Source organism: Enterobacter sp. PL_is379, from assembly GCF_055817355.1.
Genome location: NZ_JBVPGT010000022.1, coordinates 1 through 57,671, shown reverse-complemented (window position 1 = coordinate 57,671; position 57,671 = coordinate 1). Strand labels below are relative to the sequence as shown.

The window sequence follows — 57,671 nt, the reverse complement described above, 5'->3', positions numbered from 1 at the left end:
GCCATCACGGGTAACCGCGTTCACGTAGTCGCCGTCCAGCTGGTCGCCAGGAGCGAAGCCGATGGAGTGAACGAAACCGTCGAATTTAGGCCATGCTTTTGCCAGTTCAGCAAACATGCCGTCGATGCTTTCGTCTTGTGCAACGTCACATTCCAGAACAATGCTGGAACCCAGCTGCGCGGCAAACTCTTCAACACGGCCTTTCAGCTTGTCGTTCTGGTAGGTGAACGCCAGCTCAGCGCCTTCGCGATGCATTGCCTGTGCGATGCCGTATGCGATGGACAGTTTGCTGGCAACGCCAGTCACCAGAATGCGCTTACCGGAAAGAAAACCCATAGCTTTAATCCTTATATTCATTGCTAATTTTGCCTTGTAATTCATAGTGTTACAGGCAGTATTTCAAAATCATTCGAAATTAGCTCGAAATTATAGCCCACTCACAGCCCCTTGTGTCACGATATTTCTCGCACTTCTCCGAAGACGCCTGCCCCGAAGAATGCACCGCGGACTCGCGGGGGCTCAAAATTTCAGCATTCGTCCAGTATATCACCCGGCAACAGCTTCGCCTCATCCAACCAGAGAGGCAGCGTGATTCCACCAGGGTATTCAGGCTTTCCTGATGTTGTCGACGAAACGCGCAATGACGATAAAGAAAACCGGTACGAAGAAGATCGCGAGAAGCGTACCGCTAATCATGCCACCAAATACGCCGGTACCGATGGCATGCTGCGTACTGTCGCTCGCCCCCCTGGCCAGCATCAACGGAACAACCCCTAAGCTGAAGGCTAACGATGTCATCAGAATCGGACGCAGGCGCTGGCTGGCGGCATGAATGGTAGCCGCCAGCAGGGGCTGCCCCTGGCGATGGAGCTGCCTGGCAAATTCAACAATCAGAATGGCGTTCTTGGCCGACAGGCCGATAAGCGTAATCAGGCCGACCTTAAAGAAAACGTCATTCGTCATGCCGGCAACAAACACCGCTATCACCGCGCCGATAAGACCCAACGGAACGACCAGCATGACCGCAAAAGGAATAGACCAGCTCTCATACAGGGCTGCGAGCACCATAAACACGACCAGTATCGACAGGACAATAAGGCCCGGAAGCTGAGATTCCGATTTTCTCTCCTGCAATGCACTCCCGGCCCACTCGCCCGCCATGCCCTGAGGTAACTCTCTGGACAAACTCTCCATAACCTTCATTGCGGTGCCGCTGGATACTCCTGACGCCGCATTTCCGGTAATGCGAAGAGCAGAATAACCCTGATAGCGCGTCAACTGCTGCGGCGCAACGTTCCAGGAGATCGTCACGAACGTTGATAACGGCACCATCTCACCCATCCGGTTTTTCACTGATAGTTTCAGTATCTGCTCAGGCTGCATTCGGTAGGGGGCATCGGCCTGAATAATCACCTGTTGAACGCGGCCGTTGTTCGTATAGTCATTAACGTAATTTGAGCCCAGGGTAACGGAGAGCGTCTGGTTGATTTCATCAAATGAGACGCCCATCGCTTCCGCCTTTTCCCGGTCAACCTGGAGCGCAAGGCTGGTTCCTTCCGGCAGACCGTCTATATAGACGTCACTCAGTTCAGGACGCTGATTGGCTTGCAGGACCAGCGCGTCGGCAGCGCGCTTTAACGCCTCGTAGCCCAGTCCTGCTCTGTCCTGCACGTACCAGGTGAACCCCGAGGAGGTGCCCATATCTGAAATGGCCGGCGGGAGCAGGCTCATCGTGACGGCATCAGAGACGTTCGCCATGCTGTCCTGTATATGTTCGGCTTCATCCTGGGCCGTCGAGCCCTGCCGGTTTTTCCAGTCCTTCAGCGTGGTGAAGGCCATAGCCGAATTCGGTCCTGAACCTGAAAATCCAAAACCCAGGATCATAATGTTGCTTTCAATATCCGGTCGGGCCGTAATTTCCTCTTCAAACTTTTTAACCACGTTAAGGGTGCGCTGCATCGTGGCATCAGAAGGCAGCTGGATTGAGGACATAAAGTAGCCCTGATCTTCGTCCGGCAGAAAGGACGACGGTAACGAAGACAATCCCAAAAACAGCGCAGCACAAAGCGCAACGTACAGGAGCAGCATACGCCCGGTTCGCTTCAGAACGGCACCCAGCCCGGCTTCGTAACAGACGGTGAGCGAACGGAAGCGCGCGTTAAACCCTGCCGCGAACCGTCCACTTCCGCTCTTTCCTGCCTTGTGCGGCTTGAGTAACGTTGCGCACAGGGCAGGGGTCAGCGTCAGGGCAAGAAACGCGGACAGCAGTATGGAGACTGCCATAGAAATACAAAATTGCCGGTAGATAATCCCGACGGACCCTTCAGCAAACCCCATGGGGATAAAGACGGCGGTGAGCACCAGCGTGATCCCGATAATCGCCGGGGTGATCTCCTGCATGGCTTGCCGGGTAGCGTCCCGTGGGGACAGACTTTTTTCCTCCATCAGTCGTTCAACGTTCTCCACAACCACAATGGCATCATCAACGATAATCCCTATCGCCAGCACCATGCCGAACATCGTCAGAATATTGATGGAGTATCCGCTCAATAACATCACCGTGAAGGTGCCAAGAAGTGCGACGGGAGCAACAATCGCCGGGATAAGCGTACAGCGTATCTTGTGCAGAAACAGCAGCATAACCAGAAAGACGAGGACCATCGCTTCCACAAATGTCTGAACAACCTTCACGATAGAAAGTTTCACAAACGGCGCGGTATCGAAAGGAACCGTAAACACCATTCCGTCGGGTAACACCCGGGAAAGCTCGTCGATGCGCGCACGCACGCCTGAAGCCGTACTCATTGCATTGGCGCCTGGCGACAGCTGGATTGCCGCCGCCGTCGAGGGCACGCCATTTTCACGGATACCAAAAGCGTAGCTTTGCAGGCCGGATTCAATCCGCGCAATGTCGGATAATTTCAGGCGGGCGCCGGATGCGTCAGATTTCAGGGTGATATTCCTGAACGCCTCGACCGAGGAGAGCTGTCCCTTTACGGTGATGGGATACGTTACCCCTTGTCCTTCAGATGCGGGCTCATCTCCCGTTTTGCCGGGCGAAACCAGGGCATTTTGCTGGCCAACAGCAGTAAGCACATCGCTCACCGAAAGGCCGTAGCTGTGGAGCTTCATTGGATCCAGCCAGATACGCAGCGCTTTTTCGCCGCCAAACAGCTGGACTTTCCCTACGCCGGGCACGCGACGAAGCTCGTCACTGACGTTTCGGGCAAAATAGTCGCTTAAGTCGGCTTCCTCGAATTGACCGTTGGTGGACTTCAGCCCCACCATCATTAAAAATCCAGAATTAGCGGCCTCGACGTTAATGCCATTTTGTCTTACCGCCTGAGGAAGACGAGGCTCGACGATCTTAATCTGATTCTGTAGATCCATCTGTGCCAGCTTGATGTCCGTGCCGGGTTTAAACGTGACGGTAATCGATGCCGAGCCGGTTGTGTCACTGGATGATTCGAAATAGAGCAAATTATCGACTCCAGAGATTTCTCGCTCGATTAACGACACCACCGACGTATTCATGATATCGGGGCTGGCCCCCGGGTAACTGACGGAAATGATGATGCCTGGCGGTGCCACCGCCGGATACTGCGCAACCGGCAAACGAGGAATAGACAGGAGACCCGTCAGGACGATAAACAGCGCCACTACCCAGGCGAAAATGGGACGTTCGATAAAAAAAAGAGGCATTGAGTTATTTTTGTGCAAAAGAGTGAGATAGAGACTCTACCGCGCACCTGTTTAGCGGAAGTGGGCGGTTTATGGAGGCCGTGTGGATCAAGGGCTCAAATCATTCTCATAATGAGGTACAGCGGTGATCCGCCAAAAAAAATGATCAAATAACACTCGTAATAAAAGACGAGATCCTCGATATCGGGCATCGCGTTTAACAGCACGGTGAACGTAATAATGAGATAAACAAAAATCACCATCAGCCAGAAGGCGACGACAAATAGCTCAGTTAGCGCACCAGCTTTATTTTGGATTATCAAAGTGACAACCGACAATGCGATACAGCCATAGATGATGGGTGATGAGAGCAACGTCGAGGCGACTTTTTCATCCACTCTGTGGACCAGCACCAGCCAGGTATAAAGTAATCCCCACGACAGCAGCAGAAACAGGGAATATATGCCCAGTTTTTTAGGAGAGAAATATTTTGAAAGTTCCATGTTCATTATTGCAGCCAACTTCATAAAATCTTTAAGAAACAGTGGTAATTTGCAGCGCGCAATGCACAACGCGTTATGCCTCAATAGCGATTTTGAACGGACATTGTCGAGTCTTTATTGACTGAATGTGTAGGCTGTGTGGAGAAATAACCGGGCATTTAAATCAACCGGGAAATTTTCGTAACTACGGCACTTTTTCCCGGAGGCTGTGTCTTATTGTGCTAAAGATATCTGATAGCGTGCTTAAAGGGATTTCACCCGCGGAGATAATATGAACAAAAATACGCTGATCCTGGTTGTTGAAGATGAAGACGAAATCGCCGATATACTGATGAGCTACTTAGAGCGTTCGGGAATGAAAACGCTGAGGGCCAGGCAGGGCGAGCAGGCGATAACGCTTAATCGCCTCCATAAACCGGATCTCATCTTGCTGGACATTCACCTGCCCGTGTGTGACGGCTGGAGCGTGCTTACTACGCTTCGCCATGAAAGTGCTGTCCCCGTCATTATGGTTTCCGCTCTCGATCAGGACGTCGATAAGCTTATGGGTCTGAGGCTCGGGGCGGATGATTACGTAATCAAACCCTTTAACCCCTCTGAGGTTGTCGCACGGGTTGAGGCGGTGCTGCGCAGGACAAAACCTGCGCTTCAGCAGGCGGGTTCCCTGCCGCTCAGAACGCCCTTTATTACGGTCTATCCGGATGATTTCTACGTGGAAGTCACCGTGGGCGAAGAGGTTATCTCCCCGGTATTAACGACGACCGAATTTAAATTACTTACCTGGCTGGTGCGTTATCCGCGAAAGGTCTGTTCCCGTGAAGAGTTACTCAACGCGTGTCTGCCGGAAGGCGATACGCTCGACAGAACGGTCGATAGCCATATGAGCAAGTTGCGTAAAAAACTGGAGCTTGCCGGTCTTTACGGTGTTCCCGAGAGCATCAGAGGCATGGGCTACCGGCTTGGGGAAAAGAAATGAATAAAGAGTCTGTCCTGAGTCGTCAGATCTTAACGTATATGCTGTTGCTGACGTTTACGATAATTGCCATCGCCATCCTGGGCTCCTGGTTTTTTTACTCCTTTATTCTGGATCACCTCCCGGGCGGCCCTGCTGCGGGCGATGATGAACAGATGACGATGTGGGACTGGGCATGGATTGGGACCGCGACTACGATCAGTATGATTATTGCCCTCTTTTTCACGGTCAAACTGTCATCGCGAATACTCACCCCGCTAAACGCGGTCGCGTCCAGCCTGAAAAAGATTTCTCAGGGCGATCTGGATGCCCGGGCATTCTGTGCCAGTTCCCGGCTGGGTGAGATCAATCACCTTGTGACGGATTTCAATGAAATGGCGGAAAAATTACAGACGCTGGATATTCAGAGGAAATCCTGGAATGCGGCTATTGCGCATGAGCTGAGAACCCCGGTCACGATCTTACGCGGAAGGCTTCAGGGGTTGGTTGATGGTGTTTTTACCCCGGACCCGGTGCTGTTTAATAATCTTCTCAAACAGACGGAAGGGTTAACCCGCCTGATTGAAGATCTCCGGGTTGTCAGTTCGGATGGCGGGGCGGGATATACGCTATACCAGTCGAGAACGGATTTAAAAGGGACAATACAGGACGCGCTCGATACCTTCATGCCCGAGTTCAGCCGTAAGGCATTTACCGTCAATACAGAACTGAGGGATCAGCAATGCGTATTCGATCCGTTACGCATCAATCAGTGTCTGACCGTTTTATTTGACAATGCCTTACACTATTCTACCTCGCGCAAACTCATCGTGAAAAATGGCGTTTCTGATAAAGGCAATTATATCCTTATTCAGGACGGGGGGCCGGGCATCCCCAGGGAGTTTCATGATTTCTTATTTCAGCCGTTTCAGCGCGATAATGGCGCCAGGCAGTTGAACCCGGAAGGCTGTGGTTTGGGCTTGTCGGTGGTAAAAGCCATCATGCTGGCGCATGGTGGCGATGTTACCTATACCTTATCGACGCAAAACCACTCGATATTTAAACTTACCTGGCCCGACTCGTGAGTTTCAGCGGCAGGTCAAATGCACCTGCCGGCGATAAATGCCATATTTTTCCTAACTTAGCATCCCATTCCTGCGGGGTAATCGTCAGTTTACCGCGTCTCGGGCTTAAGGTTATTTCACTGAAATAGATGTCTTCTTTTTTTAGCATGAGGTCAACGCGGCAGTAGTCAATGCCATCCGCCAGCTCCTGGGATGCCAGCAACGCTTGTCGGAACAAGACCGGTTCGTCTGGATTTACTGAAGTATTCGGATACTCCATCTGGAAGGGTTGTAAGTTCCAGTGCCTGTCGTAAACGTTGATAAAACCGTTGCCGTTATCATCCGTAAAATCCGCTTCAACATAGTGGGCGACGCCATGAAAGCAATGGATCCTCAGCATTTCGGGCGTCGTATTCCTGTCAGCATCATCGAAGAGATCGACGAATGGCTCGCAAAGTATACTCGGCGTAATGTTTTTGTACTGCCACTCACGCGTGGTGTAGTACAAATTTTTCTTTAACGCGAGGCTCAGTTTTTTACGCGCTTTCTTGTCGTTAAATTGCGCTTTGTTCGTACATATTATTGTGCTGCCACTATCATGGTTGCACTTAAGGACGAATTTGTCAGGGAGCACGGAAAAATCAATCTGCGACGCCCTGGTATAAACGCCAATTAATGGCACCGTTTTCACGCGCGTTGTTCTGGAGGAAACGTATGCCCGAACGGCGAGTTTATCGGCAAGCATCGTGTAGAGGTTATTATGGTCATAGACCAGACGATGACATATTTTTTCACTCAACGTCGTGGGTGATTGAATGTCAGGTTTTGTCCCGGATGTTTTCTCGAGCCTCACAGTATGAAAGTACAGGTCCGTCATTAAGAATGAACGGCATTTTCTGATGAGATACTCGGTATATTTGAGAACGTAAGTGGCGTTGTTCATTTCTTCTCCTCCGTAATGTCCGGATATTCTGGAGAAGAACTGTTGATTGATATTGCTTAAAAGATGGAGCAGGGATGGAGACGAAAATTAAAAGGATTAAATAGCGTGTAAAGGCTATTTAATCCTTATTGAACGGTGCAACGTTTGTTTACCGGTCTTTGCGCCATGCATCGGCGGTTAATGCTTCACCGAAATGACCGGCTATCAGTCGTTTTGTCAGCTCATGAAGCGGTGAGGCCATCACATCCGCCGTGCTGCCGCGCTCGACCACTTCACCCTGGTGCATGACCATCACCTGATCGCTGATATGCTTCATCATTCCCAGATGTTGGGTGACATAGATATACGAGATCCCCTGTTTTTCCTGCAATTCCAGCATCAGGTTAATCAGCTGAGAGCGCATCGACATGTCCAGCGAGGCAAGCGCTTCATCAGCAATGATCACTTTTGGCCGCAATATCAACGCACGCGCCAGACCCAGACGCTGTTTCTGGCCGGGGGCCAGCATATGCGGGTAGTAGCTTTCGTGATCCGGTAACAGCCCAACCATGCGCAGAGTTTCAAATACGCGCTTACGGCGCGCCTCTGGCTCCAGGTCGGTGTTCAGACGCAGCGGAAAATCGAGGATCTGCGAAATGCGCTGGCGTGGATTAAGCGAGGTAGACGGATCCTGGAAGATCATGCGGATGCGCTGGCTGCGGAAAGAGTAATCCCCGAACGTCAGAGGATGATCGTCAATCAACACTTCGCCTGCCGTCGGTTCAACCATGCCGGCGAGCATTTTTGCCAGGGTGGATTTCCCGGAACCGTTTTCGCCAATGATCGCCAGCGTCTGTTTTTCACGCAGCGTAAAGCTCAGCGGCTTCACCGCGTCGACAGTTTGGCGATGAAACAGCCCCGTGCGGTAGCGAAAGGTCTTACTCAGGTTGCGGACTTCCAGTAAGGTTTCGACCATTTCACTCTCTCTCCATGTTCAGCGGGAAATGACAGGCGTAAAGATGATTTTTCGCCCCGGTCAGGCGTGGCGTCTCGATACATTTACGCTGAGCATAGGGACACCGCGGCCCCAGACGACAGCCTATCGGCAGGGATTCCAGCAGCGGAATCGCCCCCGGTAGGGTATTCAGGCGGCTTTTATGCGGCATTGCGCTGCCAAAATCCGGAATCGCGCGGATAAGCGCCTGCGTATACGGATGATGCGGCGCGGTGATCAGGTCTTCACTCGGCGCGGTTTCGACCGTTTGCCCGCAGTACATCACGTCAATTTTATCCGCCCATTTGCTGAGCATTTGCAGGTCATGGCTGATCAGCAAAATGGTGGTGTTGTTATTCTGGTTGAGACGCGACAGCAGGCGGAAGATTTGCGCCTGCGTGGTGGGTTCCATCGCGTTGGTGGGCTCATCCGCAATCAGCAAACGCGGCTGATTAGCCAGCGCGATGGCAATCATTACTTTCTGACATTCGCCGTCGGTCAGCTCGTACGGGAAGCTGCGCATCGCATCTTTGTGATCTTTTATCCCGACGCGGTGTAAAAGCTCGATGGCGCGACGCTTGCGCCAGCCAACGCGCTGCCACCAGCGGCCTTTATAGGTCCAGCCGGGGATGTTTTGCATCAGCTGTTTGCCCACGCGTTCGGACGGGTCGAGACAGGACTGCGGCTCCTGGAAAATCATCGAGACGTTATGCCCGACCAGCTTACGCCGCTCGCGGGGGGAGAGGCGCAGCAGATCGATATCATCAAAACGCATACGGTCTGCGGTGACGCGCCAGTTGTCTTTCGCTACGCCGCAGATGGCTTTGGCGATCAGGCTTTTGCCTGAGCCGGATTCACCCACCAGCCCGCGAATTTCACCCTCCGCGAGGGTGATGCTGATGCGATCGACGGCTTTAACCCAGCCTTCACCGGTTTTGAATTCAATGGTGAGGTTGCGAATATCAAGAAGCGGCATTATTGCACCCCCGCATTAATTGCACGGCGAATACCGTCGCCCAGCAGGTTGATGAGCAGCACGCTCACCATAATGGCCGCACCCGGCAGCATAACCGTCCACGGTGCCACGTAAATTAACTCCAGCGCGTCACCGAGCATCGCACCCCATTCGGGCGACGGCAGCTGCGCGCCGAGGTCGAGGAAGCCGAGCGCCGCGATGTCCAGGATCGCCATCGACAGGGCGCGGGTGATCTCAGTGACCAGCCCGGCGGCGATGTTAGGCAGCACGGCAAACCACAGAATGTTGAAGGTCGTCGCGCCGTCCAGACGGGCTGCGACGACATACTCTTTTTCCAGTTCATCATGCACCATGCTGTAAACCGAGCGCACGATGCGGGGCAGGATAGCCAGCCAGACAGCGAACATGGCATGCGACAGATGCGGACCGGCAAAGGCAACCACAATGATCGCCAGCAGCAGGGACGGAATCGACAGCAGCGTATCCAGGATGTGGTTAAGCACCGCCGAGCGCAGGCCATGCGTGGATCCTGCAAAAATACCGAGCGCCAGCCCGCAGATCGTTGCCGCGAGCGTCACCACAAATGCGCCGCCAACCGTCGGGGCTGCACCGCTCAGCAGGCGGCTCAACACGTCACGTCCGAGGTCGTCCGTTCCCAGGAAGAAAGAGACTTCACCGTAGCGCGACCAGGACGGTGGCAGCAGCTGATAGCCAAGGAACTGCTGGTCAATGCCGTACGGTGCAAACCACGCGCCAAAGACGCACAGCAACACCAGACCGGCACAGCCATAAAGGCCGATCATTGCCGTGGTGTCACCATAGAATTTACGCCACACGGTACGCAGCACGCCGGGCGTGCGCTTTTCACTGTATACGCTATCGTAAGGCATACCATTCCTTATGCTTCAATGGGTTAGCCATAGCACCCAGAATATCGGACAACACGTTGACAATAATCACCAGCGAACCAATCACCATCACACCCGCAGAAATAGCGGCGTAGTCCTGCTGGCGAATGGCGTTAATCAGCCATCGCCCAAGGCCTGGCCAGCTAAAGACCATTTCGGTGATCATGGCCAGCGTCAGCATGGTGGAAAACTGTAATCCCAGACGCGGAATAACCGGCGGTAGCGCGTTGTGCAGGACGTTGCGACGCAGTATGGTCAGGCGTGACAACCCGCGCGTGGCGGCGGCTTTGACGTAGTTCTGGTCAAATACCTCAATGGTGCTCAGGCGCATCAGGCGGATCACTTCGGTTGTCGGCGCAACCGCCAGGGTCAGCACCGGCAGTACCATATGGCGCAGGGCGCTGACGATCATCTCGTGGCGCCACACCGAATCGGACAGCCACGCGTCAATAATGGCAAAACCCGTCACCGTTTTAACCGTATAGAGCAGGTCAAAACGCCCCGAAACCGGCAGCCAGCCCATCGTCAGCGAGAAGAAAAGCGTCAGCAGCAGCGCCAGCCAGAATACCGGGATGGAGAAGCCGAACAGGGCGAGGGCGCTGATAAACTTATCCTGCCATTTGTTGCGATAGATCCCGGCCAGCATGCCCACGGGAATGCCAACCATCAGGGCAAAGCCGAAGGCCAGAATGCACAGCTCCATCGTGGCCGGGAACACCTCTTTCAACTGCTGGGAAATCAGCTGCCCGTTAATGCTGGACACGCCGAAATCCCAGTGCAGGAGCCCGTTAAACCAGAAGAGCCAGGCATCCCACAGCGACGACCCCTGAAGCGGGGCATGGGGCGTGAAATAGCTCAGGCTGAAGCCGACAAAGTTCAGGAAAAAGAGCGTCACCAGCAGCAAAAGGAGCCGACGTAAGGTAAAAATAATCATGGTTTTTTCACCTCTTGTTCTTTTTCACGCGACACGCCGGCGAACGAGGCGTTGCCGAACGGACTCAGTACCAGACCTTTAATATCATAACGATAGGCCTGAAGACGCAGGGAAGAGGCCAGCGGCAGCACCGGCAGTTCCTGGGCGAGGATCTTCTGCGCTTCATCATAGGCGTCAATACGTGAGGCCAGCTGCTGGGAAGCCAGCGCTTTTTGCAGCACGGCGTCAAACTCCCGGTTACACCAGTGGGCGTAGTTGGTCTGCGAGTTTATCGCCGCACAGCTCAGTAGCGGCCGGAAGAAGCTGTCCGGATCGTTACTGTCGGTCGCCCAGCCGGTCAGGGTTAAATCATGATTCATGTCCATCAGGCGCGCCTCCTGGAAACGGCCCTCAACCGGTACGATGATCACTTTGACACCCACCTGCGCCATATCTGCCTGCAGCAGTTCGGCGGTCTTGAGCGGGCTGGGGTTCCACGCCTGGGAACTGGTGGGCACCCAAAGCTGCAGCGTCAGGTTTTCTGCCCCCAGCGCTTTCAGCTGTTCACGCGCTTTTGCCGGATTGTATTCCGTAATTTTAGCTTCACCGTCATAGGCCCACGAGGCGCGCGGTAAAATTGAGGCGGCGGTTTCCGCCGTGCCGTAGTAGATCGACTGCATCAGGCGCTGGTTGTTAATGGCCAGCGCCAGAGCGTGCCGAACGGCAGGGTTATTCAACGGCGGTTTATCTGTGTTAAAGGCCAGATACGCGATGTTCATCCCCGGGCGTAACGTCAGACGCAGGCGCGGATCGTCGCGCAAAATCGTGAGCTGGCTGGCCGCGGGCCAGGCAAGGACGTCACATTCCCCGGTGAGCAATTTCGACAGACGTCCCGTTCCGCCAGAGCCGAGATCCACCACCACCTGCGGCATCAGCGGCGTACCGCGCCAGAAGTGTTCATGGCGCTGCAGACGAATATATTGACCGGCGCGATATTCGGCCAGCTGGAACGGACCTGTGCCAACCGGCTGGCGATCGAGCAGTTCCTGACGATCTTTTTTCGTCAGGTTCGCCGCGTACTCTGCCGACATGACGGACGCATAGTGGGTTGCCAGGTGCCAGAGGAAAGAGGCATCCGGGCGCGTCAGCGTAAATTCTACCGTGCGGTTGTCCAGCTGGCGCACGCTCTTGACGGTGTCGGCAAACTGCAGGCTGTCGAAATAGGGGAAGTTGCTGCCGTTAACGTTATGCCACGGGTGGTTGCGGTTAAAGATACGCTGGAAGGTGAAGACCACGTCATCTGCGTTCAGCTTGCGCGTGGGGGTAAACCACGGTGTGCGTTGAAACGCGACGTCATCGCGCAGGTGAAAACGGTAGGTAGCGCCGTTATCCAGCACTTCCCAGCTTTCCGCAAGCTCAGGCACCAGACGGTAGGTATACGGGTCAACATCCAGCAGACGATCGTAAAGCTGCGCGGCAAGGGTATCCACAATCAGGCCGCTGCCCGCTTTTTGCGGGTTGAAAGTATCCACCTGGCCGCTTACGCAATAGACGAAGCCGCTGTCACGAATGTCAGGCTGCGGCGTTAGCCCGGGCGCGGCAAAGGCCAGGCTGCTAAACAGACCAAGTGCAAAAAAGGACGATAAAACCAGACGCATAATTTTTAAGGTATTATATATGAAGTGGCTATCCTACTAATTTTAAACGACATTATCCAGTGTCGTTTAAGCCTGAGGGCATAATGGGGGCAGTAACGTTTGCAGTCGGTCACTCAGCGTCACAACCAGATGCACGTTCATACCTGCAATCCACTTTGAATATACCTCATGGACTATCTTAGCATTTTCGTGGCGCATCTGACTCGCTATAAACGAAGGATTCGCTCCGGCGGATAGCATCAAGCTTGTGAATGTATGCCGCGAATGACAGGAAGACATGTTGTCGCTATCAGATCTGGGATCATACTTTCTGAAGAAAAATAGCTGGTAAAATGCGGCCGTTTATCACCAGCTCTGAGAGCAGATCAAGTACGGGTAAGGCAATGGCATACGCACAGTCTAAATAGCATAGAGTAAAAATGCTCACTTTGTTGTTACGTGCGTACCTGCCACCCTGGTTCATTTTTTCAGCACTTTCATAAGCATCATCAGTACAAACGCTATCATTGCAGACAGGCCAAACTTGATCAGAATTGCTGTGAAATCATAGTTATTCATGGCTTCTTCACCATCGCCTGATATCTGGATATGTTGCATGAAAACATCATTAATCCAGCTGTCCGGTAAGAGGATAAAACAGGCAATAAGTAAAACAACGAATATTATGATTTTCATCTCACACCACATTTACTGAAGTCAGGTACACCACGAACATCAATACGTCCGTAAGCCATCAATCCTTTACCGCCGGGTACAATCACTTTTTTCCGGTTGAGTAACGCATTCCGTAAAATCTGGAAGTCGGCCGCTCTGTAAAGGGTGATACAGCCCCACGACACACCAGAACCATCGGTGTTGAGAGGATGAAGTCTGAAACTCCCGCGTCTCGCCCCATTAACATAGACGTAATCGCTCATGGTTTGTGCGCTATACAAACCGAACCATTCAGAGTGATGGTTTTTGTACAGGTGTACCATATCGATAAATTCTGCTCTGACCTGGTTAACAAAACTGCCAGCGGGGCGGTCAACAATCCAGTAAGTACCCGGCGGTATAGCGGCTTTTTCGATATCTGAACAGTTTGGATTGTTTATATACCGTTCAATTCCTGACAGTACGTCAAACGATCCAATACCGTAACAATCCAGCTTGAGCGTTTTCCCATCTGGCGACAGCCGACCATAATCCATCATGCAAATCTGCAAGCTCATACTCCCGTTGCGATTGTCATTTTGCAGAAATGATAATCGATAATAAATGGCTGGTTAACCTACTAAATTTTCATTACAGGCAGGTTAGTGATTAAGCATGTTTGGTAGTAACGGGGTGAGGATGCCAGCAGAGTGCTGTAAACCTTATGAAGAATATCAATCAGACCATGCTCCGTAAAAATCTCTGCGGTTAAGTGCTGATATTGTCAGCGCATTTGATGCTTTTTAAGCAATGCCCTTAACTGATGGTAGGTCAGACCCAGCAGTTCAGCCGCCCGTTTCTGGTTATATTTCGCCATCTTCAGGCTTTGCTCCAGCAGCTGTTTCTCCTGGTCGTGCTGGAACTGGCGTAAATCAAGGGGAAGAGTAGGGTGATCGCCTGAAGACGTTGGCACGGTCAGAGACGGTACGCTGCGCTGAAAAGGATCGATAATGATGTTGTCCAGCTCCGTCTCGCTGCTGCCGTGGCGATAGACGGAACGCTCCACGACGTTTTTCAGTTCGCGGATATTTCCCGGCCAGTGGTAAGCAAGCAGCGTCTCCTGTGCATAATCGCTGAAGCCGGGGAACAGCGGCAGTCCGAGCTCGCGGCACATCTGAATCGCAAACTGGTCTGCCAGCAGCATGATGTCGCTTTTGCGCTCGCGCAGCGGAGGAAGCTGAACGACGTCAAAGGCCAGGCGGTCAAGCAGGTCGGCACGGAATTTCTCCTCCGCCACCATCTCCGGCAGGTTGGCGTTCGTGGCGCACACCAGGCGCACGTTGACCTGCAGCGGCTGGCTACCGCCGACGCGCTCCAGCTCGCCGTATTCAATCACGCGCAGCAGTTTCTCCTGCACCAGCATGGGCGCGGTGGCCAGCTCATCAAGAAACAGCGTACCGCCGTCGGCGCGCTCAAAGCGTCCGGGATGACGCTTCTGGGCACCGGTAAACGCGCCCGCTTCATGCCCGAAAAGCTCGGTATCGAGCAGGTTTTCATTCAGCGCCGCGCAGTTAAGGGAAATGAAGGGGCCGTCCCAGCGCCCGGATAAATAGTGCAGACGGTTAGCTATCAATTCCTTCCCCGTTCCGCGTTCACCGATGATCAGTACCGGTTTGTTGAGCGGCGCCAGGCGAGAAACCTGTTCCAGCACTTCCAGAAAACTGTTTGCTTCGCCGAGTAAATTGTCTTTGTATCCAGGCATGATGAAATTAACCACTCCTTAGCGATATTCACCAGGCAAGAATAGTTCTTTACTGCATGAAAATCAATCAGTCTCAGTGAAATCAATAAGATAAAAAGTTGGCATGATGTTTGTACTATCTGTACAGCAGGGCATAGCCCGATAACAGAACTATGAGGATTTGATTATGGGTATTTTTTCTCGTTTTGCCGACATCGTGAACGCCAACATCAACTCACTGCTTGAGAAGGCGGAAGATCCGCAGAAGCTGGTTCGCCTGATGATTCAGGAGATGGAAGACACGCTGGTTGAAGTGCGTTCTACCTCCGCCCGTGCGCTGGCGGAGAAAAAACAGCTTACGCGTCGTATTGAACAAGCTACCGCTCAGCTGAACGAATGGCAGGAAAAAGCGGAACTTGCGCTGCGCAAAGACAAAGAGGATCTGGCCCGCGCGGCGCTGATCGAAAAACAGAAGCTGGCAGAGTTGGTCGCGACGCTCGAGCATGAAGTGACGCTGGTGGATGACACGCTCACCCGTATGAAGAAAGAGATTGGTGAGCTTGAAAACAAACTGAGCGAGACCCGCGCGCGTCAGCAGGCGCTGACCCTGCGTCACCAGGCGGCAAGCTCTTCCCGCGACGTTCGTCGCCAGCTGGACAGCGGTAAGCTTGATGAAGCGATGGCGCGTTTTGAATCGTTTGAACGTCGTATCGACCAGATGGAAGCGGAAGCCGAAAGCCACGGCATCGGTAAGCAGAAGTCGCTGGATCAACAGTTCGCCGACCTGAAGGCCGATGATGAAATCAGCGAGCAGCTGGCGGCACTGAAAGCCAAAATGAAGCAAGACAACCAATAATAATTCCTGCGGCACCTGAGCGTGCCGCATCGTAAGACAAGGAGTACACATGAGCGCGCTTTTTCTGGCCATTCCCCTGACAATTTTCGTGCTGTTCGTTTTGCCGATTTGGCTATGGCTGCACTACAGCAACCGTTCTTCACGGGGCGAACTTTCCCAGAGTGAACAACAGCGTCTGGTTCAGCTCTCCGATGAGGCGAACAAAATGCGCGAACGCATTCAGGCGCTGGAAGCCATCCTGGATGCTGAACATCCAAACTGGAGGGACCGTTAATGTCTGGACTGAATCTGAACAAAAAGTTGTGGCGTATTCCGCAGCAGGGTATGGTGCGCGGCGTTTGTGCCGGACTGGCTCATTATCTTGATGTCCCGGTAAAACTGGTGCGCGTGGTCACGGTGCTATCGATCTTCTTCGGACTGGCGTTTATTACCCTGGTGGCATATATCGTCCTGACGTTTGTCCTTGACCCGATGCCGGAAGGAGAACTGGCTGCGGAAGGTGCCCCCACCAGCAGCGATCTTCTCAATGCGGTTGATGCGCAACTCTCCGCCGGTGAGAAGCGGCTACGGGAAATGGAACGCTATGTCACGTCGGATACCTTTACGCTGAGAAGTCGTTTTCGTCAGCTTTAAGAGAGAGATGAGATGAAACAACACTGGCAACAGGCCGGTCAGAAGGTAAAACCCGGCCTGAAAATCGCAGGTAAACTGGTCCTGCTGACCGCGTTACGGTTCGGACCGGCAGGTGTGGCGGGGTGGGCAATAAAATCCGTTGCCCGCAAGCCGGTCAGAATGGTGCTGGCCGTGGCGCTCGAACCGCTGTTGCAAAAGGTGGCAAAACGGCTTTCTCGCCGCTACTTATCCCAATAACCCCCGCTGGCGTTAGCCCTTTCCCTTCCGGGAGAGGGACTGACGACGGTTAACCGCATTTTCTCTTTTTCCCGTGCTTTCTTTGCGGCAGCTCACAATATTACGCTGAGCTGCTTTGCAATCACCTTTTTCCTCTTCCAGGTCCGTTGACAGATATTTTTCATGGGAGTAGATTGCCACTTCGTGGGACCGCTACCATGGAAAATGAAATGAAGGCAAAAATTAAAGAACTCATTAATCTTGTTTATGGGGTAACGTTTTCTGAAGCCCAGTTTAAGGTGCTGATGGAAAATATTGGAAAGGCCGCTTCTGTTATTACAGAGAAGCGTAAAACGGGATGGGATGAAAAAGATGTTGTTCTGATTACCTATGCCGATCAGTTTTCAGCGAAAGGGGAGAAGGCGCTGCCGGTTTTTACACGTTTTTATAACAAATGGCTTTCCCAATCTTTTTCTCATGTCCATCTTTTGCCTTTTTATCCATGGTCTTCGGACGACGGATTTTCTGTTATTGATTATCATGAGGTTGCGCCTGAAACGGGTACGTGGCGAGATGTAGCTGAATTAAAACAGTCCACCAGCTTAATGTTCGATTTCGTCTGCAACCACATGTCATCCAAAAGTAAATGGTTCTCTAATTATCTGAAGCAAACGCCTGGCTATGATGATTTCTTTATTTCTGTCGATCCTGAAACAGATTTATCCGCGGTGACGCGTCCGCGTGCCTTACCGCTTCTTACGCCTTTCACGCTGCATGATGGCAGCGTGCGACACCTGTGGACCACCTTCAGCGAGGACCAGGTTGATCTTAACTTTGCCTCTCCGCAGGTGCTGATCGCGATGGTGGACGTGTTGCTGCATTACCTGATTGAAGGGGCGCGATACATTCGTCTGGATGCTGTGGGCTTCATGTGGAAAATACCCGGAACAAACTGCATCCACCTTGAGCAAACCCACCAGCTTATCCAGCTTTTCCGCGCTATCACTGAAGCTGTCGCCCCGGGGACGGTGATTATCACCGAGACGAACGTTCCGCATAAAGATAACGTCGCTTACTTCGGTGACGGTGAAAATGAAGCGCAGATGGTTTATCAGTTCTCTTTGCCGCCGCTGGTATTGCATGCGGTGCATTGTCAGGACGTCCGGACGCTGAGCCAGTGGGCAGCGTCGCTGAGGCTGCCTTCGACGAAAACCACCTGGTTTAACTTCCTGGCCTCGCATGATGGGATTGGTCTGAATCCGTTGCGCGGAATTTTACCTGAGTCGGAAATCCTCTCTCTTGTGGAGAAACTTCAGGCTGAAGGGGCGTTGGTTAACTGGAAAAATAACCCGGATGGTACACGCAGTCCTTATGAAATTAATGTGACCTATCTGGATGCATTAAGTACACGTGACAGTCTTGATAGCCATCGGATTGCCCGGTTTATTCTGGCGCATGCCGTCCTCTTAAGTTTCCCCGGCGTGCCCGCGGTTTATATCCAGAGTATTCTCGGCTCGCGTAATGATTATACAGGTGTTGAACGTCTGGGATACAACCGCGCGATAAATCGTGAAAAATACATTGCAGGACAAATTGATAGCGTGCTTGAAGATAAAAATAGCCTGCGCTCTCAGGTCTATTGCGCATTAAGCCAGTTAATCGCGCTGCGTCGGGCGGAAAAAGCATTCCATCCTGACAGTGAAGCTTATTTTAGTGCGTCAGGTGAGCATGTATTAAAAATCGTTCGCGTGGCGGATTGTGGCGAAAAAATAACGGCGCTGTTTAATTTCAGCGATGGCATTCAAACGGTGGAGTCCGATATTCAATCCGGAACGGAGTTGATTGCCGGAAAAGATATTACAGATAAAACGCTGACCCTATATCCATGGCAGGTGTTGTGGATTAAAGAAAACTAAAAAGGACCTTAAAAATGAAAATGCCCAGAATTGTGCTGATATCAGCACTGGTTTCGTGCGCCCTGTTATCAGGCTGCAAGGATGACAAAAAGTCTGCTGTCACCATTGAGTTTATGCACTCATCTGTCGAGCAGGAGCGTCAGGCGGTTATCACGAAGCTGATCGAAAAATTTGAGAAAGAGAACCCCGGCATCACGGTGAAACAGGTGCCGGTAGAAGAGGATGCCTACAACACCAAGGTTATTACGCTCGCCAGAACGGGCGCACTGCCTGAGGTAATTGAAGTCAGTCATGACTACGCGAAAGTCATGGACAAGGAACAGCTGCTGGATCGCAAAGCTATTGGTGAAGCCATTAAAGCGGTAGGCGAGAACACCTTCTATGACGGCATCTTGCGTGTTGTGCGTACGGAAGATGGTTCTGCCTGGACGGGGGTGCCAGTCAGTGCCTGGCTATCCGGCGTCTGGTATCACAAAGATGTGCTTGCTGCAGCGGGTATCCAGGAGCCGCATAACTGGGAACAGCTGCTGAAAGCCAGCCAGAGCCTTAACGACCCGGCCAAAAAACATTACGGCATTGCGCTGCCCACCGCGGAAAGCGTGATGACAGAGCAGGCATTCTCCCAGTTTGCGCTTTCCGGCGGCGCGAACGTTTTTGATGCCAAAGGGAACGTCGACATCGATACCCCTGAAATGGCAAAGGCCCTGGCGTTTTATAAAGCCCTGGCCGCGACCACCATGCCGGGTTCAAACGACGTCATGGAGATCAAAGATGCCTTCATGAACGGTTCTGCGCCGATGGCGGTTTACTCCACCTACATCCTGCCGGCGGTATTCCAGGATGGAAACCCTGCCAACCTGGGCTTCGTCGTCCCAACAGAAACATCTTCTGCAGTTTACGGCATGGTCACGTCGCTGACGATTACCACCGGTCAAACCGAAGATGAAACTCAGGCGGCTGAAAAGTTTGTGACCTGGATGGAGCAGGCTCAAAACGCAACCGACTGGGTCATGATGTCGCCTGGCGCGGCACTGCCGGTGAACAAGCTGGTGGTGGGCACTGATACCTGGAAAAACAACGATGTGATTAAAGCGTTTGGGCAACTGCCTTACGAACTGATTGCGCAGTTCCCAAATGTTCAGGTGTTTGGTGCCGTGGGCGACAAAAACTTCACCCGCATGGGCGATGTAACCGGGTCCGGCATTATCAGTTCTATGGTGCATAACGTCACGGTAGGTAAACAAGATCTCAGCAACACGCTTAGTGACAGCCAGAAGCGACTGACTGATCTGATTTCACAACGATAGGAGCGCTCTGCGGAAGGAAATTATGAAGACGTTGTTTTCTGGTCGTTCAGATATGCCTTTCGCCATGCTGCTGTTGGCCCCCAGCCTGATTTTGCTGGGGGGCCTGGTGGCCTGGCCAATGATTTCCAATATTGAAATCAGTTTCTTACGTCTGCCGCTGAACCCGCGTATAGATGCGGTGTTCGTCGGGCTCGATAACTACATCCGCATTCTCGGGGATGCTGCTTTCTGGCACTCGCTGTGGATGACCTTCTGGTACACCGCGCTGGTGGTGATTGGCAGCACGGGGCTGGGGCTGGCTGTTGCGATCTTCTTTAACCGTGAATTCCGTATGCGGAAAACGGCGCGTTCACTGGTAATTCTGTCCTACGTTACGCCGTCCATTTCGCTGGTGTTTGCATGGAAATACATGTTCAACAACGGCTACGGCATTGTGAACTATCTGGGCGTTGACCTGCTGCATCTGTATGACCAGGCGCCGCTGTGGTTCGACAATCCTGGCAGCAGTTTTGTACTGGTGGTGCTGTTCGCCATCTGGCGTTACTTCCCGTACGCGTTCATTTCGTTCCTGGCGATTTTGCAGACCATTGATAAGTCGCTGTATGAAGCGGCGGAAATGGACGGCGCGAATGCCTGGCAGCGTTTTCGAATCGTTACGCTACCCGCGATTATGCCGGTGCTGGCAACGGTGGTGACGCTGCGCACTATCTGGATGTTCTACATGTTTGCGGATGTCTACCTGTTGACGACCAAGGTCGATATTTTGGGCGTCTACCTCTACAAAACGGCATTCGCTTTCAATGATTTGGGTAAAGCAGCGGCGATCTCCGTCGTGCTGTTCGTGATCATCTTCGCGGTGATTCTGCTGACCAGAAAAAGGGTAAACCTCAATGGCAACAAATAAACGCGTACTGAGCCGCATTGGTTTTTATCTGGGGCTGGCGGTGTTTCTGGTCATCACGCTGTTCCCGTTCTTCGTGATGCTAATGACGTCATTTAAGAGTGCGAAAGAGGCAATATCGCTTAACCCGACCATATTGCCGCAGGCGTGGACGTTGCAGCATTACGTCGACATCTTTAACCCGCTGATTTTCCCGTTTGTGGACTATTTCAAAAACAGCATGGTGGTGTCGTTGACCTCATCGGTGATTGCCGTGTTTCTCGGCACGCTGGGGGCCTACGCCTTGTCAAAACTGCGTTTTAAGGGCCGCACGACGATCAATGCGAGTTTTTACACCGTCTACATGTTCTCCGGGATATTGCTGGTGGTGCCGTTGTTCAAAATCATCACTGCCCTTGGGATCTACGACACCGAGCTGGCGCTGATTATCACCATGGTGACCCAAACGTTACCGACCGCGGTGTTCATGCTGCGCAGCTATTTCGACACCATCCCGGACGAAATCGAAGAAGCCGCGATGATGGACGGCCTGAACCGCCTGCAAATCATCTTCCGCATCACCGTGCCGCTGGCGATTTCCGGGCTCGTATCGGTGTTTGTCTACTGCTTCATGGTGGCGTGGAACGACTACCTGTTTGCGTCCATTTTCCTGTCCAGCGCCAGCAATTTCACCTTGCCGGTCGGGCTGAACACGCTCTTTAGCACGCCAGATTATATCTGGGGTCGCATGATGGCGGCATCGCTGGTGACGGCGCTTCCGGTGGTCATCATGTACGCCCTGTCTGAACGTTTTATTAAAAGTGGTTTGACCGCCGGTGGCGTGAAGGGCTGAGGCGGCCAATTTTAACAAGGAGTCAGTCATGAAAAAATTAGTTGCGACAGCGCCTCGTGTGGCGGCGCTGGTGGAATATGAAGATCGTCCGGTTGCGGTTCATGAAGTGAAAATTCGCGCCCGCTTTGGCGCGCCGAAACACGGTACCGAAGTGGTGGATTTCCGCGCCGCCAGTCCGTTTATCGATGAAGAGTTCAACGCGGAGTGGCAGATGTTCACGCCGCGTGAAGAGGGTACGGCCCGCGGGATCGAATTCGGTAAGTTCCAGTTGGGCAACATGATTGTTGGCGACATTATCGAATGCGGTGATGACGTCACTGAATATCAAATCGGCGACAGCGTCTGCTGCTATGCACCGCTGCAGGAAACGGTGATCGTTAACGCGGTAAATAACTACAAGCTGCGCAAAATGCCGCAGGGTGCCTCCTGGAAAAACGCCGTTTGCTACGATCCGGCGCAGTTCGCCATGAGCGGCGTGCGTGATGCCAACGTGCGGGTCGGCGATTTTGTAGTCGTGGTGGGGCTGGGAGCGATTGGGCAGATTGCTGTCCAGCTGGCCAAAAAAGCCGGGGCGTCCGTCGTGATCGGTGTCGACCCAATCGAACACCGCTGCGAGATCGCCCGTCGTCATGGGGCAGACCACTGTCTGAACCCAATCGGCACTGATGTCGGTCTGGAAATTAAAAAGCTGACCGGGAAGCAGGGCGCGGACGTGATCATCGAAACCAGCGGCTATGCAGATGCACTGCAGTCCGCGCTGCGCGGACTTGCCTATGGCGGCACCATCTCCTACGTAGCCTTCGCAAAACCGTTCGCGGAAGGCTTTAACCTCGGCCGCGAAGCGCATTTCAATAACGCGAAGATTGTCTTCTCCCGCGCCTGCAGCGAACCCAACCCGGACTACCCGCGCTGGAGCCGTAAACGTATTGAAGAGACATGCTGGGAACTGCTGATGAACGGCTATCTGAATTGTGAGGATCTGATTGACCCGGTCGTGACCTTCACCACCAGCCCGGAAAGCTACATGACGTATGTCGATCAGCACCCGGAACTCAGTATCAAAATGGGCGTCACTTTTTAAGCTAAGGAGAGCACATCATGAAAATCGCAACGCAAAACCAGGCCTTTTTCCCGACCAATATCATGGAAAAATTCGAGTACATCAAAGCGATGGGTTTTGATGGCTATGAAATTGATGGCCGACTGCTGGTAGAAAACCTCGCCGAGGTAAAAGCGGCCATCAAAGCCACCGGTCTGCCGGTGACGACGGCCTGCGGTGGATACGATGGCTGGATTGGCGACTTCATCGAAGAACGTCGTCTGAACGGGTTAAAGCAGATTGAACGCATTCTGGAAGCGCTGGCTGAGGTGGGCGGCAAGGGCATTATCGTGCCTGCTGCCTGGGGAATGTTTACCTTCCGCCTCCCGCCAATGACCTCCCCACGCAGCCTGGAAGGAGACCGCAACACGGTAAGCGCCTCCCTGCGCTGGCTGGATGAGGTCGCGGCGCGTACCGGGACGACCATCTACCTGGAGCCGCTGAACCGCTATCAGGATCATATGATCAACACCCTTGCTGACGCGCGTCGCTATATCGAAGAGAACGGCCTGAAGCACGTGCAGATCATCGGCGATTTCTATCATATGAACATCGAAGAAGACTCGCTGACGGATGCGCTGCATCAGCACCGCAATCTGCTGGGCCATGTGCACATCGCAGATAACCACCGCTATCAGCCGGGCAGCGGCAGCCTCGATTTTGCCAGCCTGTTCGATCAGCTGCGTGCGGATGATTACCAGGGTTACGTGGTGTATGAGTGCCGTGTCCGCGCCGAGGATCCGGCGCAGGCTTATCAGGACTCCCTCACTTATTTGCGTGAATGCTAAGGATGACGAGCGTGATGAGTGCTTCTACACCTTCGCCTCTGCGCGTCGCCATCATTGGCGCCGGGCAGGTCGCGGACAAAGTGCATGCCTCGTATTACGCCACGCGCAGTGATGTTCAGATGGTGGCTGTCATGGACAGCCACCCTGAACAGGCTCGGGCGTTTGCGGAACGTCATGGTATTCCCTCGGTGTGGCAGGATACGCGAGAGATGCTCGAGGCGGTTAAGCCGGATGCGGTGAGCGTCTGTTCGCCTAACCGGTTCCATTTCGAGCACGTCATGGCCGCGCTGGAAGCGGGCTGCCACGTAATGTGTGAAAAACCGCCGGCTATGACGCCGCAGGAGGCCGATAGGATGCGCATGGCCGCGCGCAAGGCGGGGAAAGTGCTGGCGTATGATTTTCACCATCGTTTTGCTCTCGATACGCAGCTGCTGCGTGAGGCTGTGATGAAGGGGGCGCTGGGAGAAGTTTATTACACCACGGCCCAGGCGCTACGCCGCTGCGGGGTTCCAGGCTGGGGCGTCTTTACCAACAAAGCGCTACAGGGCGGTGGGCCTCTGATTGATATCGGTATCCATATGCTCGATGCCGCAATGTACGTGTTGGGGTTCCCGGCGGTAAAAAAGGTGACGGCACACGGCTTCCAGAAGCTGGGAAACCGTAAAAGCAGCGGCCAGTTTGGCGAGTGGGATCCCACGCAGTTTACCGTTGAGGACGCCCTGTTTGGCACGATTGAGTTCTGCAACGGTGGCATTCTGCGCCTCGACACGTCGTTTGCGCTCAATATCCGTGAGCAATCGATCATGAACGTCGCATTCTGCGGTGAAAAGGCGGGCGCTACGCTGTTCCCGGCGCACATCTACAACGATGAAGGCGGTGTTTTAGTCACCCTCACGCAGCGTGAAGAAGCTGACGACCAGCGTCATAAGCGCAGTATGGATGCCTTCGTACGGCATGTGCTGGGAGAGCCCGTCACGATAGCTGATGCGGAGCAGGGGCTGGTTATCCAGCAGCTTGTCGCCGCGCTGTATGAATCAGCAGAAACAGGGGAAAGCGTGACCTTATGCTAAACGTGTCTGTATTAACCGACCCGGGCTTTTGTCCACACAGCCTGAATAAATACGCCTCTATCATGGCCTGCGGTAATGGCTACATGGGGATCCGCGCTGCGCATGAAGAAGATTACACCCAGCAAACCCGAGGCATGTATCTTGCGGGTCTCTATCATCAGGCGGGTCGTAACGAGACCACTGAGCTGATCAATCTGCCGGATATCACCGGTATTGATGTTGAGCTGGATGGCGTCAATTTCACGCTCCTGTCAGGCGAAATTCTCGAGTGGCAGCGCGAGCTGGCGTTTGCCAACGGCGAACTTCATCGCCGCGTCGTCTGGCGCTCCCCCAACGGAAAGCGCTATCGCCTGGAGAGTCGTCGTTTTGTCTCTCTGGATCAGCTGCCGCTTGTGGCCATGCAGCTTTCGATCACACCGCTTGATGATGTCACGCAGGCCGTGCTGAAAACCGGCATTGATGCAACGCAAACGAACAGCGGCAGACAGCATCTGGATGAAATGTCGGTCAGAGTGTTTGACCAGCAATACATGCAGGGCGTGTATGAAACGCAGGACCGTGCGTCAGAAGTTGTTGTTTCGGCATTTTGTCAGCTCTCAGCGAAGAGCGACAGCTGTTTCACCGCCAAAAATCGTCGTCTCAGCGTTCATCATTCGCTGACGATTGCGAAGGGTGACGCTGTCACGTTAGAGAAGATCGTCTGGGTGACGCATCGCAGTGATAAAGCACTGTCGCAGGCCTCTTTCGCTCGCAACGCGCTGGCCGATCTTAAGGTCTGTGCGGCAAGAGGCTACGACGCGTTGCTTGAGAGTTCGTCGTATGCCTGGGAAGAGGTCTGGCGTGACGCTCGGGTGGAAGTGGACTCTGCGGAGTATCAGGATCAGATGGCGCTGGATTACGCCGTCTGGCATTTGACCACCATGACACCTGCCCATGATGAGCGAAGCAGTATCGCCGCCAAGGGGCTGACGGGCGAGGGGTATAAAGGCCACGTCTTCTGGGATACCGAAATTTTCCTGCTGCCTTTCCATCTCTTCACGCGTCCCCGAACCGCCCGCAGCCTGCTGCGCTATCGCTGGCTTAATCTCTCAGGCGCACGGGAAAAAGCCCGTCGCAACGGCTGGCCCGGCGCGCTGTTCCCATGGGAAAGCGCCGCCAGCGGGCGGGAAGAGACGCCGGAGTTCGCGGCTATCAACATCCGAACCGGCACGCGCCAGAAGGTGGCCTCCGCGCTGGCGGAACACCACATCGTGGCGGACATTGCCTGGGCCGTCGTCGCTTACTGGCAGGCGACACACGATGATGCCTTTATGCGAAATGAAGGCCTGACGCTGCTGATGGAAACCGCTGCGTTCTGGATGGGCCGCGCAACGGAAATCAATGGTCGTCTCGAAATCCATGACGTCATCGGACCGGACGAATACACCGAGCATGTGAACAACAACGCTTATACCAACTATCTGGCCTGGCACAACGTCGCCTGCGCTCGCCAGTTTATGGCGATGTTTGGGCGCGAGGATGAAGGTTTTACGCAGAATGCCTCACGGTTCCTGGCGAGCTTATGGCTACCAGAGGCTGACGCGGACGGTGTGCTCCCCCAGGATGATACCTTCATGGCAAAACCTGCCATCGATCTGAGCCGCTACAAAGCCAAAGCGGGTAAGCAGACCATTCTGCTCGATTATTCCCGCGCGGAAGTGAACGAGATGCAGATTCTTAAGCAGGCCGATGTGGTGATGCTTAATTATCTACTACCGGAGCGGTTTACCCCGCAGCAGTGTGCCGCCAATCTGGCGTTCTACGAACCCCGCACAATCCATGACTCTTCGCTGAGCAAGGCCATCCACGGCATTGTGACCGCCCGCTGTGGCGATACGGAAGGGGCCTACGCCTTCTGGCGCGCCGGCGTGGCTATCGATCTGGGCGACGATCCGCACAGCAGCGACGACGGCATTCATGCCGCGGCCACGGGTGCTATCTGGTCCGGCGTCATTCAGGGCTTTGCCGGCATGCAGATAGTGGAAGGGGAGCTGCACCTTGCGCCCAGGGTGCCAGCCCACTGGCGAAGACTTGCTTTCCCCCTGCGCTGGCGGAACACCACGCTGCGCTTTACGTACGAAAACGAGGTTTTAACCATTGAAGCTTCGGCACCTGTCATGCTGACGCTGTGGGGCAAAACGCTACACGTATCGGGGCATAAAGTTTGTGCCTGTAAGGACTTTCTTGCATCTGTGAATGGGACCGCTACCACGGAGGTGCACCATGACGCTTAAGGCTGTTGTATTCGATCTGGACGGTGTGATCACCGATACCGCACACCTCCATTTTTTGGCCTGGCGTGCAGTGGCGGAGGAAATCGGCATCACCATCGATGAAGTGTTTAACGAACAGCTGAAGGGTATTAGCCGCATGGATTCCCTTCAGCGCATCCTGAAGCATGGCGGGAAAGAGGGAACGTTTAGCGATGAGCAGTGCCTGGCGCTGGCGACGAAGAAAAACGCGTTCTATGTCCAGTCTCTGGCGTCACTGACGGAAGATTCACTGCTTCCCGGTATTCGCGACGTGCTGGCGGATATCCGTGCGGCGAACGTCAAAATTGGGCTCGCCTCCGTTTCCCTGAATGCCCCTGGCATCTTGCGCGCCCTGGGCATTCAGCACGCTTTTGATTTTTGCGCCGATGCTTCCCTCATTATCTGTTCGAAGCCTGACCCGGAGATCTTCCTCGCCGCCTGTGCTGGCCTGAATGTGCGTCCTGAAGAGGCGATGGGTATCGAAGATGCACCTGCAGGCGTTGAGGCGATCAACGCGGCGGGAATGCTATCGGTTGGGATTGGATCTGGCCTGGACCATGCGGGATTACAACTTCATTCAACGCGGGAACTGACCTGGAAATGTCTGACCGAGTTTTGGGCATCCCGGACGTATTGATAAGGAATTAACAATGGCTCAACTGTCTCTGAAACACATTCAGAAAATCTATGATAACCAGGTCCACGTGGTTAAGGATTTCAATCTCGAAATCGAAGACAAGGAGTTCATCGTCTTCGTCGGGCCTTCGGGCTGCGGTAAATCCACAACGCTGCGTATGATTGCCGGTCTGGAGGAGATCAGCGCGGGTGAACTGGTCATTGACGGCGTTTGCATGAACGACGTGCCCGCCAAGTCTCGCGATATCGCGATGGTGTTCCAGAACTATGCGCTTTACCCGCATATGACGGTCTACGACAACATGGCGTTTGGCCTGAAGATGCAGAAAATCGCCCCGGCGGTTATCGAAGAGCGCGTTCACTGGGCGGCACAGATCCTCGGCTTGCGGGAGTACCTCAAGCGTAAACCCGGCGCGCTGTCCGGCGGACAGCGTCAGCGCGTGGCGTTGGGCAGGGCGATCGTGCGCGAAGCGGGCGTGTTCCTGATGGATGAACCGCTCTCCAACCTCGATGCCAAGCTTCGCGTGCAGATGCGGGCTGAAATCAGCAAGCTGCACCAGAAGCTTAATACCACCATGATTTATGTGACCCACGATCAGACGGAAGCGATGACGATGGCAACCCGCATCGTGATCTTAAAAGACGGCATTATTCAGCAGGTCGGTGCCCCGAAGCAGGTGTACAACGAACCGGCGAACATGTTTGTCGCAGGGTTTATTGGCTCGCCAGCCATGAACTTCATTCGCGGCGCTATCGATGACCGTTATTTCGTCACGGAAACGCTGCGTCTGGCGATCCCGGAAGACACGCTCGCTTCACTGAATGCCGCAGGGTATCAGCGCAAAGCCGTAGTCTTTGGCATCCGCCCGGAAGATATTCTCACTCTGCAGAGCAGCGGTGAAAACATCGCGGCGAAAGTTAGCGTCGCCGAACTGACCGGCGCGGAGTTCATGCTCTACGCCACCGTTGGCGGCCATGAACTGGTGGTTCGCGCAGGCGCCGCGAATGATTATGCCGCTGGGGATAATATCGACATCCAGTTCGATATGAGTAAGTGCCATTTCTTCGACGCTGAAACCGAAGCGGCTATTAGATAAGAAAGGTGTTTGCCGGAAATGCAAATTTCCGGTTTTTTTGTTTGTAAATTATAAAGGGAATATTTAATGGGTACTCTACTAAGAAGTGCTGCGCTCGTTCTGTGCGCAGGGGTTAGCTGCGCACAAGCATCAGAAACAGCTAAACAGTGGGAATTTAATATTGGCGCGATGTATGAAATAGAAAACGTTGAAGGTCAGGCCGACGATAAAGATGGATTATATGAACCCTCCGTGTGGTTTAATGCAACCTGGGATGCGTGGACTATTTCTCTGGCGATGTATCAGGAGGGGCCGGTTGATTACAGCAGTATGACCCGTGGAACCTATTTTGACCGTCCTGAATTTGAATTACGCTATCGCTTTATCGGAACCGATGATTTTACTTTCGGTCTGACCGGTGGTTTCCGAAATTATGGTTATCACTTTAAAGATGAACACGGTGCCAAAGACGGCAGCGCGAATATGCAGCGCTACAAAATTCAGCCTGACTGGGACATTAAATTAACCGATGACTGGCGCTTTAGCGGCTGGTTTGCCATGTATCAGTTTGCCAACGATCTGGAAAAAACCGGCTATGCTGACAGCCGCGTAGAAACCGAAACGGGCTTTACATGGACCATTAACGAAACCTTTGTGGCTAAAGTGAATTACTATTTAGAGCGCGGCTTCAATATGGACAGTACCCGTAATAACGGTGAATTCTCCACCCAGGAAATTCGCGCCTATCTGCCTATTTCATTGGGCCAGACGACCCTAACGCCTTACACTCGACTGGGACTTGATCGCTGGACGAACTGGGACTGGCAGGACGATCCTGAGCGTGAAGGGCATAATTTCAACCGACTGGGTATGCAGTACGCCTATGACTTCAACAACGGTTTATCCATGACGCTGGAATACGCCTATGAGTGGGAAAATCATGACGAGGGTGAAAACGACCGCTTCCACTATGCGGGGGTTGGCGTAAACTACGCGTTCTGACCGACGACACGCCAGGGGCAATAAGCCCCTGGTTTTAGCGAAGGGAAGCAGCCAACAAAAAGTGGGTATCAACCAGCACTTTTTGCGGGGCGGGCTGACCGGCAATACGCCTGAAAAGAAGATCGCAGCTCTCTTCCCCCAGTTTTCGTGTGGGGATATCAAAGCCGCCAGGTGCGGGCGTTAAAATGAGAGACAGCATCGGGTCGCTGTATCCGGCTATCACCACCTGTTCCGGGATCATCAGATTCAACTCATCCGCCGCACGATAGAGGCTGAGCAACTTCATGCTGTCGGTCGCAAATACCGCATCAGGCGGCGTGGGTGACGACAACAGTTCCAGAGCCGCCGCAAGCGCACTCTCATGGGTATAACCGCCCTCCCTGATCCAGTCCGGGTTAATGGCAATATGGTGCTTTTCCAGGCTGGCCTTATAACCCGCCAGACGATCGATCGAAACATGATAATCAAGCGGCGCATGCAGGCAGGCAATTTTTCGGCGACCGTTTTTTATAAAAGTTTCGGTCAGCGTGGCGCTGTCATGAAAATTATCCGTGTCCACGGAATAAATATTCTGATACTCACCTTCCACTTTGCCGATAACTACTACCGGTACGCCATATGCATCCAGCGTGGTGAAAAAGGATTCATTTGCGGGTGAACTCAGCATAATGATCCCTTTGATCATTTTCTGTTTTATTTTATTTACACATTTCAGCAGATCGTCTTCGCTGCTCTTTGACGTTTGTAAAATAACATCAAACCCTTCTTCTTCCGCTTTTGCCGTAATGGCATGAAGGACATCGGAGAAAAAGGGATTACCGGCAGTGGTTTTGGTTGAACGGGTCGAAATAACCATAATGGCATCAAAGCCTGAAGAGGTCAGGGCGCGAGCCAATTTGTTGGGCTGATAATTTAATTCGTCAATCGCCTTCAGCACTTTGTCACGTGCTTCGGGAGAAATATTCGTTTGTTTATTCAGAACGCGGGAAACGGTTGATTTCGATACGCCCGCAACCCGTGCGATATCATAGATGGTGGGTGACATACACCTTACTCACTCCGGACTGACAGCAATGCCGTTCATCTTACTGGAGAGAAAACGGCAATAGCAATAAATAAGAATTGATAATCAACGATCTGCCCCCATTTATTGTATTCTGAAGCCATGCATTCAAGGCTTCCAGGCAACGAAGGACGGCGATGAAGCGACTTAAGAACGAAATCAATTCACTGGTGAACCGTGGCGTTGACCGTCATCTGCGTCTGGCCGTGACGGGGCTGAGCCGCAGCGGTAAGACAGCGTTTATCACCGCGATGGTAAACCAGCTCCTGAACCTGCACGCCGGGGCGCGTCTGCCGTTGCTTAGCGCGGTGCGGGAAGAACGCCTGCTGGGCGTGAAGCGCGTCCCACAGCGGGATTTTGGTATTCCACGTTTTACCTATGACGAAGGGCTGGCGCAGCTCTATGGCGATCCGCCCACCTGGCCGACGCCGACGCGAGGGGTCAGTGAAATTCGCCTCGCGCTGCGTTTTCGCTCGAATGAATCCCTGATGCGCCACTTCAAGGATACCTCCACGCTGTACCTGGAAATCGTCGATTACCCCGGCGAATGGCTGCTCGACCTGCCGATGCTGGCGCAGGATTACCTTAGCTGGTCCCGCCAGATGACGGGCCTGTTGCAGGGGCAGCGCGCCGGGTGGTCGGCCAAATGGCGACAGCTGTGCGAAGGTCTGGACCCGCTTGCGCCGGCCGATGAAAACCGCCTGGCGGCCATTGCCGACGCCTGGACGGCGTATTTGCACCAGTGCAAGCAGGAAGGGTTACACTTCATTCAGCCGGGGCGATTTGTTCTGCCGGGTGATTTAGCGGGCGCGCCTGCGCTTCAGTTTTTCCCCTGGCCGGATGTGGACGGGGTGGGCGAGTCGACGCTGGCGCAGGCGGATAAGCACACTAACGCCGGGATGCTGCGTGAGCGTTACCATTACTACTGTGAAAAAGTGGTCAAGGGATTCTATAAAAACCACTTTTTGCGATTTGACCGCCAGATTGTGCTGGTGGATTGTCTGCAGCCGCTTAACAGCGGGCCACAGGCCTTCAACGATATGCGCCTTGCGCTGACGCAGCTGATGCAAAGTTTTCACTACGGGCAGCGGACGCTGTTTCGCCGTCTGTTCTCACCGGTAATCGATAAACTGCTCTTTGCGGCCACGAAGGCCGATCACGTCACGGTCGACCAGCATGCCAATATGGTGTCGCTGCTGCAGCAGCTGGTGCAGGACGCCTGGCAAAACGCCGCCTTCGAAGGGATCGGCATGGATTGCCTTGGTCTCGCGTCCGTGCAGGCGACGCAAAGCGGGCTGATTGACCTTAACGGTGAGAAAATACCGGCATTACGCGGGAACCGGCTCAGCGACGGTGAACCGCTTACCGTGTATCCGGGCGAAGTGCCTGCGCGGCTGCCGGGTCAGGCCTTCTGGCAGAACCAGGGCTTCCAGTTTGAAGCCTTCCGCCCGCAGGCAATGAGCGTCGACAGGCCATTACCACACATCCGTCTGGATGCGGCGCTGGAGTTTTTGATTGGAGATAAATTGCGATGACGGAACCGTTAAAACCGCGCATAGACTTTACCGGAACGCTTGAGAAGGATCCTCAGGAGGAGTTCAAAACCTCGCAGACGTTCAGCGGCACGCAGGCGGATAACTTTGCCCCGGCCCTGACTGAGGAGCCTGGCGTCGAAGAAGGACCGGCGGAGGCGGTTGTGGAAGCCGCTCTGCGTCCAAAACGCAGTCTGTGGCGCAAGATGGTCACCGCCGGTCTGGCGCTGTTTGGCGTAAGCGTGGTTGGGCAGGGCGTGCAGTGGACGATGAATGCCTGGCATACTCAGGACTGGGTCGCGCTGGGCGGATGTGCCGCGGGCGCGCTGATTGTGGGGGCGGGCATCGGGTCGGTTGCCACCGAGTGGCGTCGGCTCTGGCGTTTGCGCCAGCGCGCGCACGAGCGTGATGAAGCGCGGGATCTGCTACACAGCCACGGCACCGGGAAAGGTCGCGCGTTCTGTGAAAAGCTGGCCAGCCAGGCCGGAATCGATCAGTCGCATCCGGCGCTTCAGCGCTGGTATGCCGCCATCCATGAAACCCAGAATGACCGGGAAGTGGTGACGCTCTACTCCCATATGGTTCAGCCGGTGCTGGATGCCCAGGCGCGACGCGAGATCAGCCGCTCTGCGGCGGAATCCACCCTGATGATTGCCGTGAGCCCGCTGGCGCTGGTCGATATGGCCTTTATCGCCTGGCGCAACCTGCGCCTGATCAACCGTATTGCGAACCTTTACGGCATAGAGCTGGGTTACTACAGTCGGCTCAGACTGTTCAAACTGGTCCTGCTCAATATCGCGTTCGCCGGGGCGAGTGAGCTGGTGCGCGAAGTGGGCATGGACTGGATGTCACAGGATCTGGCGGCGCGTCTTTCTGCCCGTGCCGCTCAGGGTATCGGCGCGGGATTATTAACGGCGCGTTTGGGAATTAAAGCGATGGAGGTCTGCCGTCCGCTGCCGTGGATTGATGGCGATAAGCCCCGGCTGGGGGATTTCAGGCGTGAGCTGATCGGCCAGCTCAAAGAGACGCTCAATAAAAAACCGACTCCGTGAGGTTTTGTTCACTAATCGTGCTGGCTGTCAATATTTGTTGACAGCCATCTTCCGGATCACCGTGTTCTGACATATCATTTTACTGTTATTGGCTTAAAACGGTGAATTTCCCATGCGTCTTGAAGTCTTCTGTGAAGACCGTCTCGGTCTGACCCGCGAATTACTCGATCTTCTTGTTTTACGTAGCATTGATTTACGTGGCATTGAGATCGATCCTGTCGGGCGAATTTACCTCAATTTTGCCGAAATTGAATTTAATACCTTCAGCAGCCTGATGGCGGAAATCCGCCGTATCGCTGGCGTTACGGATGTACGCACCATTCCCTGGATGCCCTCTGAGCGTGAGCACCTGGCCCTGAGCGCGCTGCTGGAAGCCATGCCCGAGCCGTTCCTCTCCCTGGATTTGAAGAGCAAAGTTGAGCGCGTTAACCACGCGAGCTGCCAGCTGTTCGCGCAGAGTCAGGAGAAGCTTAGCAATCATAACGCCGCGCAGCTGATCCCCGGCTTTAACTTCCAGCGCTGGCTGGACAGCAATCCGCAGAACACGCTTAGCGAGCATGTGGTGATTAACGGACAGAATTTCCTGATGGAGATCACGCCGGTCTATCTGAAAGGAGAAGGGAATACTCGCGTGTTGACCGGGGCAGTGATCATGCTGCGCTCGACGTTACGCATGGGTCGCCAGCTGCAAAACCTCTCCAGTCAGGACGTTGGTGCATTCAGCCAGATTATTGCCGTCAGTCCGAAAATGCGCCATGTGGTTGATCAGGCGCGCAAGCTCGCAAGCCTGACCGCGCCGCTGCTGATTACCGGGGATACCGGCACCGGGAAAGACTTGCTGGCTCATGCCGTGCATCTGGCGAGTCCGCGTGCGGCTAAGCCCTATCTGGCACTCAACTGCGCCTCTATTCCGGAAGATGCCGTTGAAAGCGAGCTGTTTGGTCACGCGCCGGAAGGCAAGAAAGGGTTCTTCGAGCAGGCTAACGGCGGCTCGGTGCTGCTGGACGAAATCGGCGAAATGTCGCCGCGTATGCAGGCTAAGCTGCTGCGTTTCCTGAACGACGGAACGTTCCGCCGCGTCGGTGAGGATCACGAAGTGCATGTGGACGTGCGCGTCATTTGCGCCACCCAGAAAAACCTGGTTGAACTCGTGCAAAAGGGGATCTTCCGCGAAGATCTCTATTACCGCCTCAACGTCCTGACGCTGAATATTCCGCCGCTGCGCGATTGCCCCCAGGACATCATGCCGCTTACGGAGCTCTTCGTCGCCCGCTTTGCCGACGAGCAGGGGGTGCCGCGTCCGAAACTGTCTGCCGATCTTGGCACGGTGCTCATGCGCTACGGCTGGCCGGGCAACATTCGTCAGCTCAAAAACGCCGTATATCGCGCGCTGACCCAGCTTGAAGGGTATGAGCTACGTCCGCAGGATATCCTGCTGCCGGATTACGACGCCGGAACGGTATCGGTAGGCGAAGAGGCGATGGAAGGGTCGCTGGACGACATCACCAGCCGTTTCGAGCGTTCTGTGCTGACGCAGCTGTACCGCAGCTATCCCAGCACCCGCAAGCTGGCAAAACGTCTTGGCGTCTCGCACACCGCGATCGCGAATAAGCTGCGTGAGTACGGTTTGAATCATAAGAAAGGTGACGAATAACAAAAAAGCCTCTGCAAAGAGGCTTTTTACTTTACGTTTATTCCTTCGCCATCGGCGTGTTAACGATTTCTGTTTTTGTCTCTCCCTGAATCGACGCAATCCTGCTTTCGACGTCTTTCACCTGCTGCGGGCTGTGCAGCAGGGTATAGGTCAGATCAAACTGCGCGCTGGCGCCTGGCTCCAGCTGCTTAACCCGCTTCTGCTCGCGTTCAATCGTCACGGGGTAGGCGTAGCTGGTACCCGGTTCGATGCCCGTGACATAACCCTGCTTCAGCGTGTCGGTATTTTTCCATAAGGTCAGCACGGGCAGCTGGCGCGTATCAAACTGGATTGATGCGCCTTTATCTCCGGCTTTATTGACCACTGCCGCGAGCGTTTCGTGGTTGTTGTCTGCGAGCGGTTTAATGTTAAAGACCATCTCATCAAAGCCCTTTGTCGGCCCGGCGTAGGTTTGCCAGTCGTTAACGCCCGCTTTGGCGTAGTCATTGAATGGGCTCACGCTCACCGCAGGCGCAAGGAATCGGGCGCCTTCTTCGAGGATTGGCGTGCCGAAGTTGCTGTGATAGATGATTTGGTAATCATGAGGGTAATCTGCATGGTTGGTCAGAACATCATGCAGGCTGAACTGGTTGGTTCCGGGGACGTAGCGCAGTTCTGTCATGGTTTGCAGATCCGCTTTTTTAAAGGTGCTCTCTTTGATCAAACCCCGAACGCGGATCTCATGCGGAGCGGCATCCGCAACCTCGACCTCTACCTGCGATACCGGTGTATTACCGGCTCTGCCATGCAGGGTGTAAATTTGCCCGTCCGCGGTGACCGGGTGCCCTGTCCACTCATAGCCACAGCGCACCATCATCTCGTTGAAACCATCCAGCCAGCCGAGACCGTTGCGGCTTTCAAGATTGATATAAGCCGGATTAACGACCTCTTTGACGGGGGAATTCCAACCCAGTCTGGTGCCAAAGCCTTCTACGTGCAGAAGGTTCATCCCGCGGGTCGGGCTCAGGGTGATGGTGAGGCCATCTTTGCTGCTAATAATGATGACTTTGCTGCCTTCCTGCTTACCGCCATGTAAGACTTTTTGCTCAATGCTGAACGTTTGATCCTTAACTTTCAGCTCGTCACTGGAAATCTTCCAGTTTCCTTTCTCTACGCTGCTTTCAGCGCTTGTCAGCACCCAGGTTTTAGCCGCAGCATGACCAGAAATCAGGACCGCAAGGAGCGTAAAAGCGAATTTAATCTTCATATATTATCCTTTTTGCTGAAACGATTATTTTCTTTCGTAAGCAAATCTAATGTTTAGACAAAAAGGGAAATGTGATGTGCTTCACTGGGGATGAAAATAGGGAATTTTAACGATTATTATGCGTTATTGATCACGCTCATGTTACATATTGCCTAAGTTATTGCATGATTAATGTGACTTACGAGCATTTAAGCTTTAACGATTCAGCTTTGAAGTAATAAAAAACCCCGCCGCAGCGAGGTTGAGAATAAGTTGTATAGAATGCTAAGGACTTATTATGCTTTCAGCACGTCCAGCGCGGCAGTGTAGTCCGGCTCGGTGGTGATTTCGTTAACCAGTTCGCTGAAGACGACGGTGTCGTTTTCATCCAGAACCAGTACAGCACGTGCTGCCAGACCCTTCAGTGGGCCTTCAGCAATGCTGACGCCATATTTCTCGAGGAAATCTGCGCTGCGCAGGGTGGAGAGGGTAATAACGTTGCTCAGGCCTTCGGCACCGCAGAAACGGGACTGGGCAAACGGCAGGTCAGCGGAAATACACAGCACAACGGTGTTGTCCATTTCAGTCGCCAGCTGGTTGAATTTACGCACGGATGCGGCACAAACGCCGGTATCAATGCTTGGGAAAATGTTCAGTACTTTGCGTTTGCCCGCAAACTGAGCCAGTGTGACGTCAGACAGATCTTTAGCCACCAGAGTAAAAGCCTGCGCTTTGCTGCCAGCCTGCGGAATGGAACCTGCTACAGCAACCGGGTTGCCCTGGAAATGAACGAGTTGTGACATAGATATCTTCCTGTTTACATATAGTTAACGTCGGGGCTAGTGTATGCCATCAGCGGATAACACGGCAAACCAAATTTTTCGCCTTACCGGGCCGCAAGGAGTCAGTGATGAGAAGCGTTAAGGTCTATGAAGAAGCCTGGCCATTGCATACCCCGTTTGTGATCTCCCGCGGCAGCCGAAGTGAAGCCAGCGTGGTCGTAGTTGAAATCGAAGAAGAGGGTATGAAAGGCGTCGGGGAATGTACGCCTTACCCGCGCTACGGAGAAAGTCCTGCGTCGGTGATGGCGCAGATCATGACCCTGGTGCCTGACCTGCAAAAAGGGCTCACGCGCGAGGCGTTACAGCAGCGTTTACCCGCCGGGGCGGCGCGCAACGCCATCGACTGTGCGCTCTGGAGCCTTGAAGCCGCTAAGCAGCAAAAATCGCTGACGTCCTTGCTGGGTGTGGTGCTGCCGGAGACCGTCGTGACGGCGCAGACGGTCGTGATTGGTGAGCCGGAGCAAATGGCCGCCAGCGCAAAAGCGCTCTATGACGCCGGGGCCACGCTGTTAAAAGTGAAGCTCGACGATCGTCTGATCAGCGAGCGGATGGTCGCTATTCGCTCGGCGGTGCCCTCAGCCACGCTGATTGTGGACGCCAACGAGTCGTGGCATCCCGAGGGGCTGGCCGCGCGATGCCAGCTGCTGGCCGATCTGGGCGTAGCGATGCTGGAGCAGCCTCTGCCGGTAAAAGAGGATGCAGCGCTGAAGAATTTTATCCATCCGTTGCCCGTGTGCGCGGATGAAAGCTGCCACACCCGCGAAAATTTGAGCGAGCTTAAGGGCTGCTATGAGATGGTCAATATCAAGCTCGACAAGGCAGGCGGACTGACAGAAGCCCTGGCCCTTGCAGCGGAAGCCCGGGCGCAGGGGTTCGCCCTGATGCTGGGATGCATGCTCTGCACCTCCCGGGCGATCGGCGCGGCGCTGCCGCTGGTCAACCAGGTTCGTTTCGCCGATCTGGATGGCCCGACGTGGCTGGCGGTTGACGTTTCACCGGCCCTTAAATTTACCAGCGGCGTGCTTCATCTCTGAGGCTGCCAGCGCAGAAGCTCCATCATCGCTTTTAGGTAAATTTCGCTGGCTTCGTCGGAGGATATCGGCGGGAATTCAGCGGTGATGCAGGGCAGGCTCAAATCGGCACACCAGCTTCCGAATGATCCGGGTGTTTCATACCCCACGCTGGTGACGAGCGGCAGGCCGAAAGCCTGTGCCAGCCACGCGCCCAGGTCGGAGTGACGCGGATCTTCAATGCAGGCCAGCGGATCGTGGAAGGAGACAACCCAGGCGGGGTGGATCTTATGGATAAGCTGGCACAGCGCCTGCGTTTCAGGCTCCGAGCCGGGCTTGTCTCCCGTCAGCAGCACCACGTCCCGCTCCTCGGCTGAGCTGTTCCAGCGATACACCGTTTCTCCGGCGCGCCAGTTTGCCGCCGGGAAATTACGGTTCAGGTCGATCCCCCTCGCATTTGCCCGTAATCCAAGCTGGCAGCCATCCGGATTCACGGCAAGAATCACGTGATGGCGTCGTAATGACGGCGTCAGCGTCCGCAGCGCGCACGAGAGCGTGACGACAGACGAGTTCTCATCACCGTGCGTGCCGGCAATGATCAAACCGCTGTCGCGATCGGCATCGGGTGCCGGGAACCAGATCAGCGATGCGCCTAAAAATGAGCGGCCATATTGTTCAGCGCCCGGAGGAAAGGCGCCGCGTTCCGCGCGTGGTCGGGTGGTTGCCATACGAAATCCTGATAAAAAAGTCTCTACTGGCAGTGTTGTGCAAAAGCCGCTGTTAATCAAATAGTTTCCGTAACGGCTGAGAATTGCCTTAAATCACTATTCAGGCGTAAGTTATTTGCATTTCTTATTGTCGAAACAAATAATTACGCATCTGCTTGTTACCTGAATTTATTAAAGGGGATCTTATGAAGCATCCTGTTTCGCGTCTTTTTACCGCACTGTGTCTGTGCGGGCTCTCTACACTCTCATACGCTGCTGATGTGCCGCAGGGCACGGTACTGGCGCAAAAACAGGAGCTGGTCAGGCATATTAAAGACGAACCTGCCTCGCTCGATCCGGCAAAAGCGGTGGGGTTGCCCGAGATTCAGGTGATTCGCGATCTTTTCGAAGGGCTGGTGAATCAGAACGAGAAGGGGGAACTCACTCCGGGCGTGGCGACGCGCTGGCAGAGCAACGATAACCGTATCTGGACGTTCACCCTGCGTGACAACGCGAAATGGTGTGACGGTACGCCCGTCACCGCGCAGGATTTTGTCTACAGCTGGCAGCGTCTGGTTGACCCGAAAACCACGTCTCCGTTTGCCTGGTTTGCGGCGCTGGCGGGTATCAACAACGCGCAGGCCATTATCGATGGTAAAGCGGCGCCTGACACCCTGGGCGTGACGGCGGTGGATGCCAGAACCTTACGCGTCCAGCTGGACAAACCGCTACCGTGGTTCAGCAACCTGACGGCAAACTTTGCCTTCTATCCGGTACAAAAAGCGAACGTTGAAAGCGGTAAAGAGTGGACGCGTCCGGGTGCCCTGGTGGGCAATGGCGCATACGTCCTGAACGACCGCGTGGTGAATGAAAAACTGGTTGTCGTTCCGAATACTCACTACTGGGACAATGCGAAAACAGTCCTGCAAAAAGTGACCTTCATTCCGATCAATCAGGAATCATCCGCCACCAAACGCTATCTGGCGGGGGATATTGATATCACCGAATCGTTCCCGAAAAACATGTATCAGAAGCTCCTGAAGGACATTCCGGGACAGGTGTATACGCCGCCTCAGCTCGGAACCTATTACTACGCGTTTAACACGCAAAAGGGCCCGACGGCCGATGCACGGGTTCGTCTTGCCCTGAGCATGACCATCGATCGCCGCATTATGGCGGAGAAGGTATTAGGTACCGGTGAGAAGCCGGCCTGGCATTTCACGCCTGACGTGACGGCGGGCTTCACGCCTGAACCTTCACCGTTCGAGCAGATGTCGCAGCAGGAGCTGAATGCTCAGGCGAAAACCTTGCTCCAGGCCGCAGGCTACGGTCCTCAGCGTCCGCTGAAGTTGACCCTGCTGTACAACACCTCGGAAAACCACCAGAAAATCGCCATTGCGGTGGCGTCAATGTGGAAGAAAAATCTCGGTGTGGACGTCAAGCTGCAAAACCAGGAGTGGAAAACCTATATCGACAGCCGTAATACCGGTAATTTTGATGTGATCCGCGCGTCATGGGTAGGCGATTACAACGAGCCATCGACCTTCCTGTCCCTGCTGACCTCAACCCACAGCGGCAATATCTCGCGTTTCAATGAGCCAGCCTACGATAAAATTATCCATCAGGCGACGCTGGAAACCACGGCGAAAGCGCGTAATACGGACTACAACATGGCGGAGAAAATCCTCATGGAGAAAGCGCCCATCGCGCCAATTTATCAGTACACCAATGGTCGTCTGATTAAGCCCTGGGTGAAAGGCTACCCCATCAATAACCCGGAAGACGTGGCGTATAGCCGGACAATGTATATTGAGAAACACTGACGCCCAGGACCTAACTACTACAAAATCCAGAACTGGCGCGGAGTACAGCGCCAGTTGCTCCTTCTGATCCTCTCCCGCCACAGCAGAAAATAACACTTTCCTGACGATACTCGCGCTGATATTTATCAGGCGATTCAAAAAACACAATACGTAATTGTGGGTAAAAATTGCATGTGTTGAAAATCGCCATCTACACTTGAACAAAATAATATCTTGTGTTCTGCATATTAAAAACATGCAGTAACTCCAGTGAGGTCAATATGTCTTTCACTAACAGAGAGTTGCGTGAACTTGTCGAAACACAATTAAAATATACGTTATGCGTTAGCCTGGACAAGGCTACCAACGGCGATATATTCAATGCTGTGGCGCTGGCAGTGCGGTATTTTCAGCAAGATCGCTTTCTCGATAGTCAGGCCCGGCAGCGCGCTGAAAAGAAAAAACGCGTTTATTATCTCTCAATGGAATTTTTACTCGGGCAGTCATTGCGTAACAACCTGATGAATATGAATTTGCTAGATGATATGCGTCAGGTTGTCAATGAGCTCGGATTTGATTTTGATAATATTTTTGATGAAGAACCCGATGCGGCACTTGGGAATGGGGGTTTAGGGCGCCTGGCCGCCTGCTTCATCGATTCTATGGCTACGTTAGATATTGCTGCTTCAGGGCATGGTATCAAATACGAGTATGGTTTATTCAGGCAGACGTTTGAGAATGGTCAGCAAGTCGAACATCCAGATGACTGGCATTCCATGCACTCCCCCTGGCTAGTTGAACACCATAGCCAGGCTATGCTGATCCCCATTGGTGGTTTCATTGAACATTCAGATGATGTTAATGGTAATTACAATCCAATGTGGATGGGATGGAATACCATCGTAGGCATTCCTAATGATTATTTCGTTTCTGGTTACAGAGGTAACACCACTAATAAACTTCGTTTATACAGTGCCGTAGCTTCTAACTCTTTCAATATTCATATTTTCAATCATGGTGATTATATAAAAGCAGTTAGTGAAAAAATAGCTTCTGAAAATATCTCAAAAATACTCTATCCTTCTGATGAAATTCTCTCAGGTAAGGAGCTCAGACTTACTCAGGAGTATTTTCTTGTGGCATGTACTTTGCGTGATATTTTTCGTGAATATACTGAAATTGAAACGGATATTTCTTTATTGCCGAAGCATGTTGCTATCCAGCTTAATGATACGCATCCCGCGCTGGCTGTTGTCGAGTTGATGCGAATACTTGTAGATGAACATAACCTTCCCTGGCACCAGGCCTGGGATATCACCCAAAGAACCTGTGCATACACGAACCACACGCTGATGCCTGAGGCCCTGGAAACCTGGCCAGTGGCGTTGTTTGAAAAACTGTTGCCGCGGCACTTGCAGATTATTTTTGAGATTAACCACCGTTTTCTTGCGGATGTCGCCTCCCGATGGCCAGACAAACCGCATTTGTTGACCTCCTTGTCTCTGTTTTCGGGGGACAACGAGAAAAGTATCAGGATGGCAAATCTTGCCATCGTCGGGAGTCATTGTGTAAATGGGGTGGCGATGCTCCATTCCGAGCTTATCAAAACGCACCTGGTTCCCGATTTTTATTTTATTACGCCAGATAAATTCATTAATCAGACCAACGGCATTACACCGCGCAGATGGTTGCAGCAGGCTAACCCAAATCTTGCCGCGTTTCTGAATCAGCAATTGGGTACCCGATGGCCGACGGATTTACATATGCTTCGACAGCTGGAGAAGCATGCGGATGATACGGGGGTGATCGATCATATCCGCGGCATTAAATTCAAAAATAAATCCGCGCTGAGCCAGATTGTTTCACAACGTTATGGGATTATGTTGGACCCTATGGCAATGTTTGATTGTCAGGTAAAACGCATTCACGAATACAAGCGCCAGCTTCTGAATATTCTTCACGTCATTTCTCTCTATATTGATATTAAAGAGAATGGGAGAACCATAGCGCCTAAGGTGCATCTTTTTGCAGGTAAAGCGGCACCCGGTTATCGAATGGCAAAGCTTATTATTCAGTTAATTAATGCTGTTGCGAATAAAATCAACAGCGATGCGCGTATTGCCGGACAGCTGAAAGTCATTTTTCTTGAGGATTACAAAGTCTCCTTAGCCGAAAGCATAATACCGGCAACAGACCTGTCTGAACAGATATCCACAGCAGGTACGGAGGCATCTGGAACCAGTAATATGAAGTTCGCGCTGAATGGTGCGTTAACAATGGGTACGTATGATGGTGCCAACATAGAAATTCTTAATGCTGTTGGGGTAGAAAACTTCTATCTTTTCGGCGCGACGGCTGAAGAAATCAATGAAATGCGTTCAAATGGCGATAATAATCGTTTCTATCGTCAGAGCGATCCTCGAATGATGCGTATAGTGGATACGCTTATTTCTGGCGAATTTACCGCCGATCGTGAAATTTTTGCACAGCTACACCATATGTTGACAACAGCCGATCATTATTGTCATCTGCTGGATTTTGACAGCTACAGTCAAACCCAACGTCAGGCAATGGCGGATTTTGAACATCCGCGCCAGTGGCATCGAAAAGCGTTGCTAAATATTAGCCGAATGGGGGAGTTTTCGAGTGACAGAACCATTCAGGGATATGCAAGGGATATTTGGGGAATAAATTGCTGAGGGTCATGCTTCCGGTTGCCTTCCGGGAGCGATGCCGGTGCACTAAGATCTGCATTCGGGAACACGTTACGCCTGATGTGAGGGTGATTATGAACTTTGAAATACAGAGTGAAAATGACGTACAGATTGTCGTTCCGCTGGTTCGCAGGCTGGATGCTTCTGTCGAGCAGACCTTTAAGCAGCAGGTGCTGGAGGTGATTGAAAAAAGCAATAAAAAGATATTGCTGGATTTCAGCCACGTAGATTTTATTGACAGCAGCTGTCTCGGCGCGCTGGTATCCATACTCAAGAGTTTAAACGGCAAGGGTGAGCTGGTGCTGTGTTCGCTTAACAGCAATACAAACGATCTCTTTAAGCTGACCAGGATGGATCGTATTTTTTCTATTAAGGCCAATCGGCAGGATGCCCTGCAGGTGTTGATGGGCTAATATCACAGCGCTCTTCGGGGAGAAAGCGGGATTTGCCAACGGTTAAAACGAGAACTGACGCATTCTCGCGCCAGTCCTGAAAACATGGCTCCGCTCCACCCGCACGGTATTCGCTCGGGCTGATACCGGCGCGCTATTGTGCTAATAACGCACTAAACTTCGCCAGCCACTGCGGATGCGCGGGCCAGGCGGGAGCCGTCACCAGGTTGCCGTCTACGTGGGCCTGATCGATGCCGATAGTGGCGTAGTGTCCTCCGGCGAGGCGCACCTCAGGCGCGCAGGCCGGGTAGGCGCTACAGGTTCGTCCTTTCAGGATGCCCGCGGCAGCGAGCAGCTGCGGGCCGTGGCACACTGCCGCAATCGGCTTACGCGCGGCGTCAAATGCCTGCACCAGCTTTAACACGTCCTCATTTAGCCGCAGATACTCGGGCGCTCTCCCGCCGGGGATGAGCAGCGCGTCGTAATCCTGTTCCTTGACGGTGGAAAAGTCGGCGTTGAGGGTAAAGCGGTGACCGGGTTTTTCGCTATAGGTCTGGGCGCCGTCGAAATCATGGATTGCCGTCATGATGTAGTCGCCCTTTGGTTTGTTGGGACAGACTGCATCTACTTGATGGCCAATCATCTGCAAAGCCTGAAAAGGCACCATGGTCTCGTAATCTTCGGCGTAGTCGCCAACCAGCATCAGGATCTTCTTGCTCATCATTCCTCACCTTTTTCAATAAAGATGATTAAGATATAGCCTGGCGTGGCTGAATTGCCGGAAATAAAAAAGCCCGTCAGAGCACGGGCAACATAAGCAAATGAATAAGTGATTCGTTATCAACGTTGTTGGAGGATAACGCCGCGTATTTTACGCGGCTGTAAGGGAAGCAGATACCTGACATATTCGGTAGGTGAAACAAGCGATTAAACGTGCGTTACGGTGCGTCGAAGGTCGGGTAAAGGCTATTTTCAAGGAATTCGACGAGATACCAGACCTCACCGCTAAAAATAAACCAGAAGCCAAATATAATAAGGAGTAAAATAATTAAGGTGAGTATTATTTCTGTTTTTCCCATTGCAGCTTTAACCCACCTGAAGCTAATTGATTCGAGGTGGGCATTGTAGCGGGGCTTTACTGGATACTCCAGTTTCATGCAGCAAGGACTTTATTGCGTCCGTCATTTTTAGCGCGATACAGGGCATCGTCCACACGCTTAAACAGCTCATCAATACTCTCCCCCTGATCGTGCCGCGCCACGCCAATGCTGACGGTAAACCGCGGTAAGCCCGGAATCGTAATGCGGGCTACGGCTGCACGGATCGACTCGGCAATCTGCAACGCGGTGTCGAGAGAAGTGCGCGGCAGCAGAATTACGAACTCTTCGCCACCCCAGCGGAACACCATGTCGCCCTCCCGACTACAGGCTTCGAGCGTTCGCGAGAGGGCGATAAGCACCTCATCACCTTTCAGATGACCGAACAGATCGTTAATATTTTTGAAATGGTCGGTATCCACCAGCAGCAGGCTAAATTGCTGTTGCGCTGGAAGATAATTGAGGCTGTTTTGATCGGTAATGGCATAGAACTGGCGCCGGTTGAGTAGCCCGGTCATGGAGTCACGTAACGCCGCATGCTCCAGCTCCTGCTCCAGCCTTTTCTGCTCGGTGATATCGTGAATGATGCACAGCATCAGCTTGTCGCCGTAGATCTCAATGGGCCCGGCATACGTCTGAACGTGGCGGGTGGATCCATCGGCCAGGCGGTGAACAAAATTGAGCGGCTTATGACCACCGGGCAGCGCGGCAATCGCCGTCATAATGGGCATCACATCCCGCCCCAGGGTATTAATTTCCCAGGTATGCTTACTGCACATGTCGTCGTGTGAATAGCCATAAAAATTGAGTGCAGCCAGATTCGCATCGACGATTTGACCATCGCGGGCAGGATCGATCAGCAGCATCGGGGCGCTGTTGGTCAGAAAAAAGCGCGCATAAAATCCCTGTTTTTTCCGCCGGTAGGTGGCGGAACGGCTGGCCTTCAATCCTGAGAGTAATTGTGGTGAGGTCCCCTCGAAAACAATCACGTCACCCCAGGGGGCGTAGTGGGCAAGCGAGAGACGACAGCTTAACGGCGTATTCTGGCCATCCCAGCTGATTGTCCAGATTTCGACGATCTCCTGATCTGTTTTCAGTTCAGGTACATACATCGACAGGAGGGGTTGCGCATTCGCAGAATAGGTGCCTTTGCGCAGGTCATCGAGCGTTTTATCCCCCATGACCTGCGTTGCGGCCACATTCGCAAAAATGATCTGTTCCGACACGGGTGAAATGAGCCACACGGGTGTTTTAATTACATTCAACGCATCAAAACAAGGTTGCGACATAGGCATTTCCTGTTCATTGGCACACTGTGGCTGACATGTATGACAGAATTGACTCGCGTGTACTGCTTTGAAACATACTCCACTTCATCCCGTCAGGCATGATTTTTTTGTGAAGCAAATGCGTTTTCCGAATGAATTTTACCAATTGGTATAATTTGTTTGTCCGAGTTTATTTGCAGCAGCAGCCACGGTACCTGTTCGGCAGGTAAGGGGCGGGAGAAAAGGTACCCCTGCAGATAATCGCAGCCGAGACGGGTGAGGACCGCCTCCTGTTCTTCCGTTTCGATCCCTTCTGCCACCACATTCATTTCCATGGTCCGGGCGATACTGATGATGGTTTCAACCAGCTTGTAGCTTTTTTCATTTTCCAGCATCGAGGTTACGAAGCTTCTGTCGATCTTAAGTTCTTTAGCCGGAAGCACGCTCAGCATCAGCAGGTTGGAATAGCCCGTACCGAAATCATCAATCGAGACGGTGATCCCTGCGTGATTAAACGTATTGAGCAACTCAATGCTGCGGTCGAGATTTTTAAGTGCGGTGCTCTCAGTTACCTCAAGGATCAGCCGGGACGGAGACAAGTTATATTTTTCCAGCATCGACGAGATGATAGGGAAAATGTCCGGCTGTTCGAACTGGACGGGGGATAGGTTAAGCGACAACGTCCACTGGCTGAACCCTTGTTCAGTCCAGAAATGCAGCTGCCGGCATGCCGCTTCAATGGCCCAGTTGCCCACCGGGATAATTAAGCCTGTTTGCTCGAGCGAGGGGATAAACAGACCTGGCAGTACAACGCCTTGCTCAGGATGCCGCCAGCGCAGAAGGGCTTCAAAACCATGAATGGTTTTCTCTCCCGCATGCCAGGTGGGCTGGTACCACAGTTCAAACTGATCGCGTTCAAGCGCCTGAGAAAGTTCCTGCAGGAAACCGGGTTTCGCCGGGATCGCTGTTGACATCTCGGACTGATAAATCGCCCAGCCGTTGCGCCCATCGTCTTTGACATGATGTAAGGCTGCATCCGCCTTAAGTTTGAGCTCGTGCAGCGTTTCGCCATCCTGAGGATAGAGGCTGACGCCCGCGCTGATCGTCGTGCTCAACGTATGTCCGCAAACAGACAGAGGGCGTCGTACATCCCCGAGCAGTGAAGTGAGCAGGGCGTTGAGCTTGTCGTCATCACATTCCGGCACCAGCAGGATAAAGGCGTCTCCTCCCAGTCTTGCCAGGGTCATCTCACGCGTGAGTCGGGCCGTGATGCGCTGTGCGACGGTGATCAATAACTCATCGCCGACGCTGTGACCCCAGGTATCGTTGACGCGTTTGAAATGATCGACGTTCAGGAAAATGACGGCAAATTGCCTGTTACTCAGCAACGCGCTGCGCAGGCAGTCCTGCATACGGAGATCCATCTGGTGGCGATTCGCGAGTCCGGTGAGCGCGTCAAAGCGCGCCTGTAGCTCAAGCTGACGATTGAGCTGCCGCAGATTGTCCGTCAGCCGGCCGGTACGTCGGTGAGAATCGACAAGGGAAATAATTAACATCACGCCAAGCAGGCAGAGCGTGGTGACCGAAACCCAGATGGATAACCCCAGTTCGCCGATCCCGCCGGGGAGGGTATGCGACATTTCCGGGTAATGCGCGGCACTCATGCCGGTATAGTGCATCGCACAAATGGCGGCGGCCATGACCAGGGCCGCGAGAAGACGATCGATAAAGACGCCTTTGTGTTTATCTCGCAGACGGAAAGCCAGCCGCAGCGCCGTGCCGGAAGCCACCACGGCAATGACCACGGACAACCCCACAATACGGCGATCCCAGATGATGCTGCCATCCAGCATCAGGGCCGCCATACCGATATAGTGCATGGATACTACGCCTGCGCTCAGGATCGCGGTGGCAACGATGGGGCGAAAAAGAGACCGTTTTTTTCCCGCGACGGCAATATCAAGGGCCGTGGTCGACGCAATAACCGCGACGCCTAGCGATGCAAGGGTTAACCAGAGGTCGTAGCTCATCATCATGGGCATTTGCATCGACAGCATGCCGATAAAGTGCATCGACCAAATGCCAATGCCCAGCGTAACCCCACCGGCAATACGCCAGAACAGGGCAGCCTTTCGGCTGGAAAGGGGGATCTTTCCGGCGCTGTCCAGCGCCACAAAGGAGGCGATAAACGCCACCAGATAAGAGATAGCGATTAACACAGGGTCCCACGATATATTGAGCATTATGCAATCCCACGCCTGAGAGGGTTACCGATTTCGCCTGCCGGGTACATCTTTATCGGGCAACGAACATGCGCATTCAAACCATATTAGTTATTTATCGTGAAAAATGACCAGTCATATTAATACTCTAAAACTTATTAAGAATATAAAATATATTCCATTGTTAATGTATTAAGCATTGCTAAACAAAAACGAATAAAAGTAGCAAAGCTCCTTAAATATGAGGGCGATCGTATCGTCTCACCGCGGGCGATACTATCGCTTAAGATGGCGAGAGACCAGTATCACAGCATCCTGCGCAGAACATTTTCACTAATACACTCTTTTTGTCTGACTTAAGGCAAATCTCAGGATGCTAACGGCGAAAAAACAAACCCGTGAAGTTTGCGAGGAAAAACGTCTGAGCCAATGCTATAAGTCTTAATGCCGACCAAAATATAAAACGTGGGTATTATCATGCTAAAAAATATTAGTGTCAGGACCTTTATTATTGGGTTCCTTTTATCTCTTTTTTTGGTGAATGCAGGTGTCGTTGTTCTATTTTCCAGCAATCCTTCTCTCTTTATTTCGCTTAATGTCATCAACTTCATTGCGCTATTTTTGCTCTGGGTCTATATGACGAAGTATCTTGTGACGCCGATCAATACGGTGAAGAAGAGTATTGAAGAGGTGACAGCAGGTAATCTTGGTGTCTCTATCCCTGAATTTGGCAATAACTGTGCCGGCCGACTCATCCCGGGGATAAACAGCCTCTCCGGCAACATTGCGACGCTGGTGCGCGAGATCAGGGCGTCGTCGCAGACCGCGATGACCTTATCGGATCAACTCTCGGCACGTAGCGCTCAGCTTTCGGTGAAAACCGAGCAGCAGTCTGCGTCTTTAGTGCAAACCGCAGCCAGCATGGAGCAAATGGCGGCGAGTACTAAAAACAATGCCGATAACACCCGCCTGGCGAGCGAACAAGCTAATGTGGCGACGCTGCAGGCGCGCAAGGGTGGGGAGCTGATGGGGCAGGTCGCCAACAATATGCAGTCCATTACCGAATGCGCCCAGCAGATGACGGAGATTATTTCGTTGATTGACGGCATTGCGTTCCAGACCAATATTCTGGCGCTCAACGCGGCCGTTGAGGCGGCAAGGGCAGGCGATCATGGAAAAGGTTTTTCTGTCGTTGCGGAAGAGGTAAGAAACCTGGCACACCGCAGCGCAGAGGCCGCGAAGAATATCAAAGCGCTGATTGAAGTCACCAGCAGTAACGTCACGCAGGGCGCTACCGTTGTTTCGCAGGCAGAGAAGAATATGCATGAAATCGTGACGGGCTCGGGGAATGTCAGTCGCTTAATGGACGACATTTCCGCGTCGACGTCAGAGCAGGAAAAAGGCATTTCTCAGATCACGCTGGCCCTTTCGGAGCTGGAGCGGGTCACGCAAAGCAACGTGGCGATGGCTGAGGAACTCAACGGATCCTCTGATGTCCTGCGCAATCAGGTCATTGAGCTGCAGGCCCGCACGCGTAATTTCAGACTTGACCAGGGCTCTTCTTCCTCATTACCAGGCGGCTCGGCATCCTTCTTCCAGCGGCCAGAGCACTCACTCTGACTGAATCTCAAAGCCTGGCATGCCAGGCTTTTTTTTACGCCTCTGTCCAGCATGTACATTTCCTGAACGATATCAGCGCGATGGGAGACATAGTTGTTGCTTAACCCCCGATGGACGCTAGACTGACACCAAAAGAGCTTAAAAGGTGGAGGCGCTGTGGAAAGCATTAAAGGATCTGAACTTAACGTTCCTGACGCAGTTTTTGCGTGGGTGCTGGACGGCCGCGGCGGTGCGCGACCGCTGGAAGATAATGATGTGATCGACAGTGCGCATCCCTGCTGGCTACATCTGAACTATACCCACCCGGACAGCGCTGACTGGCTCGCTTCGACCCCGCTCTTGCCAAATAACGTGCGCGATGCGCTGGCGGGTGAAAGCCTGCGGCCGCGCGTGAGCCGAATGGGGGACGGTACGCTGATCACCCTGCGCTGCATTAACGGCAGCACGGATGAACGTCCGGACCAGCTGGTTGCGATGCGGGTATATATGGACGATGGACTGATTGTCTCCACCCGACAGCGTAAAGTCCTGGCGCTGGATGACATCGTAAACGATCTGAAAGAGGGCACCGGGCCGATCGACTGCGGCAGCTGGCTGGTGGACGTCTGTGACGCGCTTACCGATCACGCGAGCGAATTTATCGAAGAACTGCACGACAAAATCATCGACCTGGAAGATAACCTGCTCGATCAGCAGATCCCGCCGCGCGGTTTTCTGGCCCTGTTGCGTAAGCAGCTAATTGTGATGCGCCGCTATATGACGCCGCAGCGCGACGTGTACGCGCGTCTGGCCAGCGAAAGACTTGCCTGGATGAATGACGATCAGCGACGCAGAATGCAGGATATTGCTGACAGGCTGGGGCGCGGGCTGGACGAGATTGATTCCTGTATTGCCAGAACGGCGGTGATGGCGGACGAGATCGCGCAGGTGATGCAGGAGTCGCTGGCGAGAAGAACCTACACGATGTCCCTGATGGCGATGGTCTTTTTGCCCAGCACGTTTCTTACCGGGCTGTTTGGCGTAAACCTGGGCGGTATCCCGGGCAATGCCTATCGCTATGGTTTTACCGCGTTTTGCGTCATGTTAGTTGTTTTGATAGGCGGTGTTGCATGGTGGTTGCATCGTAGTAAATGGCTGTAAATTTACGCTTTTTCCAGCTTTTACCGGGATCAAAACGCTCTTTTAATTGAGCGAAGTCAATAAACATCTACCCCGTAAGGTGCAATATTACTCCCGCAGGTGAATGCAACGTCAAGCGATGGGCGTTGCGCTCCATATTGTCTTACTTCCTTTTTTGAATTACTGCATAGCACAATTGATTCGTACGACGCCGACTTCATAGTCGGCTTTTTTTTGCCTCCTGATTCTCAACGTCTACCCTAAAAGGGACGACAGTAAATTCTGGAGGGAATGATGAGCATCCTGAACGCTCTGCTACTGCAACAATCGCGTCAATCCGATCCTATCCCCAGCGATCCGGTGCCCATGCCCGATCCCATCCCGCGCCCACAGCCAATGCCCGACCCGCCGCCAGATGAAGAACCGATTAAATTGTCGCATCGAACCGCGAGATCTGCGAGGATACGCGCCATCTGACTGCAAAGATGACCACGAGAGACTATTGTGACCGCTTTTTCTACCCTGAATGTTTTGCCCGCTGCCCAGCTCGATAACCTCAACGAGCTGGGATACCTCACGATGACGCCTGTTCAGGCGGCCGCGTTGCCTGCCATCCTCGAGGGCCGTGACGTGCGCGTACAGGCGAAAACGGGCAGCGGGAAAACGGCGGCATTCGGCCTCGGCCTGTTGCAGCATATTGATGCGGCGCTTTTTCAGACCCAGTCTCTGGTGCTGTGCCCGACCCGCGAACTGGCAGATCAGGTTGCGGGTGAACTGCGTCGCCTGGCGCGTTTCCTGCCCAATACCAAGATTTTAACCCTCTGCGGCGGACAGCCGTTCGGCGCGCAGCGTGATTCACTCCAGCATGCGCCGCACATTATTGTCGCCACGCCTGGCCGCCTGCTCGATCATCTGCAAAAAGGCACCGTCTCGCTGGATGCGCTACAAACGCTGGTCATGGATGAGGCCGATCGCATGCTGGACATGGGCTTCAGCGATGCGATTGACGAGGTGATCCGTTTCGCACCCACCGACCGTCAGACGCTGCTGTTCTCTGCAACCTGGCCGGACGCTATCGCCGCCATCAGCGGGCGCGTGCAGAAAAATCCACTCACCATTGAAATCGACAGCGTAGATGCGCTGCCCGCTATCGAGCAGCAGTTCTTTGAAACCTCACAGCAGGGGAAAATTCCGCTCCTGCAGAAATTGCTGAGCCAGCATCAGCCTGCCTCCTGCGTGGTGTTCTGTAATACCAAAAAAGACTGTCAGTCGGTCTGTGATACCCTCAATGCCGCCGGGCAGAGCGCACTGTCGCTGCATGGCGATCTGGAACAGCGCGATCGCGATCAGACGCTGGTTCGATTCGCTAACGGCAGCGCCCGTGTTCTTGTCGCAACCGACGTCGCTGCGCGCGGTCTGGATATTAAATCCCTTGAGCTGGTGGTGAACTTTGAGCTGGCGTGGGATCCCGAAGTGCACGTGCACCGTATTGGCCGTACCGCACGTGCAGGAAACAGCGGTCTGGCGATCAGCCTCTGCGCACCGGAAGAGGCGCAGCGCGCCAATATTCTCTCTGAGATGCTGCAGATGAAGCTGAACTGGATGAATGCCCCTGCTGGCGTCAGCCTGGTGCCGCTGGAAGCCGAAATGGCGACGCTTTGCATTGATGGCGGTAAAAAAGCCAAGATGCGTCCAGGTGACGTATTAGGCGCGCTGACCGGAGATGTGGGACTGGACGGAGCGGATATCGGTAAGATTGCGGTTCATCCGGCGCATGTCTACGTAGCGGTTCGCCAGGCGGTGGCCCATAAGGCATGGAAGCAGCTGCAGAACGGGAAAATTAAGGGTAAAACCTGTCGCGTACGTCTGCTGAAATAAAGAATGAAGCGTCTCAGAAGGTGTTTCTGAGACGCTACTCGCTTACTTCACTTCAAGCACGTTCAGACGCAGCTCTTCAAACTGATTGTCATCTTCTTCCGGCTGCCAGCCGGCTGGCTGCATGGGAATATCTTCCCGGTCAAACGCCAGATCGCCGCCATTCACCACGTCTGAGTCATGGTTGATGCCTTTGAAGTCGAACAGTTCCACATCCGCGAGATGGGAAGGGACAACGTTCTGCATCGCGCTGAACATAGTTTCGATACGACCCGGATAACGCTTATCCCAGTCGCGCAGCATATCGCCAATCACCTGACGCTGCAGGTTCGGCTGAGAGCCGCAAAGGTTACATGGAATGATCGGGAACTCTTTAGCCTGAGAAAAACGCTCAATGTCTTTTTCACGACAGTAGGCAAGCGGGCGGATCACAATGTGTTTACCGTCATCGCTCATCAGTTTAGGCGGCATGCCTTTCATTTTGCCGCCGTAGAACATATTGAGGAACAGCGTTTGCAGGATATCGTCGCGGTGATGGCCCAGCGCAATTTTGGTCGCGCCCAGCTCCGTCGCGGTACGATACAGAATGCCGCGGCGCAGGCGAGAGCACAGAGAGCAGGTGGTTTTCCCTTCCGGGATTTTCTCTTTCACAATACCGTAGGTATTTTCTTCGACGATTTTGTACTCAACGCCCAGCTTCTCGAGGTATTCCGGCAGAATGTGCTCCGGGAAACCCGGTTGCTTCTGATCAAGGTTGACCGCCACCAGGGAAAATTTCACCGGCGCACTTTGCTGAAGATTACGCAGGATCTCCAGCATGGTGTAGCTGTCTTTACCCCCTGACAGGCAAACCATGATGCGGTCGCCTTCTTCAATCATGTTGAAGTCTGCAATGGCTTCGCCCACGTTACGGCGCAGTCGCTTTTGCAGTTTATTCAGGTTGTATTGCTCTTTTTTGTTAATCTCTTGATTCTCTTGCATTGAGTACTACCTTCGGAGCCAGCAGGGGCAAAAATTGTATGCCGCGTATGGTACGGATTCCGGCGGCGAATACCAGCACGTTTTGCAGCTGCGTTAAATCTGGAGCCGATACTCGATAAAGAGTAGTAGGCCTTCTGTATGCCCTTGCGCATCCTGGGCATGAAAACAAATCGCAGGTTTTGATATTCCATCGCACCATACTCACGGTGATGAAAAACAATCTCGGTTTTGGGCTGTAACGAAGTCAGCGTACGCTGTGCCTTCAAGGCCTCTAGTGCTGGCTCTAATAGCGTGATAACTCGATCACCTGCATCGGTTTTTGGTGGGACGAACATTCCTAGCGCATTAAGGTTGCGCTGGTATATGAGCCGTACCTTTTCCCAGTCGATATCTTCCCAGGCAAGAGCTGCAAGCTCTCCATGACGGACACCAGTATAAACTGCGAACGTCCACATATTGAGGCTTTGCCCACGCTCGGATTCCGCAAGCAAACTAAACTCCTGCTTCGTTAAAGGATCCGGTTTTACTTTCCCTTTGTGTAGTTTCTTGATCCCTTCAAAAGGTTTGCCACTGATAAAGCCAGATTTGTGTGCAAACCGAAGAAGGGAGCACAGAAGCGATATATAGTTGTTTACGGTACGCACAGTGCGTCCCTGTTTGTTACTTCTGGGATTTGCCAGGTAAAGTGTCTCACCGTTCAACAGCTCCTTTCTGTATTTAAGAATGTCGCTGTGGCGTATAGTTGAAACAGGCGTATCTCCGTTAATGATGTGCATTAACGTACCGAGTTGTGAGCGCGTCTTACGCATGGTATTCGCGCTAATTTCGGTTTCTTTAATGCTCGTCCACAGTTCACACAGCTCTGAAAAGGTTTGAACTGAAACAGTGGTTACGGTTTTTTTTGCTCTGGACGATGAAGGAAAGCGCTGGTGGTAATCAAACTCTCCAAGGTTGATCTCACTAACGATCACAGCCCGAAGATTCCCGGCTTTTTTGATGTTCGCCGGGGTGTTAATCCAACCTTTGAGAATTTCGCGGCAACGCTTTCCCCGGTACATAAACCAGATACAAATCTTATTGTTTCTGATTTCGACACCTGTAGGCAAAGCTGCCATCTTACGCATCCCTTATTAACTGATTAATTCTCGGATAGTTGTACCAGGTTGTGCCACGCAAGGTTTTTTCTCCGGAAGGAGAAACTCGTTTAAAATGGACACCTTCCACCCAACAGCCCTGGCGATACTTCTCAATCTGTCGTTCGGTCAGGCCTGTTTTTTCTGTGAGCCTGGCGCCAACAACCCATTCTTCGTTAAAAATTACCTGCGACATGGTTCACCTCAGGTAGCGCCGCCAGCGTGAAGCAGTGCGATGGCTGCAAAGGGGCAGGGTTTATTGACGCTGAGGTTTTCAGCATGAAGTCCCACATTCCGGCAAAAGAGAAGAAATTCGTGAAGATGTCGCTGAGTATGGGTGTCGAAGATATTCGACCTTCTGAGTATGAGGTTCGGAGGCAGGTCAGGGAGGTAGCGCGCGTTCTATGCCCTCAGTGTAAGGGTAAGAAGGTTGTAAGTTGCGCCTGTAAAGATTGCCATGGACGCGGGAAAGCCTTTAATCAGGCTCTTACAGAACGCAGGGCGTTCCGGTTCTGACCGATTGTAAGCGCTGCAGCGGGCGCGGGTATGAACGAATTCCATCAACTGAGGCTTACGCCGCGATGTGCCAGATAACGGATGCAATCACCCTCGATACCTGGAAGAAGTCTGTTAAGCCATTCTACGATCAGTTGATTACAAAGTTTGACATCGAAGAGGCATGGGCAGAAGCGCAGCTCAAGAAGATAACTAAATAGGGCATGAATTTATCGTGAGCTATTTACTTTTCCCGAAACTGTGGTAATTTTGCTCTAATGATGGGTTATTGCCTTCGTTTAAAGCCCTGCGGTTAACCCCGTGGGGCTTTTTGCTTCTGGCGATTTATGAATTATTGAAGAGCTAGCGCTGTAACGGAAAAATAAGCGATGCTTCGCTAGCTGCGAGCCTTTTAGTATCCATGGAAGAATAAGCGAATCTTCAAGCCGATAAACTTCAACACTGGCCAGACATAATGTTGGATTAAATATAGGACAGGTGGAACAACTAATGTCGCACCGGTTGCGCAGAGTGCGTATACCGCCGAGTCCTTTGCGATTAATGAGTAATTTAGGTTAAGTGTTTCAAGATTAATTGCATTGGCTGTACTCGAACCTACAAATCCAGAGCCAAAAACAACCAGAAACACATAAAGTGATACTGTTATGAGCCTTAAAATTAACCGAATGTATTTCACGATGAACACCTGCTGATTGATGTCATCGTTTTACACAAATGCCATCTGTTTAGCTAGCTTATAGGTCGCTTGGTTCTAAATAATATCCTGTTCATTGCCTTACCCTCACATTGCCAGCCTGTCGCTGGCTTTTTTATTTCAGGCTCCAAGAACCATCATCGACACGCCTTCTTGTTAAATCGTCCCGACGGACTGACCCTTTTCAAACACACAGCACCCGCTAACTACGCGAGGTGAGAGTATGTATCGCATGGACAAACTAACCACAGGTGCTGCTTACGGCGCTTCAGCCGGTAGCATCCTAAACGGCATGCTGAATGCCTACAGTCCCGAACAGTGGAACGCTATCGGCGTGCTGGTGGGCATCATTGTTGCCGTACTGACGTATCTAACAAATCTCTATTTCAAAATCCGCGAAGACAACCGCCGCAGTAGGAACCGAGATGAACCCGACACTCAGAAATAAGCTGGTGGGCGCCATTGTTGGCGGATCAGGTGCAATCTCTATTGCAGCTGTCATGCTGGGCAATGCAGATGGTCTGGAAGGGCGACGATGGTCGAGAAACTCCGTAAAGAACTGGCCGGTGATGGTGAGGACGATGAACCAACGCCAGTTGCAATCAATATCAGCGTAGTGGATGCGAGGGCAGACGATGGGGATCAGCCCGACACTTAACATTCCTCAGGCGCGCTTCCTCGCAATGCAGCACAAGTTCAAAGCCTACGTTGCCGGGTTCGGTTCCGGTAAGACGTGGGTGGGGTGTGGCGGCATCTGCAAAGGGATGTGGGAACACCCGAAGATTAACCAGGGTTATTTCGCGCCGACGTACCCGCAGATCCGTGACATCTTCTACTGGATGGAGAGAACCATGAAAATTGTCAGGCATAAAAGCCTAATCATGCAGGAGGGATAATGTGCGAATCCGTCCGTACTGTTCGCCTATATGGTGTTTTGGGTACTACGTTTGGCCGCGAATTCCGACTTTCGGTAGCTTCACCAAAAGAAGCCATCCGCGCATTGTGCGTTATTGTGCCAGGCTTCGAGCGGTTTTTGAATACCAGTAAGCAGCGCGGGCTTACTTACGCTGTATTTAGTGGAAAGCGTAACCTGAACGATGACGAACTCTCTATGGATCAGAGTAGTGCTGATATCCGTATTGCGCCGGTTATCCTCGGGAGTAAACGTGGTGGAGTATTCCAGACTATCTTAGGCGTGGCTTTGGTCGCAGTTGGTGCTGTGGCGTCATACTTTGGCGGTGGTACTGTCGGCGTTCCTCTAATGCAATTTGGCGCTGCGATGGCCCTTGGCGGTGTCGTTCAAATGCTTTCTCCACAGACAACCGGACTTGCCAGCAAGCAATCGGCAGACAACAAGGCCAGTTATGCCTTTGGGGGAGTAACCAATACGACAGCCCAGGGTAATCCTGTGCCGCTCCTTTACGGCAAGCGCCGCATCGGTGGCGCGATCATCTCCGCCGGTATCTATGTTGAAGATCAGCAGTAAGCATGCTGTAATGGGCTTACTTAATATGGGGTAACTTGAGCTTAGATTCAAAAATGAAAAAAATACCTACTCTTTTCCTTTGTACTTCCTTATTTTCAG

General features: G+C 53.0%; 52 protein-coding genes and 5 pseudogenes (1 of these 57 running past the window's edge). 33 read left to right on the top strand and 24 right to left on the bottom strand.

The features are described 5' to 3' along the window. The 3 genes from fabI to crrC all read right to left on the bottom strand — a co-directional run. On the bottom strand, positions 1–336 hold the 5' portion of the coding sequence (gene fabI / locus AC0TOY_RS04180; RefSeq protein WP_003856831.1) for an enoyl-ACP reductase FabI. 453 nt of this gene lie to the left of the window's left edge; 336 of the gene's 789 nt are visible here — the first part of the coding sequence; its start codon is at positions 334–336; its stop codon lies beyond the left edge, outside the window. Positions 337–606: 270 nt separating this feature from the next. Beyond that, a complete protein-coding gene (locus AC0TOY_RS04175; RefSeq protein WP_473721516.1) occupies positions 607–3,702 on the bottom strand; it encodes a multidrug efflux RND transporter permease subunit in 3,096 nt (1,031 codons plus the stop codon). Between the two features lie 95 nt (positions 3,703–3,797). Next, positions 3,798–4,184 (bottom strand): colistin resistant protein CrrC, encoded by a 387-nt coding sequence (crrC, locus tag AC0TOY_RS04170; RefSeq protein ID WP_032647855.1) that lies wholly within the window; start codon positions 4,182–4,184, stop codon positions 3,798–3,800. A 271-nt stretch (positions 4,185–4,455) separates the two neighbouring features. On the opposite strand from crrC, the gene AC0TOY_RS04165 reads away from it, so the two are divergent. Continuing rightward, on the top strand, positions 4,456–5,160 hold the full coding sequence (locus AC0TOY_RS04165) for a response regulator (RefSeq protein WP_024907133.1): 705 nt from the start codon (positions 4,456–4,458) through the stop codon (positions 5,158–5,160). Then, positions 5,157–6,221: an ATP-binding protein gene (locus AC0TOY_RS04160; protein ID WP_048991917.1), complete on the top strand. Its 1,065-nt coding sequence runs from the start codon at positions 5,157–5,159 to the stop codon at positions 6,219–6,221. The genes AC0TOY_RS04165 and AC0TOY_RS04160 overlap by 4 nt, the downstream gene beginning before the upstream one ends. On the opposite strand, the gene AC0TOY_RS04155 is transcribed toward AC0TOY_RS04160, so the two are convergent. The 10 genes and pseudogenes from AC0TOY_RS04155 to pspF all read right to left on the bottom strand — a co-directional run bounded on the left by AC0TOY_RS04155 (position 6,202) and on the right by pspF (position 14,966). After that, positions 6,202–7,143 (bottom strand): ATP-grasp fold amidoligase family protein, encoded by a 942-nt coding sequence (locus AC0TOY_RS04155; protein ID WP_473721515.1) that lies wholly within the window; start codon positions 7,141–7,143, stop codon positions 6,202–6,204. The genes AC0TOY_RS04160 and AC0TOY_RS04155 overlap by 20 nt on opposite strands. Positions 7,144–7,291: 148 nt before the next feature. Beyond that, a complete protein-coding gene (gene sapF / locus AC0TOY_RS04150; RefSeq protein ID WP_023312051.1) occupies positions 7,292–8,098 on the bottom strand; it encodes a putrescine export ABC transporter ATP-binding protein SapF in 807 nt (268 codons plus the stop codon). A gap of 1 nt (position 8,099) precedes the next feature. Further along, entirely contained in the window at positions 8,100–9,092 is a 993-nt protein-coding gene (gene sapD, locus AC0TOY_RS04145; RefSeq protein ID WP_008501228.1) for a putrescine export ABC transporter ATP-binding protein SapD, read from the bottom strand. Beyond that, a complete protein-coding gene (sapC, locus tag AC0TOY_RS04140; RefSeq protein WP_024907136.1) occupies positions 9,092–9,982 on the bottom strand; it encodes a putrescine export ABC transporter permease SapC in 891 nt (296 codons plus the stop codon). Before sapC ends, sapD begins: the two co-directional genes overlap by 1 nt. After that, a complete protein-coding gene (gene sapB, locus AC0TOY_RS04135) occupies positions 9,969–10,934 on the bottom strand; it encodes a putrescine export ABC transporter permease SapB (protein WP_024907137.1) in 966 nt (321 codons plus the stop codon). The genes sapC and sapB overlap by 14 nt, the downstream gene beginning before the upstream one ends. Continuing rightward, positions 10,931–12,571, bottom strand: a complete 1,641-nt coding sequence (gene sapA, locus AC0TOY_RS04130) for an ABC transporter substrate-binding protein SapA (protein ID WP_473721514.1) — start codon at positions 12,569–12,571, stop codon at positions 10,931–10,933. The genes sapB and sapA overlap by 4 nt, the downstream gene beginning before the upstream one ends. Positions 12,572–12,637: 66 nt before the next feature. After that, positions 12,638–12,835 (bottom strand): annotated as a pseudogene (locus tag AC0TOY_RS04125) (site-specific integrase); the annotation flags it as partial. A 195-nt stretch (positions 12,836–13,030) separates the two neighbouring features. Next, the gene (locus AC0TOY_RS04120) at positions 13,031–13,246 is read right to left on the bottom strand and encodes a hypothetical protein (protein ID WP_148769845.1); all 216 of its coding nucleotides are present in this window, start codon (positions 13,244–13,246) and stop codon (positions 13,031–13,033) included. Further along, positions 13,243–13,782: a DUF2778 domain-containing protein gene (locus tag AC0TOY_RS04115; protein ID WP_370883573.1), complete on the bottom strand. Its 540-nt coding sequence runs from the start codon at positions 13,780–13,782 to the stop codon at positions 13,243–13,245. Before AC0TOY_RS04115 ends, AC0TOY_RS04120 begins: the two co-directional genes overlap by 4 nt. Before the next feature lie 206 nt (positions 13,783–13,988). Beyond that, positions 13,989–14,966, bottom strand: a complete 978-nt coding sequence (pspF, locus tag AC0TOY_RS04110; RefSeq protein WP_024907141.1) for a phage shock protein operon transcriptional activator — start codon at positions 14,964–14,966, stop codon at positions 13,989–13,991. 166 nt (positions 14,967–15,132) lie between these two features. On the opposite strand from pspF, the gene pspA reads away from it, so the two are divergent. From pspA to AC0TOY_RS04035, 15 genes are all read left to right on the top strand, one after another. Beyond that, entirely contained in the window at positions 15,133–15,801 is a 669-nt protein-coding gene (pspA, locus tag AC0TOY_RS04105) for a phage shock protein PspA (protein ID WP_021240283.1), read from the top strand. Positions 15,802–15,850: 49 nt separating this feature from the next. Further along, entirely contained in the window at positions 15,851–16,075 is a 225-nt protein-coding gene (pspB, locus tag AC0TOY_RS04100) for an envelope stress response membrane protein PspB (RefSeq protein ID WP_023312045.1), read from the top strand. Next, positions 16,075–16,434, top strand: a complete 360-nt coding sequence (pspC, locus tag AC0TOY_RS04095) for an envelope stress response membrane protein PspC (protein WP_473721513.1) — start codon at positions 16,075–16,077, stop codon at positions 16,432–16,434. Before pspB ends, pspC begins: the two co-directional genes overlap by 1 nt. A gap of 12 nt (positions 16,435–16,446) precedes the next feature. Then, the gene (gene pspD, locus AC0TOY_RS04090) at positions 16,447–16,671 is read left to right on the top strand and encodes a phage shock protein PspD (RefSeq protein WP_023312043.1); all 225 of its coding nucleotides are present in this window, start codon (positions 16,447–16,449) and stop codon (positions 16,669–16,671) included. A 197-nt stretch (positions 16,672–16,868) separates the two neighbouring features. Further along, positions 16,869–18,566 carry a sugar phosphorylase gene (locus AC0TOY_RS04085; RefSeq protein ID WP_473721512.1) on the top strand — a complete coding sequence of 566 codons (1,698 nt, stop codon included), beginning with the start codon at positions 16,869–16,871 and terminating at the stop codon, positions 18,564–18,566. A 14-nt stretch (positions 18,567–18,580) separates the two neighbouring features. Next, positions 18,581–19,873, top strand: a complete 1,293-nt coding sequence (locus AC0TOY_RS04080) for an ABC transporter substrate-binding protein (protein WP_061714987.1) — start codon at positions 18,581–18,583, stop codon at positions 19,871–19,873. Between the two features lie 22 nt (positions 19,874–19,895). After that, entirely contained in the window at positions 19,896–20,777 is an 882-nt protein-coding gene (locus AC0TOY_RS04075) for a carbohydrate ABC transporter permease (protein WP_022648300.1), read from the top strand. Further along, positions 20,764–21,606, top strand: a complete 843-nt coding sequence (locus tag AC0TOY_RS04070) for a carbohydrate ABC transporter permease (RefSeq protein ID WP_023335920.1) — start codon at positions 20,764–20,766, stop codon at positions 21,604–21,606. Before AC0TOY_RS04075 ends, AC0TOY_RS04070 begins: the two co-directional genes overlap by 14 nt. A gap of 28 nt (positions 21,607–21,634) precedes the next feature. Continuing rightward, positions 21,635–22,687 (top strand): zinc-dependent alcohol dehydrogenase, encoded by a 1,053-nt coding sequence (locus AC0TOY_RS04065; protein ID WP_208762967.1) that lies wholly within the window; start codon positions 21,635–21,637, stop codon positions 22,685–22,687. Positions 22,688–22,704: 17 nt separating this feature from the next. Beyond that, positions 22,705–23,493 (top strand): sugar phosphate isomerase/epimerase family protein, encoded by a 789-nt coding sequence (locus tag AC0TOY_RS04060; protein ID WP_370883574.1) that lies wholly within the window; start codon positions 22,705–22,707, stop codon positions 23,491–23,493. Between the two features lie 11 nt (positions 23,494–23,504). Continuing rightward, a complete protein-coding gene (locus AC0TOY_RS04055; protein WP_370883575.1) occupies positions 23,505–24,563 on the top strand; it encodes a Gfo/Idh/MocA family protein in 1,059 nt (352 codons plus the stop codon). Further along, the gene (locus tag AC0TOY_RS04050; protein ID WP_473721511.1) at positions 24,557–26,836 is read left to right on the top strand and encodes a glycoside hydrolase family 65 protein; all 2,280 of its coding nucleotides are present in this window, start codon (positions 24,557–24,559) and stop codon (positions 26,834–26,836) included. Before AC0TOY_RS04055 ends, AC0TOY_RS04050 begins: the two co-directional genes overlap by 7 nt. Further along, positions 26,826–27,491 (top strand): beta-phosphoglucomutase, encoded by a 666-nt coding sequence (pgmB, locus tag AC0TOY_RS04045; RefSeq protein ID WP_032647535.1) that lies wholly within the window; start codon positions 26,826–26,828, stop codon positions 27,489–27,491. The genes AC0TOY_RS04050 and pgmB overlap by 11 nt, the downstream gene beginning before the upstream one ends. A 13-nt stretch (positions 27,492–27,504) precedes the next feature. Beyond that, positions 27,505–28,587: an ABC transporter ATP-binding protein gene (locus tag AC0TOY_RS04040; RefSeq protein ID WP_048991940.1), complete on the top strand. Its 1,083-nt coding sequence runs from the start codon at positions 27,505–27,507 to the stop codon at positions 28,585–28,587. Between the two features lie 66 nt (positions 28,588–28,653). Continuing rightward, positions 28,654–29,568 (top strand): OmpG family monomeric porin, encoded by a 915-nt coding sequence (locus AC0TOY_RS04035; protein WP_208762964.1) that lies wholly within the window; start codon positions 28,654–28,656, stop codon positions 29,566–29,568. 34 nt (positions 29,569–29,602) lie between these two features. On the opposite strand, the gene AC0TOY_RS04030 is transcribed toward AC0TOY_RS04035, so the two are convergent. Further along, the gene (locus AC0TOY_RS04030) at positions 29,603–30,613 is read right to left on the bottom strand and encodes a LacI family DNA-binding transcriptional regulator (protein ID WP_473721510.1); all 1,011 of its coding nucleotides are present in this window, start codon (positions 30,611–30,613) and stop codon (positions 29,603–29,605) included. 155 nt (positions 30,614–30,768) lie between these two features. On the opposite strand from AC0TOY_RS04030, the gene AC0TOY_RS04025 reads away from it, so the two are divergent. The 3 genes from AC0TOY_RS04025 (at position 30,769) to tyrR (ending at position 34,869) form a co-directional block, all read left to right on the top strand. Beyond that, positions 30,769–32,166 (top strand): YcjX family GTP-binding protein, encoded by a 1,398-nt coding sequence (locus AC0TOY_RS04025; protein WP_024907152.1) that lies wholly within the window; start codon positions 30,769–30,771, stop codon positions 32,164–32,166. Continuing rightward, positions 32,163–33,215 carry a TIGR01620 family protein gene (locus AC0TOY_RS04020; protein WP_473721509.1) on the top strand — a complete coding sequence of 351 codons (1,053 nt, stop codon included), beginning with the start codon at positions 32,163–32,165 and terminating at the stop codon, positions 33,213–33,215. Before AC0TOY_RS04025 ends, AC0TOY_RS04020 begins: the two co-directional genes overlap by 4 nt. A gap of 112 nt (positions 33,216–33,327) precedes the next feature. Then, complete coding sequence (gene tyrR, locus AC0TOY_RS04015) at positions 33,328–34,869, top strand: transcriptional regulator TyrR (protein WP_023312028.1); 1,542 nt, start codon at positions 33,328–33,330, stop codon at positions 34,867–34,869. 37 nt (positions 34,870–34,906) lie between these two features. On the opposite strand, the gene AC0TOY_RS04010 is transcribed toward tyrR, so the two are convergent. Together AC0TOY_RS04010 and tpx are read right to left on the bottom strand one after the other, a co-directional pair. Further along, entirely contained in the window at positions 34,907–36,115 is a 1,209-nt protein-coding gene (locus tag AC0TOY_RS04010; RefSeq protein WP_024907154.1) for an aldose 1-epimerase family protein, read from the bottom strand. A 275-nt stretch (positions 36,116–36,390) separates the two neighbouring features. Further along, positions 36,391–36,897, bottom strand: coding sequence for a thiol peroxidase (gene tpx / locus AC0TOY_RS04005; protein WP_023335907.1), 507 nt, complete (start codon positions 36,895–36,897; stop codon positions 36,391–36,393). Positions 36,898–37,004: 107 nt separating this feature from the next. Between tpx and ycjG the strand changes: the two genes are divergently transcribed. After that, positions 37,005–37,970, top strand: coding sequence for an L-Ala-D/L-Glu epimerase (gene ycjG, locus AC0TOY_RS04000; protein WP_032647522.1), 966 nt, complete (start codon positions 37,005–37,007; stop codon positions 37,968–37,970). Here the strand turns inward: ycjG and mpaA are convergent. Further along, positions 37,961–38,674, bottom strand: coding sequence for a murein tripeptide amidase MpaA (gene mpaA, locus AC0TOY_RS03995; RefSeq protein WP_208762960.1), 714 nt, complete (start codon positions 38,672–38,674; stop codon positions 37,961–37,963). The genes ycjG and mpaA overlap by 10 nt on opposite strands. Before the next feature lie 185 nt (positions 38,675–38,859). Here mpaA and AC0TOY_RS03990 point away from each other — a divergent pair, with 185 nt between their 5' ends. The 3 genes from AC0TOY_RS03990 (at position 38,860) to AC0TOY_RS03980 (ending at position 43,582) form a co-directional block, all read left to right on the top strand. Further along, positions 38,860–40,476, top strand: coding sequence for a peptide ABC transporter substrate-binding protein (locus tag AC0TOY_RS03990; RefSeq protein WP_473721508.1), 1,617 nt, complete (start codon positions 38,860–38,862; stop codon positions 40,474–40,476). 260 nt (positions 40,477–40,736) lie between these two features. Continuing rightward, a complete protein-coding gene (locus AC0TOY_RS03985) occupies positions 40,737–43,154 on the top strand; it encodes a glycogen/starch/alpha-glucan phosphorylase (RefSeq protein ID WP_370883578.1) in 2,418 nt (805 codons plus the stop codon). An 89-nt stretch (positions 43,155–43,243) separates the two neighbouring features. Then, the gene (locus AC0TOY_RS03980; protein ID WP_061715005.1) at positions 43,244–43,582 is read left to right on the top strand and encodes an STAS domain-containing protein; all 339 of its coding nucleotides are present in this window, start codon (positions 43,244–43,246) and stop codon (positions 43,580–43,582) included. A gap of 133 nt (positions 43,583–43,715) precedes the next feature. Here the strand turns inward: AC0TOY_RS03980 and AC0TOY_RS03975 are convergent, their stop codons facing one another. The 4 genes from AC0TOY_RS03975 to AC0TOY_RS03960 all read right to left on the bottom strand — a co-directional run bounded on the left by AC0TOY_RS03975 (position 43,716) and on the right by AC0TOY_RS03960 (position 48,169). Continuing rightward, positions 43,716–44,282 carry a DJ-1/PfpI family protein gene (locus AC0TOY_RS03975; protein ID WP_061714998.1) on the bottom strand — a complete coding sequence of 189 codons (567 nt, stop codon included), beginning with the start codon at positions 44,280–44,282 and terminating at the stop codon, positions 43,716–43,718. Positions 44,283–44,499: 217 nt separating this feature from the next. Continuing rightward, positions 44,500–44,640: an Ecr family regulatory small membrane protein gene (locus AC0TOY_RS03970; RefSeq protein WP_061715006.1), complete on the bottom strand. Its 141-nt coding sequence runs from the start codon at positions 44,638–44,640 to the stop codon at positions 44,500–44,502. Between the two features lie 74 nt (positions 44,641–44,714). Beyond that, entirely contained in the window at positions 44,715–45,947 is a 1,233-nt protein-coding gene (locus AC0TOY_RS03965) for a sensor domain-containing diguanylate cyclase (protein WP_267216368.1), read from the bottom strand. Positions 45,948–46,039: 92 nt separating this feature from the next. After that, the gene (locus tag AC0TOY_RS03960) at positions 46,040–48,169 is read right to left on the bottom strand and encodes a putative bifunctional diguanylate cyclase/phosphodiesterase (RefSeq protein ID WP_148769245.1); all 2,130 of its coding nucleotides are present in this window, start codon (positions 48,167–48,169) and stop codon (positions 46,040–46,042) included. Positions 48,170–48,625: 456 nt separating this feature from the next. Between AC0TOY_RS03960 and AC0TOY_RS03955 the strand changes: the two genes are divergently transcribed. The 4 genes from AC0TOY_RS03955 (at position 48,626) to dbpA (ending at position 52,765) form a co-directional block, all read left to right on the top strand. Beyond that, positions 48,626–49,768: a methyl-accepting chemotaxis protein gene (locus tag AC0TOY_RS03955; protein ID WP_267214930.1), complete on the top strand. Its 1,143-nt coding sequence runs from the start codon at positions 48,626–48,628 to the stop codon at positions 49,766–49,768. 156 nt (positions 49,769–49,924) lie between these two features. Continuing rightward, complete coding sequence (gene zntB / locus AC0TOY_RS03950) at positions 49,925–50,908, top strand: zinc transporter ZntB (protein WP_024907164.1); 984 nt, start codon at positions 49,925–49,927, stop codon at positions 50,906–50,908. Positions 50,909–51,181: 273 nt separating this feature from the next. Further along, positions 51,182–51,364 carry a proline-rich small protein YnaL gene (gene ynaL, locus AC0TOY_RS03945; protein WP_071787463.1) on the top strand — a complete coding sequence of 61 codons (183 nt, stop codon included), beginning with the start codon at positions 51,182–51,184 and terminating at the stop codon, positions 51,362–51,364. Positions 51,365–51,391: 27 nt separating this feature from the next. Continuing rightward, complete coding sequence (gene dbpA, locus AC0TOY_RS03940) at positions 51,392–52,765, top strand: ATP-dependent RNA helicase DbpA (RefSeq protein WP_032647506.1); 1,374 nt, start codon at positions 51,392–51,394, stop codon at positions 52,763–52,765. A gap of 42 nt (positions 52,766–52,807) precedes the next feature. Here the strand turns inward: dbpA and ttcA are convergent, their stop codons facing one another. From ttcA to xisR, 3 genes and pseudogenes are all read right to left on the bottom strand, one after another. Continuing rightward, on the bottom strand, positions 52,808–53,743 hold the full coding sequence (gene ttcA, locus AC0TOY_RS03935; RefSeq protein WP_157189285.1) for a tRNA 2-thiocytidine(32) synthetase TtcA: 936 nt from the start codon (positions 53,741–53,743) through the stop codon (positions 52,808–52,810). A gap of 35 nt (positions 53,744–53,778) precedes the next feature. Continuing rightward, positions 53,779–54,858: pseudogene (locus tag AC0TOY_RS03930) on the bottom strand (Arm DNA-binding domain-containing protein); the annotation flags it as partial. A 1-nt stretch (position 54,859) separates the two neighbouring features. Continuing rightward, complete coding sequence (gene xisR, locus AC0TOY_RS03925; protein WP_014884030.1) at positions 54,860–55,072, bottom strand: excisionase family protein; 213 nt, start codon at positions 55,070–55,072, stop codon at positions 54,860–54,862. A gap of 8 nt (positions 55,073–55,080) precedes the next feature. Here xisR and AC0TOY_RS03920 point away from each other — a divergent pair. From AC0TOY_RS03920 to AC0TOY_RS03900, 5 genes and pseudogenes are all read left to right on the top strand, one after another. After that, a pseudogene (locus AC0TOY_RS03920) lies at positions 55,081–55,592 on the top strand (antitermination protein Q); the annotation flags it as partial. Positions 55,593–56,309: 717 nt separating this feature from the next. Continuing rightward, positions 56,310–56,534 carry a class II holin family protein gene (locus AC0TOY_RS03915; RefSeq protein ID WP_157189284.1) on the top strand — a complete coding sequence of 75 codons (225 nt, stop codon included), beginning with the start codon at positions 56,310–56,312 and terminating at the stop codon, positions 56,532–56,534. Positions 56,535–56,612: 78 nt separating this feature from the next. Beyond that, positions 56,613–56,744, top strand: a pseudogene (locus tag AC0TOY_RS03910) (terminase small subunit); the annotation flags it as partial. After that, positions 56,722–56,979 (top strand): annotated as a pseudogene (locus AC0TOY_RS03905) (terminase large subunit domain-containing protein); the annotation flags it as partial. The pseudogenes AC0TOY_RS03910 and AC0TOY_RS03905, both read left to right, overlap by 23 nt. A 2-nt stretch (positions 56,980–56,981) precedes the next feature. Then, a complete protein-coding gene (locus AC0TOY_RS03900) occupies positions 56,982–57,572 on the top strand; it encodes a tail assembly protein (protein ID WP_157189275.1) in 591 nt (196 codons plus the stop codon). Positions 57,573–57,671 lie beyond the last annotated feature (99 nt).

Coding starts and splice junctions, on each gene's coding strand:
- AC0TOY_RS04115 (WP_370883573.1), bottom strand. CDS start 13,782: ATGAGCTTGCAGATTTGCATGATGGATTATGGTCGGCTGTCGCCAGAT.
- pspD (WP_023312043.1), top strand. CDS start 16,447: ATGAAACAACACTGGCAACAGGCCGGTCAGAAGGTAAAACCCGGCCTG.
- sapF (WP_023312051.1), bottom strand. CDS start 8,098: ATGGTCGAAACCTTACTGGAAGTCCGCAACCTGAGTAAGACCTTTCGC.
- xisR (WP_014884030.1), bottom strand. CDS start 55,072: ATGTCGCAGGTAATTTTTAACGAAGAATGGGTTGTTGGCGCCAGGCTC.
- AC0TOY_RS04120 (WP_148769845.1), bottom strand. CDS start 13,246: ATGAAAATCATAATATTCGTTGTTTTACTTATTGCCTGTTTTATCCTC.
- AC0TOY_RS04080 (WP_061714987.1), top strand. CDS start 18,581: ATGAAAATGCCCAGAATTGTGCTGATATCAGCACTGGTTTCGTGCGCC.
- AC0TOY_RS03965 (WP_267216368.1), bottom strand. CDS start 45,947: ATGTCGCAACCTTGTTTTGATGCGTTGAATGTAATTAAAACACCCGTG.
- sapA (WP_473721514.1), bottom strand. CDS start 12,571: ATGCGTCTGGTTTTATCGTCCTTTTTTGCACTTGGTCTGTTTAGCAGC.
- ttcA (WP_157189285.1), bottom strand. CDS start 53,743: ATGCAAGAGAATCAAGAGATTAACAAAAAAGAGCAATACAACCTGAAT.
- AC0TOY_RS03955 (WP_267214930.1), top strand. CDS start 48,626: ATGCTAAAAAATATTAGTGTCAGGACCTTTATTATTGGGTTCCTTTTA.
- AC0TOY_RS04085 (WP_473721512.1), top strand. CDS start 16,869: ATGGAAAATGAAATGAAGGCAAAAATTAAAGAACTCATTAATCTTGTT.
- AC0TOY_RS03900 (WP_157189275.1), top strand. CDS start 56,982: ATGTGCGAATCCGTCCGTACTGTTCGCCTATATGGTGTTTTGGGTACT.
- AC0TOY_RS03985 (WP_370883578.1), top strand. CDS start 40,737: ATGTCTTTCACTAACAGAGAGTTGCGTGAACTTGTCGAAACACAATTA.
- AC0TOY_RS03975 (WP_061714998.1), bottom strand. CDS start 44,282: ATGAGCAAGAAGATCCTGATGCTGGTTGGCGACTACGCCGAAGATTAC.
- AC0TOY_RS04155 (WP_473721515.1), bottom strand. CDS start 7,143: ATGAACAACGCCACTTACGTTCTCAAATATACCGAGTATCTCATCAGA.
- AC0TOY_RS04165 (WP_024907133.1), top strand. CDS start 4,456: ATGAACAAAAATACGCTGATCCTGGTTGTTGAAGATGAAGACGAAATC.
- AC0TOY_RS04175 (WP_473721516.1), bottom strand. CDS start 3,702: ATGCCTCTTTTTTTTATCGAACGTCCCATTTTCGCCTGGGTAGTGGCG.
- AC0TOY_RS04070 (WP_023335920.1), top strand. CDS start 20,764: ATGGCAACAAATAAACGCGTACTGAGCCGCATTGGTTTTTATCTGGGG.
- AC0TOY_RS04065 (WP_208762967.1), top strand. CDS start 21,635: ATGAAAAAATTAGTTGCGACAGCGCCTCGTGTGGCGGCGCTGGTGGAA.
- pspF (WP_024907141.1), bottom strand. CDS start 14,966: ATGCCTGGATACAAAGACAATTTACTCGGCGAAGCAAACAGTTTTCTG.
- ynaL (WP_071787463.1), top strand. CDS start 51,182: ATGAGCATCCTGAACGCTCTGCTACTGCAACAATCGCGTCAATCCGAT.
- ycjG (WP_032647522.1), top strand. CDS start 37,005: ATGAGAAGCGTTAAGGTCTATGAAGAAGCCTGGCCATTGCATACCCCG.
- sapB (WP_024907137.1), bottom strand. CDS start 10,934: ATGATTATTTTTACCTTACGTCGGCTCCTTTTGCTGCTGGTGACGCTC.
- AC0TOY_RS04040 (WP_048991940.1), top strand. CDS start 27,505: ATGGCTCAACTGTCTCTGAAACACATTCAGAAAATCTATGATAACCAG.
- sapD (WP_008501228.1), bottom strand. CDS start 9,092: ATGCCGCTTCTTGATATTCGCAACCTCACCATTGAATTCAAAACCGGT.
- sapC (WP_024907136.1), bottom strand. CDS start 9,982: ATGCCTTACGATAGCGTATACAGTGAAAAGCGCACGCCCGGCGTGCTG.
- AC0TOY_RS03980 (WP_061715005.1), top strand. CDS start 43,244: ATGAACTTTGAAATACAGAGTGAAAATGACGTACAGATTGTCGTTCCG.
- pspA (WP_021240283.1), top strand. CDS start 15,133: ATGGGTATTTTTTCTCGTTTTGCCGACATCGTGAACGCCAACATCAAC.
- AC0TOY_RS04060 (WP_370883574.1), top strand. CDS start 22,705: ATGAAAATCGCAACGCAAAACCAGGCCTTTTTCCCGACCAATATCATG.
- AC0TOY_RS03960 (WP_148769245.1), bottom strand. CDS start 48,169: ATGCTCAATATATCGTGGGACCCTGTGTTAATCGCTATCTCTTATCTG.
- AC0TOY_RS04025 (WP_024907152.1), top strand. CDS start 30,769: ATGAAGCGACTTAAGAACGAAATCAATTCACTGGTGAACCGTGGCGTT.
- AC0TOY_RS03970 (WP_061715006.1), bottom strand. CDS start 44,640: ATGGGAAAAACAGAAATAATACTCACCTTAATTATTTTACTCCTTATT.
- tyrR (WP_023312028.1), top strand. CDS start 33,328: ATGCGTCTTGAAGTCTTCTGTGAAGACCGTCTCGGTCTGACCCGCGAA.
- crrC (WP_032647855.1), bottom strand. CDS start 4,184: ATGGAACTTTCAAAATATTTCTCTCCTAAAAAACTGGGCATATATTCC.
- AC0TOY_RS04020 (WP_473721509.1), top strand. CDS start 32,163: ATGACGGAACCGTTAAAACCGCGCATAGACTTTACCGGAACGCTTGAG.
- tpx (WP_023335907.1), bottom strand. CDS start 36,897: ATGTCACAACTCGTTCATTTCCAGGGCAACCCGGTTGCTGTAGCAGGT.
- AC0TOY_RS04050 (WP_473721511.1), top strand. CDS start 24,557: ATGCTAAACGTGTCTGTATTAACCGACCCGGGCTTTTGTCCACACAGC.
- AC0TOY_RS04160 (WP_048991917.1), top strand. CDS start 5,157: ATGAATAAAGAGTCTGTCCTGAGTCGTCAGATCTTAACGTATATGCTG.
- AC0TOY_RS04075 (WP_022648300.1), top strand. CDS start 19,896: ATGAAGACGTTGTTTTCTGGTCGTTCAGATATGCCTTTCGCCATGCTG.
- AC0TOY_RS04035 (WP_208762964.1), top strand. CDS start 28,654: ATGGGTACTCTACTAAGAAGTGCTGCGCTCGTTCTGTGCGCAGGGGTT.
- AC0TOY_RS03990 (WP_473721508.1), top strand. CDS start 38,860: ATGAAGCATCCTGTTTCGCGTCTTTTTACCGCACTGTGTCTGTGCGGG.
- pgmB (WP_032647535.1), top strand. CDS start 26,826: ATGACGCTTAAGGCTGTTGTATTCGATCTGGACGGTGTGATCACCGAT.
- AC0TOY_RS04010 (WP_024907154.1), bottom strand. CDS start 36,115: ATGAAGATTAAATTCGCTTTTACGCTCCTTGCGGTCCTGATTTCTGGT.
- pspB (WP_023312045.1), top strand. CDS start 15,851: ATGAGCGCGCTTTTTCTGGCCATTCCCCTGACAATTTTCGTGCTGTTC.
- AC0TOY_RS04030 (WP_473721510.1), bottom strand. CDS start 30,613: ATGTCACCCACCATCTATGATATCGCACGGGTTGCGGGCGTATCGAAA.
- AC0TOY_RS03915 (WP_157189284.1), top strand. CDS start 56,310: ATGTATCGCATGGACAAACTAACCACAGGTGCTGCTTACGGCGCTTCA.
- pspC (WP_473721513.1), top strand. CDS start 16,075: ATGTCTGGACTGAATCTGAACAAAAAGTTGTGGCGTATTCCGCAGCAG.
- mpaA (WP_208762960.1), bottom strand. CDS start 38,674: ATGGCAACCACCCGACCACGCGCGGAACGCGGCGCCTTTCCTCCGGGC.